This window comes from Streptomyces sp. NPDC053673, from assembly GCF_055585225.1.
Genome location: NZ_JBVJKN010000013.1, coordinates 112,816 through 170,486, shown reverse-complemented (window position 1 = coordinate 170,486; position 57,671 = coordinate 112,816). Strand labels below are relative to the sequence as shown.

42 protein-coding genes and 1 pseudogene (2 of these 43 only partly in view) are annotated in these 57,671 nt (G+C 71.4%); 8 read left to right on the top strand and 35 right to left on the bottom strand.

Features of this window, described 5'->3' with window-relative positions; genetic code table 11:
* A protein-coding gene (locus ACZ6ZQ_RS20310) for an ATP-binding SpoIIE family protein phosphatase (protein ID WP_469769892.1) crosses the window boundary here: on the top strand, positions 1-1,348 show its 3' portion. It extends 1,148 nt beyond the left edge of the window; the window shows 1,348 of its 2,496 coding nt (coding positions 1,149-2,496); the start codon falls outside the window, past its left edge; its stop codon occupies positions 1,346-1,348.
* Between the two features lie 88 nt (positions 1,349-1,436).
* Here ACZ6ZQ_RS20310 and ACZ6ZQ_RS20305 read toward each other — a convergent pair whose 3' ends face one another.
* The 25 genes from ACZ6ZQ_RS20305 to ACZ6ZQ_RS20185 form a co-directional block, all read right to left on the bottom strand.
* The gene (locus ACZ6ZQ_RS20305) at positions 1,437-2,321 is read right to left on the bottom strand and encodes a peptidoglycan-binding protein (protein WP_469769891.1); all 885 of its coding nucleotides are present in this window, start codon (positions 2,319-2,321) and stop codon (positions 1,437-1,439) included.
* Between the two features lie 27 nt (positions 2,322-2,348).
* Entirely contained in the window at positions 2,349-3,962 is a 1,614-nt protein-coding gene (locus ACZ6ZQ_RS20300) for a DUF6519 domain-containing protein (protein ID WP_469769890.1), read from the bottom strand.
* A 99-nt stretch (positions 3,963-4,061) separates the two neighbouring features.
* The gene (locus tag ACZ6ZQ_RS20295; RefSeq protein WP_469769933.1) at positions 4,062-6,233 is read right to left on the bottom strand and encodes a hypothetical protein; all 2,172 of its coding nucleotides are present in this window, start codon (positions 6,231-6,233) and stop codon (positions 4,062-4,064) included.
* Positions 6,234-6,340: 107 nt separating this feature from the next.
* Positions 6,341-10,147, bottom strand: coding sequence for a putative baseplate assembly protein (locus tag ACZ6ZQ_RS20290; RefSeq protein ID WP_469769889.1), 3,807 nt, complete (start codon positions 10,145-10,147; stop codon positions 6,341-6,343).
* A complete protein-coding gene (locus ACZ6ZQ_RS20285; protein ID WP_469769888.1) occupies positions 10,144-13,398 on the bottom strand; it encodes a putative baseplate assembly protein in 3,255 nt (1,084 codons plus the stop codon). Before ACZ6ZQ_RS20285 ends, ACZ6ZQ_RS20290 begins: the two co-directional genes overlap by 4 nt.
* Positions 13,395-13,772, bottom strand: coding sequence for a GPW/gp25 family protein (locus ACZ6ZQ_RS20280; protein WP_453663966.1), 378 nt, complete (start codon positions 13,770-13,772; stop codon positions 13,395-13,397). The genes ACZ6ZQ_RS20285 and ACZ6ZQ_RS20280 overlap by 4 nt, the downstream gene beginning before the upstream one ends.
* Positions 13,769-14,107, bottom strand: coding sequence for a hypothetical protein (locus ACZ6ZQ_RS20275; protein WP_469769887.1), 339 nt, complete (start codon positions 14,105-14,107; stop codon positions 13,769-13,771). Before ACZ6ZQ_RS20275 ends, ACZ6ZQ_RS20280 begins: the two co-directional genes overlap by 4 nt.
* A gap of 19 nt (positions 14,108-14,126) precedes the next feature.
* Positions 14,127-14,654 (bottom strand): phage baseplate assembly protein V, encoded by a 528-nt coding sequence (locus ACZ6ZQ_RS20270; RefSeq protein ID WP_469769886.1) that lies wholly within the window; start codon positions 14,652-14,654, stop codon positions 14,127-14,129.
* An 18-nt stretch (positions 14,655-14,672) separates the two neighbouring features.
* Positions 14,673-15,815, bottom strand: a complete 1,143-nt coding sequence (locus tag ACZ6ZQ_RS20265) for a hypothetical protein (RefSeq protein WP_469769885.1) — start codon at positions 15,813-15,815, stop codon at positions 14,673-14,675.
* Entirely contained in the window at positions 15,808-16,152 is a 345-nt protein-coding gene (locus ACZ6ZQ_RS20260) for a hypothetical protein (RefSeq protein ID WP_469769884.1), read from the bottom strand. Before ACZ6ZQ_RS20260 ends, ACZ6ZQ_RS20265 begins: the two co-directional genes overlap by 8 nt.
* Positions 16,153-16,158: 6 nt before the next feature.
* The gene (locus ACZ6ZQ_RS20255; protein ID WP_469769883.1) at positions 16,159-16,827 is read right to left on the bottom strand and encodes a hypothetical protein; all 669 of its coding nucleotides are present in this window, start codon (positions 16,825-16,827) and stop codon (positions 16,159-16,161) included.
* An 89-nt stretch (positions 16,828-16,916) separates the two neighbouring features.
* The gene (locus ACZ6ZQ_RS20250; protein ID WP_469769882.1) at positions 16,917-17,381 is read right to left on the bottom strand and encodes a hypothetical protein; all 465 of its coding nucleotides are present in this window, start codon (positions 17,379-17,381) and stop codon (positions 16,917-16,919) included.
* 15 nt (positions 17,382-17,396) lie between these two features.
* The gene (locus ACZ6ZQ_RS20245) at positions 17,397-23,951 is read right to left on the bottom strand and encodes an eCIS core domain-containing protein (RefSeq protein ID WP_469769881.1); all 6,555 of its coding nucleotides are present in this window, start codon (positions 23,949-23,951) and stop codon (positions 17,397-17,399) included.
* Positions 23,948-24,259, bottom strand: coding sequence for a hypothetical protein (locus ACZ6ZQ_RS20240; RefSeq protein WP_469769880.1), 312 nt, complete (start codon positions 24,257-24,259; stop codon positions 23,948-23,950). Before ACZ6ZQ_RS20240 ends, ACZ6ZQ_RS20245 begins: the two co-directional genes overlap by 4 nt.
* Positions 24,250-26,532 carry an ATP-binding protein gene (locus ACZ6ZQ_RS20235; RefSeq protein ID WP_469769932.1) on the bottom strand — a complete coding sequence of 761 codons (2,283 nt, stop codon included), beginning with the start codon at positions 26,530-26,532 and terminating at the stop codon, positions 24,250-24,252. The genes ACZ6ZQ_RS20240 and ACZ6ZQ_RS20235 overlap by 10 nt, the downstream gene beginning before the upstream one ends.
* Positions 26,533-26,565: 33 nt before the next feature.
* Positions 26,566-27,411, bottom strand: coding sequence for a Pvc16 family protein (locus ACZ6ZQ_RS20230; protein WP_469769879.1), 846 nt, complete (start codon positions 27,409-27,411; stop codon positions 26,566-26,568).
* 12 nt (positions 27,412-27,423) lie between these two features.
* Entirely contained in the window at positions 27,424-28,152 is a 729-nt protein-coding gene (locus ACZ6ZQ_RS20225; protein WP_469769878.1) for a hypothetical protein, read from the bottom strand.
* On the bottom strand, positions 28,145-28,903 hold the full coding sequence (locus ACZ6ZQ_RS20220; protein ID WP_469769877.1) for a T4 family baseplate hub assembly chaperone: 759 nt from the start codon (positions 28,901-28,903) through the stop codon (positions 28,145-28,147). Before ACZ6ZQ_RS20220 ends, ACZ6ZQ_RS20225 begins: the two co-directional genes overlap by 8 nt.
* 109 nt (positions 28,904-29,012) lie before the next feature.
* Complete coding sequence (locus ACZ6ZQ_RS20215) at positions 29,013-29,537, bottom strand: phage tail protein (RefSeq protein ID WP_159694533.1); 525 nt, start codon at positions 29,535-29,537, stop codon at positions 29,013-29,015.
* 36 nt (positions 29,538-29,573) lie between these two features.
* Positions 29,574-31,424 (bottom strand): phage tail sheath C-terminal domain-containing protein, encoded by a 1,851-nt coding sequence (locus tag ACZ6ZQ_RS20210; RefSeq protein ID WP_469769876.1) that lies wholly within the window; start codon positions 31,422-31,424, stop codon positions 29,574-29,576.
* Between the two features lie 442 nt (positions 31,425-31,866).
* Positions 31,867-32,226, bottom strand: a complete 360-nt coding sequence (locus ACZ6ZQ_RS20205; protein WP_469769875.1) for a S8 family serine peptidase — start codon at positions 32,224-32,226, stop codon at positions 31,867-31,869.
* Positions 32,227-32,241: 15 nt separating this feature from the next.
* Entirely contained in the window at positions 32,242-33,447 is a 1,206-nt protein-coding gene (locus ACZ6ZQ_RS20200; protein WP_469769874.1) for a type III PLP-dependent enzyme, read from the bottom strand.
* Positions 33,444-35,186 (bottom strand): IucA/IucC family protein, encoded by a 1,743-nt coding sequence (locus ACZ6ZQ_RS20195; RefSeq protein ID WP_469769873.1) that lies wholly within the window; start codon positions 35,184-35,186, stop codon positions 33,444-33,446. The genes ACZ6ZQ_RS20200 and ACZ6ZQ_RS20195 overlap by 4 nt, the downstream gene beginning before the upstream one ends.
* Positions 35,183-36,958: an IucA/IucC family protein gene (locus tag ACZ6ZQ_RS20190; RefSeq protein WP_469769872.1), complete on the bottom strand. Its 1,776-nt coding sequence runs from the start codon at positions 36,956-36,958 to the stop codon at positions 35,183-35,185. Before ACZ6ZQ_RS20190 ends, ACZ6ZQ_RS20195 begins: the two co-directional genes overlap by 4 nt.
* Entirely contained in the window at positions 36,955-38,148 is a 1,194-nt protein-coding gene (locus ACZ6ZQ_RS20185) for an ATP-grasp domain-containing protein (RefSeq protein WP_469769871.1), read from the bottom strand. Before ACZ6ZQ_RS20185 ends, ACZ6ZQ_RS20190 begins: the two co-directional genes overlap by 4 nt.
* 264 nt (positions 38,149-38,412) lie before the next feature.
* On the opposite strand from ACZ6ZQ_RS20185, the gene ACZ6ZQ_RS20180 reads away from it, so the two are divergent.
* The 3 genes from ACZ6ZQ_RS20180 to ACZ6ZQ_RS20170 all read left to right on the top strand — a co-directional run bounded on the left by ACZ6ZQ_RS20180 (position 38,413) and on the right by ACZ6ZQ_RS20170 (position 41,448).
* The gene (locus ACZ6ZQ_RS20180; protein ID WP_469769870.1) at positions 38,413-39,276 is read left to right on the top strand and encodes a (2Fe-2S)-binding protein; all 864 of its coding nucleotides are present in this window, start codon (positions 38,413-38,415) and stop codon (positions 39,274-39,276) included.
* 76 nt (positions 39,277-39,352) lie between these two features.
* A complete protein-coding gene (locus ACZ6ZQ_RS20175; protein WP_469769869.1) occupies positions 39,353-40,414 on the top strand; it encodes a right-handed parallel beta-helix repeat-containing protein in 1,062 nt (353 codons plus the stop codon).
* Positions 40,411-41,448 carry a methyltransferase gene (locus tag ACZ6ZQ_RS20170; protein WP_469769868.1) on the top strand — a complete coding sequence of 346 codons (1,038 nt, stop codon included), beginning with the start codon at positions 40,411-40,413 and terminating at the stop codon, positions 41,446-41,448. Before ACZ6ZQ_RS20175 ends, ACZ6ZQ_RS20170 begins: the two co-directional genes overlap by 4 nt.
* A gap of 90 nt (positions 41,449-41,538) precedes the next feature.
* Here the strand turns inward: ACZ6ZQ_RS20170 and ACZ6ZQ_RS20165 are convergent, their stop codons facing one another.
* From ACZ6ZQ_RS20165 to ACZ6ZQ_RS20135, 7 genes are all read right to left on the bottom strand, one after another.
* Positions 41,539-41,871 carry a TcmI family type II polyketide cyclase gene (locus ACZ6ZQ_RS20165; protein WP_469769867.1) on the bottom strand — a complete coding sequence of 111 codons (333 nt, stop codon included), beginning with the start codon at positions 41,869-41,871 and terminating at the stop codon, positions 41,539-41,541.
* Between the two features lie 34 nt (positions 41,872-41,905).
* On the bottom strand, positions 41,906-42,385 hold the full coding sequence (locus tag ACZ6ZQ_RS20160) for an SRPBCC family protein (RefSeq protein WP_469769866.1): 480 nt from the start codon (positions 42,383-42,385) through the stop codon (positions 41,906-41,908).
* A 1-nt stretch (position 42,386) separates the two neighbouring features.
* Positions 42,387-42,653 (bottom strand): acyl carrier protein, encoded by a 267-nt coding sequence (locus ACZ6ZQ_RS20155; protein WP_453665712.1) that lies wholly within the window; start codon positions 42,651-42,653, stop codon positions 42,387-42,389.
* 17 nt (positions 42,654-42,670) lie between these two features.
* Positions 42,671-43,921, bottom strand: coding sequence for a ketosynthase chain-length factor (locus ACZ6ZQ_RS20150; RefSeq protein WP_469769865.1), 1,251 nt, complete (start codon positions 43,919-43,921; stop codon positions 42,671-42,673).
* Entirely contained in the window at positions 43,918-45,186 is a 1,269-nt protein-coding gene (locus ACZ6ZQ_RS20145) for a beta-ketoacyl-[acyl-carrier-protein] synthase family protein (RefSeq protein ID WP_469769864.1), read from the bottom strand. Before ACZ6ZQ_RS20145 ends, ACZ6ZQ_RS20150 begins: the two co-directional genes overlap by 4 nt.
* Complete coding sequence (locus ACZ6ZQ_RS20140) at positions 45,183-45,623, bottom strand: cupin domain-containing protein (protein WP_469769863.1); 441 nt, start codon at positions 45,621-45,623, stop codon at positions 45,183-45,185. Before ACZ6ZQ_RS20140 ends, ACZ6ZQ_RS20145 begins: the two co-directional genes overlap by 4 nt.
* A 134-nt stretch (positions 45,624-45,757) precedes the next feature.
* Positions 45,758-46,879: a SchA/CurD-like domain-containing protein gene (locus tag ACZ6ZQ_RS20135; RefSeq protein WP_469769862.1), complete on the bottom strand. Its 1,122-nt coding sequence runs from the start codon at positions 46,877-46,879 to the stop codon at positions 45,758-45,760.
* A 262-nt stretch (positions 46,880-47,141) separates the two neighbouring features.
* Here ACZ6ZQ_RS20135 and ACZ6ZQ_RS20130 point away from each other — a divergent pair, with 262 nt between their 5' ends.
* Positions 47,142-48,776: an FAD-dependent oxidoreductase gene (locus ACZ6ZQ_RS20130; protein ID WP_469769861.1), complete on the top strand. Its 1,635-nt coding sequence runs from the start codon at positions 47,142-47,144 to the stop codon at positions 48,774-48,776.
* A gap of 63 nt (positions 48,777-48,839) precedes the next feature.
* Here ACZ6ZQ_RS20130 and ACZ6ZQ_RS20125 read toward each other — a convergent pair whose 3' ends face one another.
* The gene (locus ACZ6ZQ_RS20125; RefSeq protein ID WP_469769860.1) at positions 48,840-49,343 is read right to left on the bottom strand and encodes a metallophosphoesterase family protein; all 504 of its coding nucleotides are present in this window, start codon (positions 49,341-49,343) and stop codon (positions 48,840-48,842) included.
* 537 nt (positions 49,344-49,880) lie between these two features.
* On the opposite strand from ACZ6ZQ_RS20125, the gene ACZ6ZQ_RS20120 reads away from it, so the two are divergent.
* Complete coding sequence (locus tag ACZ6ZQ_RS20120) at positions 49,881-50,771, top strand: universal stress protein (protein WP_469769859.1); 891 nt, start codon at positions 49,881-49,883, stop codon at positions 50,769-50,771.
* Positions 50,772-50,924: 153 nt separating this feature from the next.
* A complete protein-coding gene (locus tag ACZ6ZQ_RS20115; RefSeq protein ID WP_469769858.1) occupies positions 50,925-53,579 on the top strand; it encodes a SpoIIE family protein phosphatase in 2,655 nt (884 codons plus the stop codon).
* A 285-nt stretch (positions 53,580-53,864) separates the two neighbouring features.
* On the opposite strand, the gene ACZ6ZQ_RS20110 is transcribed toward ACZ6ZQ_RS20115, so the two are convergent.
* Positions 53,865-55,385, bottom strand: coding sequence for an aminotransferase class I/II-fold pyridoxal phosphate-dependent enzyme (locus ACZ6ZQ_RS20110; RefSeq protein WP_469769857.1), 1,521 nt, complete (start codon positions 55,383-55,385; stop codon positions 53,865-53,867).
* Positions 55,386-55,458: 73 nt separating this feature from the next.
* Between ACZ6ZQ_RS20110 and ACZ6ZQ_RS20105 the strand changes: the two genes are divergently transcribed.
* Positions 55,459-56,427 carry a LysR family transcriptional regulator gene (locus ACZ6ZQ_RS20105; protein ID WP_469769856.1) on the top strand — a complete coding sequence of 323 codons (969 nt, stop codon included), beginning with the start codon at positions 55,459-55,461 and terminating at the stop codon, positions 56,425-56,427.
* A 7-nt stretch (positions 56,428-56,434) separates the two neighbouring features.
* Here the strand turns inward: ACZ6ZQ_RS20105 and ACZ6ZQ_RS20100 are convergent.
* Positions 56,435-57,671, bottom strand: a pseudogene (locus ACZ6ZQ_RS20100) (SpoIIE family protein phosphatase) (its annotated part continues 1,250 nt past the right edge of the window); the annotation flags it as partial.

Below are 57,671 nucleotides of genomic sequence, written 5' to 3'. Positions count from 1 at the left end.
GGAGTGGGCCACCGCGCTCCCCGGGGCCCATTCCGCGATGAGCGCGCCCCTTCGGGCACGGGGAGTCATGCTCGGCCGGATCACGCTGTGGCGCACGGGGGACAGCCCTCCGCTGGACGAGGACGATCTGGCACTCCTGGAGGAGATCGCCGCCCGTGCCGCGCTGGCCGTGGACAACGCCCGCCGGTACACCAAGGAGCGCCGGATGGCCGTGGGCCTGCAGCGCAGCCTCCTCCCTCCGGCGACGTCGGAGACGCCCGCGCTGGAGGCTGCCAGCGTCTATCTGCCCGCCGACGCCGACAGCGGCGTGGGCGGCGACTGGTTCGACGTCGTTCCGCTGTCCTCGGCCCGCGTTGCTCTGGTGGTCGGCGACGTCGCCGGTCACGGCCTGCACGCCACGGCCATGATGGGGCGTCTGCGCAGCGCCGTGCGCGCACTGGCCGATCTCGAACTGGAACCCGACGAGCTGCTGGTGCACGTGGACGACCTGGTCCTGCAGGTCGCCGCGGAGGCCGAGAGCGGCGCGGCGGGCGACGGCGGAGAGACCCTCGCGCAGCCCCCCGGACCCGCCGGCGCCACCTGCCTGTATGCCGTCTACGACCCGTTGACTCGGCAGTGCGTCATGGCGAGTGCGGGACACCCGCCGCCGGCCGTCGTCGCTCCGGACGGCACGGTGCAGTACGTCGAACTCAGCCCCGGCCCTCCCCTGGGCGTGGGCGGCTGGCCCTTCGAACCGGCGGAGGCCCAGCTGCCCCCGGGCAGCGTCCTGGCCATGTACACCGACGGCTTGATCGAGCGCGGAGAGGGCGACATCGACGAGGGCATGCGGGACCTGTCGGACCGCCTCGTGCGCGCGGACGTGATCGGCCGGCCCCTGCGCGACGCCCGGCACGACATCGTCGCCGGTCTGCCGCCGGGGCGGCTGAAGGACGATGTCACGCTGCTCCTCGCCCGCGCACGGGCCGTACCGGACGACTCCAGCGCCACGTGGCAGCTCGACGCCGACCCCTCGGTCGTCGGCGACGCGCGCCATCTCGTCCTGGACCAGCTGAGCCGTTGGGACCTCGACGAACTGGCGTTCACCACGGAACTCATCGCCAGCGAGCTGGTCACCAACGCCATCCGGTACGCCGGCGGCCCCGTCCGGCTCCGGCTCATCCGCGCGGGCGCCCTCACCTGCGAAGTGTCCGACCCCAGCAACACCCAGCCGCGGATGCGCCGCGCCAGGACCTCCGAGGAGGGCGGCCGCGGCCTGTACCTCGTCGCCCAGCTCTCGCGCCGCTGGGGCAGCCGCTACACCCGTGAGGGCAAAACGGTCTGGTCCGAACAGGCCTTGCCCCCGCTGTGACCGAGTAAGCGCCGTGCCGTGAACCGGCCGGGCGGCCCTGGTGAGCGGGCCGCCCGGCCGGAGTCGTCACGACTGCGGGTCAGCAGGGTCAGACGTTCGGCACCTTCAGCTTGTCCCAGCTCGTCTTTCCCGGGATGCCGTCGGCGTCGCTGCCCGAGTAGCCGAGCTTGCGCTGCCAGGCGGCATACGACTTGCGGTCGGCCTCGCCCCACGTCGGGCCGGGACCGACCTCGTACCGCCCGCACCCCTCTGCCACCAGCCGCTTGCCCATCGCCGTGATGACCGCGCTGCTCCGGCCCGCGGCGAAGAACGCGGCACCGGGGAACGGCTCGTAGGTCGCCGGGGGCTTCGGCGCCGGCGGTTTCGCCGGGCCGTCCGGCCTGCCGCCGAGGCGCTCCCGGATACGGCTGCGCATCGAGTCCATCGTGAAACCGCGGGGATCGATCTTCCCCGGCTGCCACTCCTTGTGCCCGATCACCGAGCGGTGCGACCAGCCGTGCGCGCGGCAGATCGCGGCCGCCGCCTTCTCGATCGCCTCCAGCTGGGCAGCCGGCCATGGGTCGCTGCCGTTACCGAGGTTGACGCACTCGAAGCCGTAGAAGTAGCGATTGCCGTCGGTGTTGGCCTCGTTGTCGGCGGGTAGCGCCGTCTCGTTGATCACGGCGCGCAGGACGTCGTCGTCGCCGAGCCCCGCGTGGTTGGCCCGTCCGTAACCGACCAGATGGACCGAGCCGTCCTTGGCGATCACACCGTGGCACAGCGGACCCGGCAGGCTCGAATGGCCGTTGTAGCAGATGTCCACGGAGTTCTGCGTGCCCGAGGTCACGGTGTGATGGATCATCACCCCGTGCATGGGCCCCCACGGGCCCTTGTGATTGCGGTTGTGCGTACGCCAGCTCCGGTGTTCGACGACCTGCAGACCCTCGTCACGGAGGATCTTGAGGAATGTGGCGGCGGACAGAGGCGTTGCCATGGTGATGTTCCCTTCCCAGGTGGTACGTCAGTTCTCGGGTTGTCCCTGGCCGTCCTGGCCGTCCGTCCCCGCCGGTGGACCGGCCGCAGCGGCCGTCTCGGCGGCCGTCGCCTCCGCCTCGGCCGCGGCCTCCGCGGCCAGTTCCGCCTCGTTCGCCGCGGGGATCGGGCCCGCCAGCGGACCGAACGCCAGCCGCAGATCGGAGACCGAACCCTCGCCGAACACCCAGGCCAGCGGCGCGTAATGGACCTGGATCCCGCCGGGTGACCGGAGCAGCGGACGGCGGGCCGCGTCCGTGGGCCACTCGACGTCGCCCGTCGCCGTACGCGCGGCGACGATCCAGAAGTCGCCCGAGCGGTATGTCCTGCCCGGCTCGAAGTACACCTGTACGCCGTCCTCCAGCGGCAGCCAGCCGCCTTCCTGGATCCGGAGCGCACCACCCCGCGGCTTCGACGCCCCCTGCTTCGCACCCTTCGAACCGCCGGTGTGCCGGGAGCCCGCGCGGTGGTCCCAGCGCCGCAGGAACGGGTGCAGTTCGGGACGCCGTCCCAACGACGGGTGCGGCTCGGCGGACAGCCGCACCCGCCGCCCCGGCAGATCGACCTCCTCCACCCGCAGCAGCGGCAGCGGCTCGCCGCGGCTGACGTAGGCCGAGTCCGTCAACTCGACCCAGTCGCCGACGTTCAGATCGAGCTTGTCGTCGCTGCCCAGCGACGCCAGCTCCGCCCAGGTGCCGTCGAGTCCGTCGACGGCGAAGGTCACCGAGCCGTTCTCCCGGGACCACTTGAACGTCGCTTCCTGCGCCGTGCCGCCTTCATGGATCTCCACGCGGTACAGCTGGTTCTCCGGGCCCCGGTAGCGGGCGTCCGGCTTGACCAGGCACGGGTCCTCGTCCGCGTGGTCCGGGCGCTCGCTGCGCGCCGCCATCCGCGCGGTCGGGGCCTGCGCCGCCGCCCACTTGGCGAACGCCGCACGGATGTCGGCCTTGTCGCTGTCCGCCCCGTCCGCCAGCTCCAGCCGTGAGCCCGCCAGCGGCAGCACCTGCCAGACGACCTTCAGCCTCGCCGCCGTGTCGGGCATCGCGGACCCCAGCGCCACCTCCCGCAGCAGCGGGTCCTCGGCCGCGGTGACCGAGCGCTCCCACACCTTCAGATAGGCCAGATACGGGCGCTCGGCGGGCAGCCGGTCACCGGGGCGCTCCGGGTCCCGGTATCCGTCGGGCTGGTCCCAGTACGTCCAGGTCGCCGCCGCGGCCGGCGCCGCCGGGGTGTCCTTGGCGCCCTTGTTGTCCTTGTCGCTCTCGTCGCCCTTGTCGGCCGCATGCCCGTCGTCGGGGACCGGTGTGCCGGGGCGCGGACGCGTGGCGTCCAGCAGGATGCCGTCCACGTAGTAACGACCGCCCGCGATGGTCAGATCGTCGAGCTCCTGGCCGCGGCCGTCGAAGCCCACCGCGAAGCCGGTCGCGCCGGCCGGGCCGCCGTGCTGACCGATCAGATCGGCGGCGACGGTACGGGCCCGGTCCAGCTGGATCGCGGCCTGTTCATTGGCGTCCGCGTCGAGCTGGACGCGGCCCTGCTGTGCGATCACCGCCGAGTAGTGCCGGTCCGGCCGGAAGGTGATGCGGGAGATGTCTGCGTGCATGGGAAGGGGTCCCCCTCGGAAGTTCGGCGTTCGGTGAGAAGTCGTGTCGCACGGTGGCGACGAGATGGCGACGAGGCGGCGGGGATCGGTGACGGGGATTCAGGTGACGGGGACGATCCCGGCGTCCGTACCGGCCGGGGTGTACTCGGCGAGCCGGGCCCGCAAGCTGTCCATGCGCTGTGGCTGGTACAGATCGTGGAAGGCGCCCATCTCGGAGGCGTCCTCCGCGCCCCGCCCGATCTCCTCGGCGCAGCCGTGGGCCAACTGCCCGTACGCGGGCGTGCCGTACCGCTCGCCGGTGAACAGCGGGCGCACCGACCGGCTGTTCTCGTGGCCCGCCGGACCGGGCCGGCAGCGGTGCCGGCGCGGAGTGCGCGAGCCCGGCGGCACGTACGAGAACCGCACACAGCCGACGCCCCGCCGGGCCACGTGCAGCCGCCCGGTGAAGATGCTGTTCTCGGCGATCTGCACCGCATGGGTGTGGACCTCGCCGATGACGGTCGTACGGTGCGCGTGCAGCACGGCGTGCGCGTGGCGGCAGTCCGGGGCGGACAGTGCCGCCCGGTCGTGGCCGGTCGCGTCCAGGATGCTGTCCCGGATGTGGATCTCCAGCGGGTCGTGCCCCACCTCGTCGCCGATCACCTCGATCGTGCCGAGGATGCTGCGCTCGACGCTGACGCACGCGGTGGTCCGGTCGAGCACCAGGCTCGGCTCCTCGGGCGAGTGCGGGTCGCACTCCGGCTCCAACGACCAGCCCGGAACGAGCGTGCAGTGCCGCAGCACGACCGCGCCCACCGGCCCGGTGACATTGAGGCCGCGCCCGGTTATCAGCAGACCGTCCAGCACGATCCGCGGAGCGTCGTGCGCACACTCCTCCTGGGCGCGGATGTTGAGCGCGTCCGGCCGGTTGCTGTACCAGTCGAGCAGCCGGATCACCGGCCGTGTCCCCTCGGCGGCCCGCAGCTCCAGCCGGTCGCCGGGATCCAGATCGAAGTCCAGCTGCTCCTGGTAGGCGCCGCTGTGCGTGATCTCGATGATGCCCTCGGGGCCGCAGTGCCCGGCCCGCCGGTCGGTCCGCCAGTCGCCGTACGCGTCCATGATGCGCTGGTAGGACTGGCCCGGGCCGACCCGGTAGACCTTCGCGGCCGTCGGCGTCTCACGGTCGCGCGGGTACTCTCCGCCGCCCATGTCGTCCGAGAACGCGTAGTGGTAGGTGACCCACACGCCCTGCCGCGGCGCCGAGCGCGACCCGAAGGCGATCCGGCCGAGCGCCGGATCGACGGCGACCTGCCCGCGCTTGGGGCGGTAGCGCCAGTCCGTCAGATCCGCCACCACGAGATCCGACAGCGGCACCGGCTCGTCCTGGCCGTCACGCCAGATCGTGAAGGACCTGCCGGGCCCGTAGTAGTCCGCGAGCCGGTCGGCGAGCTGCCGGCGGCGGATGTACGCGGGGACGTTGTCGACCGTCGCGATGTGTGTGGCCGACGGCTCGGGCACCGGCTTGGTCACCAGCGGGCTGTCGTTGCCGAGAATCGAGAAGGTGTAGAGATTGCGGGCCCGGTCGATACAGTACGCGGGCGCGCGGGTCACGTGGTACGGCTTCAGCCGCCACACGAACAGCCCCACGCCGGCGGGGGAGTAGCCCCCCTGCGCGCGGACCGAGCCGGCCCGGCGCACGTCCACGGACTGCGCGACCGAGCCGAACGGGCCGCCCGCCAGGTCAAGAGCCACGCCCTCCCGCACGTCGACGAGCCGGCCGCGACCCCGCCGCCGCGCGTTGACGGCCTCGGTGCCCGATCCGTACAGCTTGACCGGTTGCTGATGGGACACGAGCCGGGAGAACTCCACGGCCCGCGAAGGCCATCCGGCGACCGAGTCGGCAAGCTCCTCCAGCAGTGCCAGCGTGCCCTTGCGCCGCCGGTTGGCGACGGTCGCGGCGACGTCGCGGCGCGGTGCCAGCGCCTCGGCGAGCCGGGCGCGCGAATCGCCGCCGTCCTCGCCGTCGAGGCCCGTCAGGCCCTGCGCCTGCACCCGCTCATAGCCGGGCAGCGGGGTGTAGCCGACCAGATCACCGAGATACGGAAGCACCCAGGGCGCCGCCGTCTCCACGAACCAGTCCTCGTAGCTCTGCTCGACCCCGTCCCGCACCCGGTCGACCTGCTCGGCGATCACCGCGAGCAGTGCGCGCAGCGGCTCTCCGCCCTCGGCGTCGCGCAGTCGGTGCCACTGCGGGAGCAGCTCCGCGAGGCCGTCGGGTTCCCTGCTCCGCATCTTTTCGTTCCCTTCTCCGCCCGCGCGGCGCAGCGGTGCGCCTGCCGCGGTTGTCTGCGGCCCGGCGGCCGCCCCGCCGCGGAAGCGGCTGATGTCACGGCCGTCGCTCACCGGTCGGTCACCTCCGTCAGAATCAGCGTGTCCGTGACCTGCGGCGACAGCAGGACGAGCTGCGCCGGCCGGATGCCCCGGAAGACGAAGACCGCCCGGCCCTTCTCCAGCCGGCGGGTATCGGTGATGTCCCGGTTGAGCCGCAGCAGTTCGGCCGGCGAGATGCTGTACCGGGCGGCGATCTCCGTGAGTGTCTCCCCGCCGTCGGTGGTGACCCGGTGCACGTCCTCGTCGTACTCGGCCGCCCTGGCCGGGACCGTGGTGCGCGGTTCGGCGAGCGATCCGGCGAGCCCGATGAGCCCGCTCGGGGTGACGGAAGCCGGGACTCCGGTGAACACGTCCACGTCCACGTAGTCCACGCCCGGCACCGAATGCGCGGTCGCCATGACCTCCGAGAGCCGTGCCGGAGCCCCCAACTCCCGTTGGCCGCTGCCGAACTCGCGCAGCAACGCCTGCCGCAGCCGTGGCTCGACGACCGTCCAGGTGTGGTCGCGGGCCACCTTCACCCGCGCCGAGAGCAGCAACATCACCAGCTCACGCACATCCACCCGGACCGGCAGCCGCGAGTCGCCGTACTGCGCGAGCGAGGAGCGCAGCGCCCGCAGCACCTCGGAGTCGGCGCCGATCGCGATGTCGTCCACGCCGGCGACCGTCACATGCAGCACCCGGCGTCGCCCGTCGAAGATCTCGCGTGCCGAGGCCCGGCCGATACCCGCCCGCGAACGGACGAAGTCCTCGTAGTCCTTCACGGACACGAGCCGGTCGAGCGCGGAGACCGCGAGCGGGATGGTGCGCCGGGTCAGCCCGCGGCCGTCGGCGTCCGCACCGCCCGTGGCGGGCTGCGGATTGGTGACCGCCGTGACGCCCAGCGGCCGGGTGACCGCCTGGGTGATGCGGTCCGCCGCGACATTGGCGGCCCGGCCGGTGCCGAAGCGGTACCGGGCCCGGACGTTCTCCTGCCCCGTGGGCAGCCGCGCGCCGTGCACTCCGTCGCCGAAGGTCACCGTGGTACGCCCGTCCGCGGTCGTGCCCGACACGTACACCCGCTCCCGCGGGCCGCGCCCGGCCAGGCTGTCGACCTCGTGCCACAGCAGCCCGTCGACCCGTATCTCCAGCGTGGGCGTCGCACCCAGAGGATTGTCGGCGGGCAGCCAGGTCAGCGGTGACTGCCAGAGCGTGAACGTCTGGTTGGTCCGGCCCGCGTCTCCGCTGCCGATCGGCTCGTCGCGGCTCTCGCCGTGCGTCGCCGGGACCACATTGCCCTGGATGCGCACGGTGTCACGGCGGTAGCGGTAGGCCAGATCCGCGGTCAGCGTCAGCCGGGTGTGGACATGGTCACCGGGCAGCAGCGGATCGAGTTGCTGCTCCACCGCGGCGATCACCGCCAGTTCGGTGCCGCGCACGCCCGCCGTGTTCGGGATGTCGGTGCGCTCGCCCGACACGATCAGACGGCGGCCCGGCCGCAGCCCGTCGTACAGCTGGGCCAGCTCGATCTCATTGCCGTGCACGTCCTCGCCCAGCGGCTCGTCGGCCAGGCGCAGCGCCTCGCCGCCCGCGTGCACGGTGGCGTCCCGGATCGTGGACAGCAGCACATCGTGCTCGTCCAGCCAGGCGTCGGCGAGGGTGAGCTCGGTGCCGCGCCCCGTGATGCCGAAGTTGGTGTACGCGGCGGTGCGAACGGCGGTCACGCGCGTGGTCACGAACGCGAGTTTCGCGTCGCCGGGGATTCCGCCCTCGGCGCCCTTGCGCGGACGCTCGATCGCGACCCAGCTGCCGACGGTGATGCCGTCCTGCACGGAGTCGAGCGGCAGGACATGGCGGTTGGCCTGCTCCGGTACGGTCGCGATGCCGATCTCGACGTTCGGCGGCTCGCCGGCCGCCGTGTACCGCACCGTCACTTCGAGTCCGCCGTGGGTCTGCTGACGGTGCTCGCCCGGAGCCAGCAGCCAGTTGAGCGGCTCGCCGTTGTGCACGACGACATGGACCCGTCCGTCCTCGGCGGGCCGGGACACGAACAGGGTCCGCTCGGGCAGTCCGTCCGTGAACTGCGCGGTCACGCCGGGCTCCTGCGAGTCCGCGGGCCGCCGGGTCAGCCAGCTCAGGTCGTGGTCCTGGCCCACACGTGTTTGCAGCGACACCTGACCGGGGCCCAGCCGGAAGGTCTTGTCGGCAGGCAGGTTCTCCGACGTCTGCACCGAGGAGCCGGTCTCGATGTGCTGGAACTCGGCACGCACCGGCACCCGGCCCGCCGTGTCGTACACGACCCGCATCGTGGTCAGCGCGGAGCCGCCGAGCGGCCAGTCCGTCTGCCGGATCACCCGTCCGCGCTCGTCCTGCACGGGCTTGAGCGGAGCCGTCGCCCCGAACGGCGCGGCCGTCACCCGCATCGCCTGGAGCTCCCGCAGCAGCGCGGGCACGGCGGGGGCGGCACCGCGCCACGCCGCGTACATCCCGTCCGCGACCCGCGGATCGAGGGCGGACAGCAGTTGCGCGCCCAGGTCGGAGCCGGGTGCGAAGAGACTGCTCGCGGTGTGCGGGACGGTCCCCGACGGGGGCTTCACAACCGGAGTGCGCAGCGCGGGCAGGACGGCGCCGAGAGCCCGCATGGCCGCGGAGTCCGCCATTGAGTCCGCTGAACCCGTCGCAGCGGCGGAAGCCGGCGGTGCAGGCTGGGAGGGCTCCAGATCCGCCGCCCGATCCCGTAGTTCGCCGACCACCGCCTCCAACCGCTCGAACCAGTCGGCGACCTCCTGGTACGGAGCGGCGAGCATCTGTGCTTCGGCGAGCCGCTCGTGCGGGTCCGCGAGCCGCCGGGCGAACTGCGCCGGGCTGGTGATCCCGTCCAGTTCGGCCCGCAGCGGCGCCAGCACCTGGGCGTCGAACGTCTCGATGAGCATGCTGACGGGACGAGGGTTGGGGTTGTCCGGAGTGGGGTCTGCGTCCTCGACGTCCGGAGCGTCCTCCGTGATCCACTGGCGCAGCTCGGCCACCAGCTCGGTCAGCGACTTCGGGGCGGACTGCGGCAGCCCGATCGCCGTCACGTCGTCGTCCCGGTCGATCCGGATGCGGGCCACCGGCAGCAACAGCCGCTGCGCGCCGGCCCCCTGTCCGCTCGCCGCCCGGTCGCCCGTCCCCCGGCCGCCGCCGAAGACGAACAGCAGCTTGTCCCCGGTCTGCAGGGACGTGCCGGTACCGGAGACGTAGATCTCGGAACGCTGCCGCAGATCGTCCGCGGTCAGCAGGCCCGGGCGGCGCCGGCGCACGGCCAGTTCGTTCCAGGCCCAGCGCGCCGTCAGGTCCTCGCCGGTCTCGAAGGTCTGCGAAGCCTCGTCGGCGGAGGCGGGCACGCTGTTGCTGCGGGCGCCGCGCGGAATCAGCACCGGAGTGTCCTCGGCCCGCGGATCGCGGTCCAGGGTGTACGCGAGGTGGGTGTCGGCCGCGATGCCGGGCCGCGGCCGGTGCCCGACCAGTCGCCCCAGGAGTGCCAGCGAACGGTACTCGTCGGCGGTGCGCAGATACCCCTCGTCCGCGATCCGCTCGGAATGGAAGGTCAGCAGGTCACCGACGACCGCCCAGGCGTCGAGCAGCCCGATCGCCGGGTCGTCGGGAGTGCGGACGGTGAGACCGCGCAGCGCCGGATAGGCCGGCGACGCGAGCCGGTCCAGCATGGCCGCCAGGAACGAGCCGTACTCGCCCACCCGGTACTCCAGGGCCGTGCGGCCCGGCGGGTTGTACAGGGCCTTGGGTGCGTGGCGCTCGTCGTGCCCGCGACAGCCGCAACCGCAGTCGTGCGGGCCGCTCATCGGGCACCTCCACCGAGCTCGATCGACAGCCGGCCCAGCTCGGGCCGGTCGGGGTCGTTGTCGCAACGCGCGATCTCCAGCGGGCCGAGCCGCAGCACGCCTGCCTCCAGTGCGGTGTCATCGGTGTCGAACGGGTCGGCTGTTTCAGCTGTTTCAGTTGCCTCGCCGGTGCTGTTGATGGACGTGTGGTGGAACAGCCGGCTCAGCCGGGTCACCCGTACGCTCTGCACGCCTTGCACGGACGCCGCGACCGCCACCAGCCGGCTCAGCCGCACCGGTTCGCCGAAGGCCAGCGCATCAGGGTGGAAGAACCCGAGCCGCCCGCCGGGCAGCCGGCGGCTGCCGAGGAGCCGGTACAGCTCGGCGAGGATCTGCCCGTGCTGATGGCCGGGCGCGGCGCACACCGCGAGGGCGATGTCCAGCGGGACCTGCCGCGCCGGGCCGACCACCAGATCGTGGCCGATGCGGCGGTAGCTCTCCAGGGCGTACGACACCGAGTCGAGCAGCTCGGGGGAAGGATCACCGGTCCCCAGCGCGTCGACCGCGACATGCGCCTCCTGGACGCTGCCGGTCCAGCGGATCTCCGCGGCCGCCCGCTGCACCCCGGGGAGCTGTGCCGCGAGCGCCGCGTAGTCCTCGGCGGTGACGGCACGCAGCCGGGAGCGCTTCAGGTCGAGCGGCGCCAACTGGCGTACCTGCTCAAGGGGTTCGGGTTCGGTGCCGCCGACGGCGGGCAGCGGGTTGCGTACGCCGGCCACCGGCATCGGGTCCCCGGCGTCGGAAGCCTCGGGATCGCGACAGAGCACCAGGTGGTTGATGGCCTCCGCGCCGACGTTGCCCGCGACACCGCCGCCGAGCCGGTAGTGCAGCTCCAGGCGTGCGCTCGGCCGCGGGCGCGCCCCGTGCCGCCCGTCGCCGAAGCGCAGGGCGATCCGCCCGTCGTCCTCCAGCTCGCCGACGAAGTGACGGTCCCGCGGACCGCTGTCCAGCAGGTCGCGCTTCGGCGTCCATGTCCCGTCGCCGTCGCCGTCGCCGTCGCCGTCGCCGTCGCCGTCCACGACCGTGACCGCCGGCAGCGCGGACCGCGGATCCTGGGCGAGGGCCGCGGCGGGACCCCGCAGTACCGGCTCGCCCGGATGCAGCCCGGCCGCGTACTCGGGACCCCAACTGTGCGCGATCTCCCAGGCGATGGACCCGTCGAGCACCGCGCCGGCACGCGCCCGAGCCGCCAGCACGTCGAGCCGGCGCAGCTTCGCGGCCAGCAGCCGCTCACTGCGGTGCAGCAGCTCGCGCAGCGCACGCACCGGATGACGGCGCAGCTCCAGGCGCTCCAGCACCCGTAACCCGAACAGCACGGTCAGCTCGGTGATCTCCGGCTCGGTGAGCCCGTCGCAGTCGCGGGCGCTGCGCCACAGCTCCACCAGACGCCCCCTGACCCGGCCCGGAATCGACGCCAGCCGCTCGGACTGGCCTGCCGAGACATGGCGCGGCTCGGGGAAGGGCACGGACTGGACGACGGGGGAGCGCTCCAGCACCGGCCGGAGGCGCGGGACGATGCCGGGGTAGACGACCTGCGCCAGCAGCGTCTCGAGCGCCTCGGCCTGGTCGTACGCGGTGCCCGGGACGACCTTCTCGCGCCGCCGGCCCGCGAGTTCCAGACCGAGACCCGCGCGGGCCGTCTCGTCCTCGCCGACGACGGTGAAGAGCTCCCGTATGTGATCGGCGGTCAGCAGCCGGCCGTGCCGCGTCTGATCCAGCCGGGCATTGATCAGATCGGCCACGGCATTGCCCTGGTCGCCGTCCCAGCAGCCGAGACGCGACGGATCGCAGGACCCGAGGACAGCCGGCGCGGGTGGCACGGTCACCGTGTCCGCGGGGGCGCCGCAGAAGGTCAGCGACCGGCCGTGGTCGACGAGTACGACATTGCCGCGAGCCACGCTGACGTCCTCGACGGGCTCGCAGCCCCGTCCGGCACGCGTGGAGAGACACACAGGGAAGGCGAGCGCGTCCTCCTGCGCCCAGGTGACCTCGAGCACCGGCTGATCGGCCAGCCGGTCCACGACCGGTGTGACGGACGTGAGACGCACGGCCTGCCGATGCGCCGGATCCGCGTCGCCGGGCGTCCCGGAGCGCGCCCCGCGCACTTCCTCGATCAGCAGCAGATCGCCGGGCGACAGCTGCAGTGCCCGCACCGAGCACTGCTCGTCCGCCCACTCGTCCCGCAGCGTCGCCGCGGTGGCGCCCTTGGGCAGCGAGCACACCTCGTCGCCCCAGGTCCAGAAACGGATGCTGTTGTGTGCGGGGCGCAGTACCAGCGGCTCCTCGGCCACGACCGGCTCGAAGACCTCCACCGAACCGCGCTCGTCGAGCACGGCCAGATCGCGTTCGTCCACGACGGTGCCGATCTCGGGCCGGTCGCGCGGGCCCAGCCTGCGCACATCCACCGCCGCGAAGCGGAACGTGCCGGGGAGGAGGGTCAGTTCCCGCACGGTCTCGACCGTGACGAACGCGCGGGCGTTGACCCCGTCGTGCATCGGATAGTCGATGAGCCGCACATGCCGGCGTACGGACACCCGGCGGCGGGCCGTGTCGAGGTAGGCCTCCGTGGCGACCGCGTCCTGCTGATAGCTGATCCGGTCGGCGGTGTGGGCGAGCAGTTCGACGAGCGTCGTGCCGAGATCGGCGGCACTGCGCTCGATCCAGCCCGGCGCGGTCAGCGCCAGCCGGTCCAGGATCAGGGTGCGGATCGTGTCGTAGTCGCGAGCCGTGTAGTCGATGACGGGTGCGGGGGCGGCGTGCGCCGGCGGGCAGTCCGGCTGTTCGTCCTTGCAGTCGAAGGGCGTCGGGCAGTCCGGACGGAAGGCGAACTCGGCCGAGAAGTACCGCTGGTCGAAGCCGGGGAAGGGTTCCGTCCCCGGCCTTCCGTACGGATCGGTGTCGACGACGGAGAGCCGGTAGCGGGACGTGTCCCCGGTGCGGTCGAGCGTGACGAAGAGCCGGTCGTCGAGCTCCGGGTCCTCCTCGCGTTCGACGGACACCTCGACGGCCTCGATACCGGTGCCCCGTCGGCCACCGTCGATACGTACGTTCTCCGGGCAGAGCCCGTCGGGCGCCTTGCCGAGAAAGGTGACCGTGAGCGTCAGCCCGTCGTCACCGACCTCGACGGCGTCCACCCCTCCGAGCCGCGCGGCGCGTACCTTCGCCCGCCTGCCGTCCGTACGGCAGACCAACTCCGTGGTGGATTCGCTCACGCCGGTCCACTCCCCTCGAACACCTCGTCGCGCCGGCTCCCGGTGGAGCGCACCACATAGCGCAGATACACCCGGACCACGTTCTCCTCGCTCACCACGTCCAGGTCCTCCACCTCGATCAGTTCGCCCAGCCAGCGCTGCAGCGAGGCCTGCACCGACAACTCGAGTGCGGACGCCAGCTCCGGGCTGTTGGGCGTGAAGACCAGATCGAGCAGACCGCAGCCGAAGTCGGGGCGCATCACGCGCTCGCCCGGGCTGGTGAACAGCAACTGCTCGACCAGATCGCGCACATGCTCGTCGTACGCGGCGTGCGCGGTGCGCCCGCGCCGGTCCGTCCGGTACGGGAAGGCGATATCGGTGCGTACGGTCCTCATCGGGAGGCCACCCCCCGTGCCGCGGTCGTGACGACGGGCGGGCCCTGCGGCACCAGCGCGGCGCTGAAGCAGAGCGCGGACGAGGTGTCGAGCAGCACCGGCGAGCCGTCGACCAGCACACCGCCGCGGTCAGGCGTCCAGCGCACGGTCGCGCATGGATGCGGCACTCCGTCGACCGTGTGCCCGCAGCCGCTGACAGTGAAGACATCGGCGGCGGTCGGCACGAGATGGCCGTCGATCCGCACTCCGGACGACGAGGCGGAGGCGGGCACGACACGGCCGCCGTGCGGACAGCGGATCGAGGTACCGCCGTTCACGAGATTCCCGGACAACACGATTCTCCCCGTTTCCTGGCTATGGCTTCTTGGGCACGATCAACCGGCCCTCGTTGATGTTGACCTCATTGCCGATCAGCGCGATCGATGCGCCCTGGCCATTGGCGATGGTCACGCCCTTCTCGTCGATCTGTACGTACGCTCCCGTTGCGGCCTGGAGCCGGATGCCATTGCCGCCGGGCACGTCTCCCATCACCAGCTTGTGCTTGTCGGAGGTCTGGATCACGACGTTCTGGTGCGTCGGCGGACCCGCCAGCGCGTCCTGCGGCACCTCGGACTCGTGTCCGTACCAACACCCCGTCCAGATGGGGTAGCTCGGATCGCCCTGCTCGAACTCCACCCATACGCCAGCCCCTTCCGCCGGGACCGCGTAGTGCCCGGAGTCGCGCCCGGTGAACGGCAGGCAGGGCAGGGCCCACGTGGACGGCTCGTCGCCCAGCACATCCGGCACCTTGACCGTGACGCGGCCGATCCTCAGCGGATCCTGGTTGTTCACCACCTGGCCCCGGAACTTGCCGAGAAACCGGTTGTTCGGTCCTGCAGCCATGCGAAGTTCTCCTGGTCCCTACGGTCGTACGGTGCCGCTGCGGGCGATCAGGCCCTCGCGGGAAAGCGTGAAGTTCTGCTGGTACGAGCCGGGCCTGATGTTGTGGGTGACGGACTTGACGTAGTAGTCGCCGTCGTACGTCCGTCCGCTGCCGCGCACCCCGACCAGCTCGCGCGGCTGGAGCACGTATCCGTGCCGGTTGACGTCCAGCGAGCCTGAGCCGGAGATCGCGTCGGCGGAGGTCGCGGCCCTGGCCAGCAGCTCTGCCTGGGCCTGTTCCGGGGCCCTTTTCGCGGTTCCGGACAGGGTCCTCCGCTTGAGTGCGGGCGTGGCCCGTTTGCCGAGCGGCGGGCGCAGCGGATTGATGTCGGGCTGGGGCAGCAGCTGCGAGTCCCGTGTCCGGGGGTCCTGCCAGCGCGCCTGCGGCTCCTCGCGTGCCGTCCCGTCGTAGGCGAACGTCAGCTGGTCGACGGTGGAGTTGACGTCCATGTTGACGTTGAGCGCGTGCTGCCGCGTGCCCAGCCGCCGCTCGGGCCCCCAATAGGCGAAGGACTGCTGGTGCCCCGGCCCGGGCTCGAGATAGAAGGTGTAGCCGTTCGCTCTGGCGAGCTCGTTCACATACTGCAGATCGGTCCCGGTCTGGTACTCGACGCGCAGCTGCTCCCGGGGCGGCTGATGCACCTGCTCCGGGACGACCCGCGGAGTGATGCCGTACTCGGCGTACTTCGCCAGAATCCTTCTCACCCGCTCCGAAGGCGGCAGATTCGGGTACCGATCGGTCCGCTCCTCGAGATCCATGAGGAGGGTCAGGTCTTCGCCCGTGACGGTGAGGGTGCTCTGGCCCGGGATATTGCTCGCACCCACCTCCTGCCGCACGACGAGACCGTCGAGGATCACGGTCGACGTCCCCTTGATCGAGGTCGTGACGATGACCCTGGTCTTGGGGTCGAAGAACCCGTCGGGCAGCAGCCGATCCGTGATCAACCCTCGTTTGGTGAGGTCGAACGCCAGCTGGAACCCGCTCCGCTCCCCGGCGGTCATGGTGATCTGCGCGGACAGCAGCGCCTCGGCCACCTCGGCGGGGACGGGACGGGTGAGCCTGGGTCCCATGTGCAGGGTGAGATGAACGGGTCCGTTCCCGACCGGCGTCTCATCAGCCATGGAATCCACCCGGCAGGGGTATCCGGATCTCCCGCCCGGGCTCCGCGGTCAGCTCGTGCGGATCGAGTACGGGACTGGCGTCCGCGATCTGCCACCACTGCCCCGGGTCGCCGAAGTACCGCTGCCCGAGGTGGTCCGGGCGCTCGCCGCTGTTGACGGTGTGCGGCGCCGTGTCCTCGGCGGCGGGCAGCGGCGGCAGCAACCGCCGCTTGGTGTACCGCACTTCGGTCCCGTCGGGCTGCGTGTGCACCCCGATCTCGGCGTCGTGGTACCGGCTCGTGCGGGGGTAGGGGTGCGATCCCGGTATCGCGTCCAACGCACTTTCGTAGGGCTCCATCACGCCTTACAACCCCCGTCCCAGTCCCAGTTCGGCCAGCCGCCCGCCCCTTGCGGACGCGGCGAGCCGCTCCTTCTGCGCCAGATGCGCGAGATACAGATCGGCACCGCGGTGCCCCGCCGGCAGGTCGCTGACCGACAGCACCTTCATCCCGATGCTCAGGCCGGCCCTGATCGGGTTGAGGTTGACGTCGAACGCCGACTCATTGATCGACAGCTCCGTCAGCCGCACGGGCATGACGCGCTTGCTCCCCCAGGTGAAGAGGGTCAGCGGCATCTCGATCGGACTGATCTCGATCGTGCCCTTCTTGGTCCGCTGGGACGCCTCGCGCAGCTGCGCGGTGGTCGGATGCACGAGCATCTCGAGCGTCGCGAGCTGCGGGTGGATCCCGTCGGGAGCGGCCACCTCGAACTGATCGGTGGCGTCGATCTCGGCGGTGAACTTCCAGGTCTCCTGGGCGGGCCCCTTCAGGCGTAGCGCCTCATTCCGGTCCCCGCCTCCGCTTCCTCCGCCGCCGGCGTCGCCGCTGCCTCCGGCGGCCTGGGGGGCGAGGGAGCGTTCGAGGGTGTCGGGGTTGAACTGGAGGACGATGATGCGCTGGGGGGTGCCGCGTTCGGGGTCGACGACGACGATGCCGGAGCGGATGGGCTTGGGTATGTCGGCGTAGCGGGTCACAGATCAGTTCCCTGTTCTGGTCGAATCGTCTCCGGACGGAGGGTCATATCGGAAGAGGCGAGGGGCTTCTTGTTCTGGTCGAATTGGGGTCATCGGCTGAAGTTCAGTTCGATGTCGGCGATCAGTCGCAGAAGACTGCGCCCGGGAGGTTGCTCGAGGAACGAGACCACCTGGGCCGTCATATCGAAGGTCGCCGCGGAGCCGTCGGGCTTTTCGACGGCGACCACATAATTGGCATAGGTGGGGGAATCCGGTTCGGTGTCAACGGTCCAGCGGCCGTTGTGCTTTTTGATCAGGTATTCGGCGAGATAGGCGATCAGATGTGTGGTGAGCCACAGGTCGTCGCCGGCCGTGGGATCGGTGACCTCCTCGTTCCCGACCAGGGAGTCGAGTGCGAGGATTCCCAGCCGGGGATCCTTCACGAGCTCGCCTGGCGGATCGATCTGAAGCAGCTCACCGAGATAGGCGACGGCGTTTTCGCTGCCCTCGCGCCACTCGACCAGTTCCCGCACCCGCTGCGCGCACAGTTCCTGGGGGTTCTCCGGTCCGTTCATGCTCCGCCTCTTTTGCTACATGGGTACGTGGACGACTGTGAAACCGGCACCCATTAACTTGCCTCGGAGTGCTGCTGACGGGGGTGCGCCGACGAAGATCCATATAATATCAACCTTCCTGCCCAGTCCTTCTTTGTTCCTCTTTATATGGACGTCCCTGTTGATTTGGTCATGAGTGACGGGGCGGCCTTCCGCCGCTCGGGCGTTCTCGCCTTCGAGCCGCACCTCGAGATTGGTGTCCTTCCCTCGATGCCGCAGATAGCTCTTCACCTCGACGTACTGCTCGCGTTCGCCGCGCTGGGAGAGCACGTCGACGTCCCGCTCCCGGCGTTGCCTGCCCCCCGGGGTCGTGGCGACCGGGTAGTCCCCGTCATAGGCCTCGGCGTGGGTCGCCTGCACGTACTCGGTGTGCTGCGTCCGTCCGCCGCCGAGCTGCTGCTGGACGTAACGCTCGGCCGCCGCCCACCTGTTCTGCTCCCGGGGGCCGCCCTCCGGCTGGACCCGGGCCCTGCCGCGCCTGTCCCAGTCACGAAGGTCCCTGAGACTGATCGGCCCCCCGTTGCCGGCGCCTATGGCGCGAGGGGCACGCCCCGGGGGAAGTGCCCTGGGCCCGGTCTCCCCGGACGGGCGAGTCGAATCCGGGACACGCGACGTGTCGTCCGCGTGCCGGGTGCGCGTGGACGGCGTGCCCGTCCCCGGGCGCTCCGGCTCGCGTCCCTGGGGCTGGGGTCGCGGCCGGTGGTTCGCCGTGATGAATGCCCCCTGGTCGCCCCGGCCGACGCTGCGCTGAACCGCCATGATCCTGTTGATGCGTTCGGAGAGGTCGCCCGGCGACTGCTCGTCGAAATAGACGGTCCAGTTGTCGGTGGCCGTGATCCGTGCGTCGCTGTCGCCGAGGATCTGCTCAGGGGTGGCTCCGGACTCCTCGAGAAGCTGCTCGCGGGTCCGTGACCGCCCCCGTGCGACCGGGCCCTGCGGATTGAGCCGGGCCTGGATGGTGAAGTTCGGGAGACCCTCTTCCAGCAGGCTCGTCAGCCGGTACCAAGCGCGGATGGCCCGCAGGGCCGCGCGCATGGCGGGCTGCAATACCATGCGTTGGAGGAGCAGCCGGATCTTCGGACGGATCCGGGCGATGATCCGTCGGAGACGGTCGTCCTTGGACTGCGGCGAGTTCTCCTTCCCGCGCCGCTCGTCGCGCCGCCGCCGCTTCTGCTCCTCCCGCCGCTTCTGCTGATCCCGCAGCAGATCCCTCCGTCGCCGGTACGCGTCCCGCATCCTGCGGTCGTTGTTGTCCAGGTCGCGACGGCGCCTGTTGTCGCGGTCGTTGTTGCGGTCCAGGTCGCGCCGGGCGCGGCGGTTGCGGTTCTGGGCCGCCTTTACCGTCTGCTTCGCGCGGTCGTCCGCCCGGCGCTCCGGTGAAGGATCGCGCCGACGCGGGGACGGCTTCGTGCCCTCCGTCTCGCGGCGGGGGCGGTCCTGGTCCCGGTCGTTGGTGCGGCGGTTGTCCGGGGTCCTGTCCGGCTTGCGGGTGTCCGGACGCGGAGCTGAAGTGTCGCGCCGCGCGGCGGGCCGGGCCGGGGAACGGGTGGGGCGGGGGCGGGCCGGCCTCGGAGGGCGGGACGGGCGCTTCGGGTTCTTCAGCTCGTCGTTGGCCTGCTTGGTCTTCTGCTGGGCCTGTTCGGCCTGCTTCTTCTTGTCCGGCCGGTTCGACGCACCCGCGTTCGGCTTCGGCTGCTCCGTCGCCTGAGGCCGGTCCGGCGGGTTCGGACGGGTCGGGTCCTTGGGAGCCCCAGGGGCGTTGGGCGTGGCCGGCTTGTCGGACTGGTCCGGCCTGGCGGGGTCCTTCGCCCCGGGCTTCCTGAGCTTCGCGGCTACCCCGCGCAGTCGGTCGCCGACCTTCTTCACGTACTTGCCGATGCCGCTGAGCAGCGCCTCGTACGCCAGCTCCAGCAGCGCCACCACGCCCGAGGCCACAGCCTTGGCGAAGAGCACGCCCGCGTTTCCGCCCTTGACGGCCTTCAGGTAGTCCATGAAGGCGCCGAAGGCCTTGAGGATTTCACTCAGCGCACCCCACGCGGACTTCAGCGCGTCGATGACGGCCATGACCCACCCCGCGCCTGGGATCAGCTTGGCGATGATCTTTGTGACCACGACCTCGCCGATGATGACGGGCAGTTGGGGAAGCGCCGCGTCCCACGCCTCCTTCGCCATCTGCTCCTTGCTCACCCCGCCGTTGAGCAGGGCGTCGAAGATCTGCTTGGGGAGGCCGAGGACTTCCTGGATCTTCTCGTTGAACCAGTTCTTGACCGCCGAGGTGACTTCGCGGAACAGATGGTTCCGTGCGCCGTCCTCCGCCGAGGCGGCGGCGCCGCTGAGCCATGCGCCGGGATCCATGATGATGTCGGCGGCGATCATCGCCCACTCGCCCAGCGCGTTGAGCAGGCCCAGGGCGAAGTCCATGATGGCCTTGACGGCGGTCATCACGGCCTGTACCGCCAGACGCAGGCCTTCCTTGAGGGCGTCGAGAATGTCGCTGAGGATCTTCGCGATCCTGTTGAGCAGGCCGTTGATCATCCGCTTGAGCTCGTTGGCGATCCGGTTGACCAGGGCGATCGCCGCGTCGCGGATACGGATGATGAGGTTGCGGATGCGGTTCGCGATCTTGAGGATCGTGTCGAGGAGGTCCTTGGCCAGCTGAATCAGGGCCTCGGTGAACTGCTTGAACTTCTCGACGATGAACTTGCGTGCCTCGTTGATCCAGCCGAGCACCGTGCCCTTGAAGTCGGTGATCAGCTTGACGACGGCCTCGCGCGCCAGCCGGAAGGCTTCGATGATGGCGTTCTTGAGCTCGATGAGCTTCCTGCGGATCCAGTCGAACGCCTCGGAGAGCCAGCTTCCGGCGCTGTTCTTGGCAGTGTCGCGCTCCCTGACCGCCTTGTCCTGCGCGTTCTTGGTCTCTGTCCCGATGCCCTGTTCTTTGGTCTTCCGGTCCCCCTCGACCTTCTGGTCGGTCTGCTTCTCCCTGTCCGTCACCTCCTGACGGAGCTTCTGGATCTTGTCGGACTTCTTTGTGCCGAGGCCGTTGAGCTCCGTGTCCTGCTCGGTCCGCCACTCCTGGCGCTGCCGGGCCACTTCGAGCTTCGTCTTCTCGCGCTCCGTGGCCTGCGCCCTGGTGTTGGTGTCGATCTCGGTCCGGACCTGCTCCTTGTGGCGCTGCCGCGACGCGTGGGTGTCCCGGTCTTTGACCTGCCGCTTGGCGGCCATGGTCTTCTGGCCGTCGCTGTACGCGCCTTGGAGCTGAGGGCCGCGCTCGTGCTCGGCCACCTCGGACACGGCCTCCGGAGGTATGCGGCCCGCTGCCGCAGCAGCACCTCCGGCGCCGCCGCCCTGTCCCCGCGCGCCCGGCACTTTCGAAGTGAGCGTCTCCTGTGGCACATCGGGGTAGACCTGGTCTTCACCCAGCGGGCGCGCGGCCTCAGACTGCCCCTGCGAGTGCAGCTGCCGGCCCTTGTTCTCGACCTCCGTGCCCTGCTCGTCGGCGCGTCCGCCGGTCTCGCCCTCCAGGCCCACGCCGGGCGCCATGCCCACGGAGGCCTTGGCGAGCATCTCGTCCTCGGTCGGCAGGTCGAGAATCCACCGGACCACGGCGTCGGAGTCGATGACGTCCTCGTCGGCCCCGAAAGCGCTCGCGATGCCGTTGATCGCACCCACGACGAGCTGGGCTCCGCCCGCCAGCAGTCCTTCGAGCGTGCTCGGCTCCTCGATGTCCATCCCCGGAATCTCGCCCTCCGGGGCCTTGTCACCCTCGACCTTCGCCTCTTCCTGCTCCGGAGAGTCGACCTTGGCGGCCGGATCACCGGAGTACTCGCCCGGGGCGGACGTCGTCGGCGCGCCGTGCAGGGTCTGCGGTGCGCCTGCGGGCCGTTCCATGGTGGGCGGCGCGCTTCGCAGCGCCTGGTGCTCCTGGCCCACGCTGCGGTCGACCGCGCCGTTCACCCCGCCCAGTGCCTCAAGGGCCCGGTGCGGCTTCAGCTGCGCGGCCGTACTCAGCCCTGCCTCCGGCGACACCTGCGACAGATTCGGCGCACCGGGTGCCGAATTGGCCTTCGACGACGCCGCGGCGCGTGCACCTCCGCCTCCGCCTCCGCTGCCCGAGGCGCGGCGGGTACCTCCACCGCCGCCCCTGGTACGGGGCGCCGGTCCGGTCGAGCGGCGGCGGGCCGGGGCCGGGGTACGAGCCGGGGCCGCGGGCGCCGCGGCCGGAGCGGGGCCCGATGAACCACCTGAGCCGGCTGCTTCGTTGCTCCCGCCCGTTCCGGGCGCGTTGCCGCCGGAGGCAGGGGGAGAGGCGGCTGCCTGTTCCATGGCCCCGCCACGTCCGGCCGGAGCGGTGTCACCGGCGGGCGAGGGCTGTGTCCCGGTCGCCTGGCCGGTCGCAGGGGCGGACGAGGCGGTCGTGCCGGACGGCGCAGTGGCAGTGCCGGGCGAGGCCGCGGTCTGCGAATCCGGCGAACCGGACGTCGGCGAACTGCCGCTGGACGCCGCGGCCCGCTCCGCCTGCCGCTCTTCCGCAGCACGCTCCGGCTCCTGCGGCACCTGCTCCGGCTCGGCTTGCTTGTCCTCCGTCCCGGACGGCTCGCGCTCGTCCGCGGCTGTCTCCGGCTCCGGACCGCTCTTCGCAGGGGTGGTGGCTTCGGGTGTCGAGATGCGCCCCGCACCGGGTGCCGGGGCGAGCTCCTGCTCCACCGGCTTCGCGTCCCGGAGGAGCGATGCCCCACGGTTCCCGGCCCCGCTCCGCGCGGCCGGCGAAACCGCCGCGCCGTCACCGGTGGGGACGGGCGACGTGAACTCGTCGGTGTCCGGCCCGGCATCCCGCGCGTCCTCCTCCTCACGCTGCGCCTGGACCTGTTCGGCCTTGGTGGGGGGCGGTGAGGGGAAGGAAGGCAGCTGCTGCTGTGCGTCCGAGCCCGGAGCGATCCCGTCCGCGGTCGGTACGCCGGAGACGTCGAGGTCGGACTCGGGTACGAAGTCCTCGGGCTGCAACTCGACGTCCCAGGCGCTGTCCTCGCGTTCGGGGTTCTCCTCGCCGAGGTCCCGGAAGTCGCCCTCCAGGCCCGCCTCCAGGCTGAACGGGTCCTCGTCCGCAGCCTCCTCGTCCTGGAGGCGCTTGCCGTCCAGGGTGCTCCTGGCGCCGAGGTCGGCGGTCTTCAGCAGCGCTCCGGGTTCGACACCGGCACTCTTCCTGTCGCTGTCCCCGCGCTTGTCCTCCTTGGCCGACTGCTGCCGGACGGCCGCGGACTCGGCGGCGGGGCGGTTCTGGTCGGTCGCTGACTCCTTGCCGGAAGCCGGTGTCTCCGCGGCCGACTTCCCGCCGGTCCGCTCGCTGCCGCCCTGCTCCTGCCCGCTCTGGGATCGCCCGCTCCGGGATTGCCCGCTCCGGGAAGCGGAGCTGCTCCCGGATGCCGTAGCGGCAGCGGACTTGGCCTGGGTGGCGCCGCTGCTCTGCGTGGAGTTCTGCTGGGTGGACCCGGGCGGTCGCGAAGAGTCCGGCGTTCCACCGCCGTCGGGCGGAGAATCCTGGTGCTCGTCGGGAGCGGGAGCGCCTTCAGTGTCCCGGGGCGTCTCCTCCTCGCGCCGGTCGGTGTCCGTGCGCGGCCGCTGCCTTTCGGCAAGAGCTGCGGCTTCACTGTTCGCCTGGGTGAGGCGCACCCGGTCCCGATCCTCTTCCAGCAGCTCAAGGGCGTCGGGAAGCGCTGCGGGTGTCGCCGACGGGTCCTGCCCGTGCAGGCCCGCCGCCTCGGTCTCCTCCACCAGTTCGATCAGGTGCTCGTGCTCCGCGCTGAGCAGCCGGAGCTCCAGCCGGTCCAGTACGGCGTCCTGCATCTCCTCGGAGAGGCGGGCGAGTCGTGTACGTACCCGCTTGGACAGGTCCTGCGGGTCGCCGCGCAGGGAGCGCAGGACGCTGTTCGCCATTCGATCGAGCAGCGTCGCGGGGTCCATCTCCTCCAGACGCCTGCGGTCGGCGTCCACAGTGGCGTACCGCAGCCAGCCCGGCGTCGCCTGACCCGGTGCCACGTCGGCCGCGGTCTCCCCGTCCCTTGCGAGGCCGTCCCGTGCGAGATCCTGCGCCGCCGACTCCGCCTCGCGCTCCATCGCCTGCTGCGGCAGCGACACCGCCCCCACGTCCCGCCCCGCGCGCAGCGCGCCCAGACCGTCCGGGTTCTGCACCGTGTGCAGCAGTTCGTGTGCGAGCAGCCGCTGTCCGTCCGCCGTGCCCGGCCGGTACGCGCCCTCGCGGAAGAAGATGTCCTGGCCGACCGCGACCGCGTCCGCGCCCAGCATCTCCGTGAGCGCGCCCGCGTCCCGGTCGGTGTGCAGGCGGACCCGGCTGAAGTCGTGCCCGAGCTGCTCCTCCAGCTCCCGTCGTACGCTCAGATCGAGCGGCTGACCGGCGCCGCTGACGATGTTCTTCGGCTCCGGTGTACGGGACTTGGCCCGCTCCTTGCGCTTGCGGCGCCGCTCGGCCTGCGCCGCCTGGGCGTCCTGGGCCGAGGCATGGGACGTACTCATCGCGACTCACCCCGTCCCGAAAGTCCCGCGTGGACCGCGCGCGCCAGCGCCTCGCCGAGCCGCCGTGGCGAGGCCGTCGCCGGCAGCGGCGGCAGCCCGGACAGCGCGTCCAGTGCCCGGCCGCCGTCCGCGGCCAGCGGTACGCCCCGCTCCCGTACGAGCCGGGCCAGCTCGGCCTGGAAGGCCGCCGACACCCGCTCCGGGTCCAGCTGCTCGAAGCCGTCCAGCACCAGTTCGCCGATGTCGACGCGTACGGTGCGTGCGGCAGATGCGCCAGGCGCGGTGCGAGGCACCTCGTTCAGACCCATCCGTGGACCTCCGAGGGTGTCAAGGAGCGGTCCAGCTTGAGGTATTCGGTGCGCGCCGCCTCCAGCATGTGCCGCATCCGGAGCCGGTCGCCCTCCTCCGCGGCGAGGAAGGCGCCGGACAGCGCGATGTTGCGGATCGAGCCGCCCGCCACGGTCAGCCGTGCCAGCAGCTCCGGATCGACGCCCTTCATCGGGGCCTGCGCGGGCAGCACACGCCGCCAGATCTCGGCGCGCTCGCTCTCCCCGGGGAAGGGGAAGTCGACGACGAAGCGGATACGGCGCATGAACGCCGTGTCCAGGGCCTGCTTCATGTTGGTCGTGAGGATGGCCAGGCCCCGGTACGCCTCCATCCGCATCAGCAGATAGCTCACCTCGAGGTTCGCGTACCGGTCATGGCTGTCCTTGACCTCGCTGCGCTTGCCGAACAGCGCGTCGGCCTCGTCGAACAGCAGCAGCGCGCCGCCGCGCTCGGCGGCGTCGAAGACCTTTCGCAGGTTCTTCTCCGTCTCACCGATGTACTTGCTGACCACCTGGGACAGATCGATGATGAACAGATCCAGCCCCAGTTCCCTTGCCATCACCTCGGCGGCGAGGGTCTTTCCGGTGCCGGAGCCGCCGGCGAAGAGCGCGGTGACGCCGAGGCCGCGGCGCAGCGTCGCCGCGAAGCCCCACTCCTGGTAGACGGTGGACCGCTGCCGTACATGCGCGACGATCTCCCGCAGGATCTTCAACTGCCGCTCCGCGAGCACCAGATCGCCCCACGACGCCTGCGGTTCGATCCGTCGGCCCAGTTCGTCCATGCCCATCCGGGCCTCGGTGAGCCCCGCCTTCCACGCCAGTTGGGTGGCGTCCAGCTCGTTCTCGTCCGGCAGGTCCCGTACGACGGTCGCGCCGGCGGAGCGGATCAGATGCGGCGGCAGCGAGAACTGCGCGACGAGATCACGAAGGTCCTCCTCGGACACCTCCGGTACGTCCTCGAAGGCGTCCGCCCACACGCCCAGCTGCTCGTCGGTGTCGAGGGCCGGTACGGTGACCCGCTCGCCGCGCTGCCGCGCGGTCTGCCGCGGATCAGGACTGGATACGACGAGGGGTACGGCGGCGCTCTCGAGGAACGCGTCCGTGGCGGCGGCCTGTTCGCGCTCCAGGTCCCCGACCTCCACCAGGAGCGCCGCGGGCAGCAGGATCGCCTCGCGCTGCCAGAGCCGGGCGAGGCGGTCGCGCTCGGCGGGGTCGGTGGGGATGTCCTCGGCGGCCATCGAGTACAGACCGAGACCGGAACGGCGGGCGGCCGCGGCGGCGATGTCCGCGCGGGAACGCAGATCGCCGCCGACCAGCTCGACCCCGAGCGGGGCGGTCCGGCCGGCCCCCGTCCAGCCGGCGGTGACCCGGCTCGCGGCCAGGTCGTACGAGGAGGGGAGGGTGTCCGACACGCTCGTACGGCGGAGGAGCCCGTGCAGCCGGGCGTCCAGATACGGCGAGCCGACCAGGAAGTGCAGGATCCGCTCGTCGAGGCGGAGCCGGGAGGTGGTCAGCCGGGTCTCGTCGTCCAGTTCGACGAGCCGCCAGCGGCGCAGTGGCGCGACGGGGGTCAGCGCGCTCCAGTGCGCGTCCGCGAGCGCGGCGAGGGCGAGCGAGAAGGTCGGATGCGCCCGTTCCGGGTCGCCGCACGCGGCGGCGCAGCGGCTGCCCGTGGTGGGATCCAGCTCCGCGGCGGCGGCGAGGAGAACGACGTCACGCTCGAACGGTGTGAGCCCGAAGCACGTGACGAGCGCCTGGAGAGCGGCCGGCCCGCCGCCGGCGAGCACGGCGCCCGTGCTGCCCGGCTCGACCGCGCCGGGCGCGGCGGTGTCCCGGCGTGGCTGCTGCGCGCCGGAGGCAGCGGACGTGCCGTGCGTGGCGTCGCCGGTCACGGCGAGGTCCCCGCCGGGAGCTGAGTCGTCGGGGCGGCGGACGCCCGCGGACACGGCTGGGTCCGGCCGCTCGTCGGCGGGTGCGGCTGCCGCGGAGTCGCCATGTCCGGTGCCGGATGCGGATCCCGGCTCCGCTGCGTCCACCGTCGCACGGCGCGGACCCCTTCCGGCAGGGGTGTCGGTCCCGGGGCCGGGCGTGCCGGCGGCGGCACTCCCGCGGGCTCCCGTCCGCGCCCGCGCCGCATGCGCGTCGATGCGGGCGAGGACCGAGCGGATCGCCGTCGCCAGCGCGCGGCCGTCCGTGCTTGCGCCCGTTCCCGCGCCCGTCCCCGTGCCCTGGCCGGTCCCCTCGTACGTGCCCATGTCCTCACCCGCCCCCGTGTCGCGCACCGTGACTCAGCTCTCCTTGCCGTCCGCGTCCGCAGCGCCCGGGCTCTGTCCCGTCGCCTTGCGGGCGCGGGCGGGCGTGGAGCGCTTGCTGGCGGCCCGCTTCCGCGCGGGAGGGGGAGGGGGAGCGGACGCAGCAGCAGGCGCAGGAGCGGCAGGGGCCCTGGACCCCGGCTCGGCGGACTCCGCCTCGGCGGGCACGGGCTCCGCCACCGCGTCCGAGCCCGGCGGCACCGGCGCACCCGGCGCCCCGAAAGGCAGCGCCCGCACCGTCCGGTGCTCCACCGGCTTCGCCGGGACCGGCCGCTCGCGGCCCTCGATCAGTACCAGCGACGCCTGGTAGGCCACCGAGAGGGTGTAAGGGGTCTGGTGCAGCATTCCCCACAGCTTGGACGTCTCGTCGATGTCCATCACCGTCGGTGTGAACCGCACCTTCTGCGGTGACTGAGCCAGATCGCTGCCCGCCAGATACGGACGCTCCGCCGCGAGCTCGATCAACTCCTTGGGCAGCACGGGGATTTCGTGCAGCGTCCGTACCACGCAGCCGATCAGCCGCTGGCCGACCAGCTCCGCCTCCTCCCCGTACGCGCTGATCAGATAGTGCAGATCGAGCGCCGCCACGGCCCGCTTGACGAGTGTGCCGTCCGAGGCACGTGTGGGCAGGTCCTGGTTGCGCATCGAGGCGTTGGGCGTGACCTGGTAGAGGAAGACGTTGATGGTCGGTTCGGCCGGCGGTTCGGCGGGCGGTTTGCGCGTCTCCACCTTCACCGCGATGTCCATCTCGGGCCCCAGATTGCTCTCGATCAGCAGGGCCAGAGCCTGGGTGACCGTCGCGACGGCAAGTGCGTTGCTCATGACCTCGGTACCTCAGTCCCTCTTCTCGCCGCGCGCGAGGTAGTCGTCCAGGGACAGCGCGGGTGCGCGCCGTCCGGTGTGGTCGGGGTGGCCGGCGGCGGGGCGGTTCGCGCCGGGCGGCGGGGTGGCGCTCACCTCGAGCCGGCCGATCTGTACGTGCACGACGCGCTCGGCCGGCCGGGGCGCACGCCTGCCGATGCCGTTCAGTGCCGGGCCACGGGCGGCCGCGGTGTCGGCGTTGCGCGGCCGTGCCGGTGCGGCGGCCGCGGCCACGGGCGCGGGCGCGGGGTCCGCGGCACGCGCCGCGGGAGCCGGCGTCCGCCGCGGCGTGTCCGCCACCGCGGGCGACGCCGGACGCCGGGACGCGGGGCCGCTGTCGGGGGGCACCGGACGCGGCCCGGGAGCGGCGTGCGCAGCGGGCCGCAGCAGAGGGCCCGCAGGGGTCGGCGCGGTGGGCCGCTCGGGCTCGCCGGGCCGCGGCGTCCCGGTCCGGACGACGGTGAGCCTGTCCGTCCGCACTTCGCGCCCGTGATGTACGTGCTCCGCGGGTCCGAAAGCGGGCCCGGGTGCCGACGGGATCAGTGCGGCCGGCCCGTCGGGCTCGGGCGGCGCGGTACGCAGCGCCTCGACCCGCTCGAACGGGCCCGGCAGCCGCGGCCGCACCCGCGCCGGGGCGTCGGCACCGCCGCCCGCGGCGACCGGCGTGTACCGGGCGAGCAGCCGGTCGAAGTAGTCAGCCATCTGCGCACAGCTCCAGGTAGTAACGACGCCGCAGCGGGCTGAGCGCCAGGATCTCCGGCTCGCTCCACCCGTAGGCGGTGGCGAGCAGATGGACGTCGAGCATCAAGTCGCGCGCCCAGTTGTCCAGTTCGGTCCACAGATAGGAAGTGATGTGCAGCTCGGCCCGGGTGGCCTCACCGCACTCGGGACAGGCCACGTTCAGCGTCACATCGGCCGCCGGGTCGGCCTCCTCGGTCACCTCGGCGAGCCGCTGTGCCACACGCTCGGGCAGCACACCGGCGAGTTGCTCCGGCGCGACGGCCGCCCCGCCCCGTGCCGCCGAGACCGTGCAGCGCGCCAGCAGCAGACGGCGTGCCTCGACCGGATCCGGTGCCGTGCCGGCCGCCGCGAGGTCGGCGACGGTGGGCAGCCGGAACTCGACGACCCACTCGCCCTCCTCCACTCGCAGCGGCCCGGCCGGTGTCCGCGTCCGTTCACCCAGCAGCGTCGCGTCGAGGTCGAACTCCATCGCCTCGCCGCACGACGCACATTCGACGCGCACCTGCATGCGCTCCCCGAACAGCGCCCGGCGCAGGGCGAACAGGTCCGCCTCGCGCTCGCCGACCGGCATCGACAGCAACTCGTCGGCGCCGGCTCCCGGACGGGCCGCCCGGTGCAGCAGCAGTGACCGTCCCCGGTCGTGCTGTGCCAGCCCGGCCTCCCAGGTGGCGAGCAGGTCGGCAGGCCCCGTCGGCGGCGCGGCGTGCGTCATCCCTCAACCCTTCGGTGCGCAGGCGGTGTTCGAGCGATGCCCGGGTCCGGACGCGCTCAGGCGTGTTCAGGTGTCTTCAGGTGGTGATCTGGTGGTGTTCTCGTGGTGGTCAGGCCGGATGGGTGAATGAGGGCTCGACCGGCTCCGGCACCTCGTAGTCGCGCTCCCAGCCCTCGCATTCGAGCTTGACGCTCTGGATGGCGACGGCGTTCGCGTTCGCGTCCAGCTCGCCCAGTACCTGGTACTCGCTCACCCAGGCCCGGTACAGCTTGTGCGAGACGGCCACCTGCCCGGCCTCGTTGAGGACCTGGATGATGATGTCCTTGCGGAAGTCCCGCAGCGAGACCTCCGAACCGAGTCCGGCGCCCACCTGCCAGACCTTGTTGGCCCAGCGGTCGAACTCCGGGTCATGGGTGACGCCGCGTTCGAGCGTGACGCCCTCGAATTCGGAGCGGCCCGGCGACTTGCGCGGCGAGCTGGGGTCGCCGCCATGGCGGTGCTTGACCACTTCCGTGGTGCGCTTGAGGGGACTGATCTTGCTGATGCCCGCGACCGTTCGACCGTCCCAGAGGACCAGGAACTTGAAATTCTTGTAGGGGTCGAAGCGATGGGCGTTTACCTGGAACTCAGCCATCGGTTTCCTTCGTGTTCCTTTTTCTCGGGTCCGTGTTTACGAGAGGTCGAACTGCCCGGCGACCTGCTGAATCTTCACGATGACGAACTCCGCCGGCTTGACCGGCGCGATGCCGATCACGACATTGACCACTCCGCGCTCGATGTCGGCGTCGGTGGTGGTGTCCTTGTCGCATTTGACGAAGTACGCCTCGCGCGGCGTCGCGCCCTTGAACGCGCCCTGCCGGAAGAGGTCGTTGAGATACGCCGACGCCTTCAGCCGGATCTGCTGCCACAGCTGCTCGTCGTTGGGCTCGAAGACCACCCACTGCAGACCGCGGTAGAGGCTCTCCTCGACATGGAGCGCGAGCCGGCGCACCGGCACGTACTTCCACTCGCTCATCAGCGCGTCCGCGCCCTCGAGCGTGCGTGCGCCCCAGACCAGCGGGCCGACCACCGGGAAGGTGCGCAGGCAGTTCACGCCCAGCGGGCCCAGCAGCCCGTTCTCCCGGTCGGTGAGCTTGACCGTCAGCGAGCGCACACCGGCCAGCCGCGCCTCGGTCCCGGCCGGGGCCTTCCACACGCCGCGCTCACCGTCCGTACGGGCGATGACGCCGGCGATGACACCCGACGGCGGGAAGGCACGCTGCCGGCCCGTCAGCGGGTCGGTGAGCTGCACATGCGGGAAGTACAGCGCCGCGTGATCGCTGCGCACACTGTCGAACGCGCCGATCCCGGCCCGCGCGGCGTCCACGCTGCCCCATGTCGAGGGCGAGTCCACGAGCAGGAAGATCCGCCGTTCCCGGCAGAGCTGCTCGGCCGCGGAGAGCACGGTGACCATGTCGTCGGTCGACTCGTACGCCGAGAGCTCCGGCAGGGAGAGCAGGTTGACGTCGTCGACGTCGCGCAGCGCCTGTACGCCGGTCTTGCGGGCCTCGCTGCCGATGAGGTCGCGCGGTCCTGGCGGGTCCCCGTCCTTGCCGCCCTCGAGCGGGAAGACGGGCGGGTTGACCGAGGCCTCCAGGCCCAGGTCGTTGGCGCATTCGCCGATGAAGCGCACCACGTCGTCGGGGTCGACGGACCCCGCGACGACCTGGAGCCGGCGGCCGAACGCGGTGACCTCGGCGCCGGCGAAGGCATGCTTGCCGGGGGCGTCGGGCAGTGCGCGGAGCTTCCGTTCGAGCAGCAGGGCGAGCTCGGTGACCGTGGTCGGCGCCTCGCCGTCGTGGTCGGGCTCGTAGAGGGTGAACTCCCGCTCCACATCGCCGACCTTGACCTTCAGCTCGACGTTCAGGCCGGGCAGTTCGGCCGCGAAGGGCTTGGAGACCGTGCCGGACGGGTCGGGCCGGTCCTCGTCCAGTGCCTTGACGCGGACGAGCGAGGAGCCGGCGTTCACGACCGTCTCCACGAAGCGGCCGTGCCCGGCGTTCATCGACAGGCCGGTGAAGGACTCGCGGGCCCCGCCGCGCGCGTCGAGGACATGGAGGTTGAACGTCTTGTCCGGGGTGGGCGTGTCGTGGTCGACGGCCATCCGCAGCCCCGAGCCCCAGACACCGGGCTCCTTGGCGTGCACCTCGAGCACCGGGCAATCGCTGTGGCCCTCGGTCGAGTTGAGCGTGACGCAGGCTTCCTCGCCGGTGCCGGCCTTGGCCACACGGACGATCACCGCGACGGTGCCGCCGTTGCCGAAGAACTGGTGCACGGCATAGCTGACGGCGCTGCGGGAGGTGAGCCCGCCGAAGCGGCGCTCGAAGTCCGCGAAGCTGGTGACCCGCACCGGCTGATTGAGCGGACCCCGGCGGGTGTGCCCCACGAACGCGGTCACCGAGGTGGTGACCGAGGCGATGGTACGGACGCTGCTGGGAAGTTCTTCGATGTATACGCCGGGATAGCCCATGTGCGTCGGCATTCCCCCTCCATTCCCTTTCGCGCACCAAGAGATGAGGAGGGGAGGTGAAGAGGACATATGCGTGCGTCAAATATGCAGGCGTACTCTTCCGTGCTTTCCCCCGTCACACACCCCGTGCGATATCGGTCTCGCAGGGCCATCAGCATGCGCGTGTGCTTGTGGCTCCTGATGCATGAGTGCCTCAAGAGAGTCTCGTTCGCGCCTCGTTGGGCGGTCAAGGGACCCTTTCGGTCAACCGTTGATCATTACCTGTCAGAGTTCGTGGAGATCGTTCGGTGTGGTCAGTGGGATATCGCGGGTCGAATATGAAGACGAGTTCACAAACGCTTCACGGGAATTTGTGCCGGGTGAGCGGGAAACAGGCCGAATCACGCCTGCTCCGGCGCGCCGCCTTGTGTCGACTTGGCGGCGGATTGGGGGGTTTCGTGACCGCCGCTCTCTGCTACGGGAACTGGCTGCGGACGCAGTCCAGTGCGGCGCCGACATTGACGAGCCCCGCCCCGGTGGCCTCGTCGGGGCCGGTACGGGCCCGACGGTTGAATCGCACGTGGTTGCTGCCCGCCGTGACGTCGATGGCGGTGCGTGCCAGGGCCTCGGTCACCTGGGCGGGTGCGAGCCCCGGCCGGACCGCCAGGAGCACCGCCGCCGCGCCCGCGATCTGGGGTGCCGCCGCGGACGTACCGGAGAACAGCGCCCAGCCGTCGTCCGGCTGCGTACCGTCGCCGGGGTTGGGAAGCCGGTAGTCGAACGCCGCCCGGCTCTGGGCGACGTCAGTGTCGCAGCCGGGCGGCACGATCAGCATCAGGACCGGCGGCCGTTACAGGAAGTGGAAACCGGGCCGCGGATGCATGAGGAACTCGTGGTGGGAGATGTTCCACGCGTACGCCCCGGCCAGCGCGAACACCACGAGGTCGCCCGCCCGCAGGCCCTGCGCCGGGACACGGCGGGCGAGGACGTCCTTGGGGGTGCACAGCTGGCCGGTCACGGTGACCAGGTCCTGGCCGGCCTCGGGCCGCGGCCAGGGGTGGGTCCAGGTGTCCCTGCGGAGCACGGCGCACGGCTGGTCGTGGCCCTTCGTCGCCGGGGTGCGCAGATGGTGGGTGCCACCGCGGACCACCGCGAAGGTCTCGCCGTGGCTCTGCTTCACGTCCAGGACCTCGGTGGCGTACCAGCCGCAGTACGCCGTGAGCGCGCGGCCCGGCTCGATGCGCAGCCGCAGGCCCGGGTGGGCGGCGGTGAGACGGGCGAGCCCGGCCCCGTAGGCGGCCCAGTCGAACCGGGCCCCGGGGTCCGCGTAGTCGACCGTCATGCCGCCGCCGACATTGACCTCGTGGAGGCGGAAGCCGTGGCGCTCGGCGAGGCGCACCGACCAGGTCACGACGGACTCGGCCACGGCGAGCTCGGCCCGGGCGCCGAGGCCGCTCGCCAGATGGGCGTGGACACCGCGCAGCTCCAGCTGAGGCCGGCTGCCGTCGGTGAGGAGGCGGACCATGGCGTCGGCCTCGGACGGGTCCATGCCGAACGGGGTCGGGCGGCCGCCCATGGAGAGCGCACTGGCTTTCAGCGAGCCGTCGGCGAGCGGCAGGTTGAAGCGGAGCAGGATCGCGACGCGTGCCGCGGGCGCGTGGCGGGCGGCGAGGTCCGCCAGCATCCGGAGCTCGTACGGGCTTTCCACATGGAAGCGCTCCACTCCCGCTTCGAGCGCCGCCACCGTCTCGGCGGGAGTCTTCCCGGGGCCGCCGAAGGCGAGCGGCCGCTGCGGGACGGCCTTGGCGACATGGGCGAGTTCGCCTCCGGAAGAGACCTCGAAGCCGTCCACGTACGGGGCGAGAGCCGTCAGGATCTCCTGTTCGGGATTGGCCTTGGCGGCGTAGTACAGCTCGACGCGGTCAGGCAGCGACGACCGGACGGACGCGGCGTGCTCGCGCAGTGCGGCCAGATCGTACAGATACGCCGGCAGGCCGTCGGCCGGGAGGGCCAGTGCATGCTCGCGCACCGCCGGGCTCAGCAGGGTCGTGGTCAACGGGCGTTCCAGTCGTCGTCGGCGGGGATCGCCCCGGACAGCATGTCCTCGGCGAGCGGGGAGGGCAGGCGGACATAACCCGCCGTACGGTCGGCCGCGCGTGCCCAGCGGGTGAGCAGATTGGCCTTGGCCGGCAGCGGTTCACCCGCGAGCAGGGCGGTCAGGCGCGGTGGGCGGCCGTGTTCGTCGGCGTAGTTCCGGAGTGTGCGGCGCACCTGCGACCACAGTGCGGTCTCGGTCTGCGGGTGCAGATCGGCGAGGGCCGCGAGCATCTCGGCCACATGGTTCACGAGCAGGCAGTAGACGACCCGGTCCCAGCCGCGTCCGGCGTCGTACGTCAAGGGGCCCGCGACCTCGGCGGGCAGTGCGGCGAGCGCGGCGGCGTGGTGCTCGGGGAGCAGCTTGGTGCCTTCCATGTCGCGGAAGAGGACCTGTACGGGTCTGCCGTCGGCGTCCACGCAGACGACGACGTTCTGCAGATGGGGTTCGAGGACCAGCCCGTGGTCGAAGTACGCGGCCAGGACGGGCGGGACGAGCAGGTCCAGATAGTCGCGCCACCACGCCAGGGCCGTGGCCGGATCCGCATCGGCCAGCAGCCGGGAGATGTGGGCGGGCCCCAGGGGGTACTCGTCGGCCACGGACGCGGCGAGCAGCGGAGTGACACCGGGGCGAAGCCGCCCGGCGAGGCCTTCACGGACGATCACACCGAAACCCTCGAGGAGAGCGAGGACCGGACTGCCGTCCGCGCCGGGCAGGGCGAGGCTGCGGTAAGCGGGCTCGCGGAGCATGCCGCTGCCGGGGAAACGGGCCGCCAGGTCGGCCAGTGCGGAGCCGAGCAGTCCGGTCAGCCGGACCGCTCCGGTGAGTTCGTAGCCGGCGTTCTTGCGCAGGCAGTTCGTGATGCGGACGTTCAGGCTGAACTTGAGGAACGTGTCGCCGTCGTAAAGGGTGCGGACGGACGCGGTGGCGGCGAACGGGGTACGGCCGGGGCCGAGGTCGAGGATGTCGCCCCGGCCGAGGGCACCCCGCAGCGCCGGGTGCTCGTGCAGCAGTACGTACTGCCAGGGGTGGGCCGGCAGCAGCCGGTACCCCTCGGGCACCGGCCCCAGCCGGTCCAGCGGGTCGGCGGCGCCCGGCTCCGCCGACTCCTGGACGATCAGGTCGTCGCGGACGGCGAGCAGGCGGAGCGGGAAGGAGGCGGCGGCTTCGGGGGCGTACGCCGACCAGGCGGCGGGGTCGCCGCCGCGGGCCTTGGGGGTGGGGTGGAAGCGGTGGCCGAGGACGAGGGACTGCTCGGAGGCGAGGTAGTCGGCGAGTGGACCGCTGCCGGCGGCGGCCCGGCGAGGGAGGGCGAGGGCCGCCGCGACCCCCTGATGGCTGGAGGCGACCTGGTCCAGGAACTCGTCGTTGCGTACGCCCGTACGGAGCGAGAGCTCCGCGTGGATGTACCGGGCGAGGCCCGCCCAGTCGAGTGCGGACCAGCCGCCGTCGGTCTGCTCCTCGACCGGACCGGTGAAGCGGTGCGCCCCGAGGAGGGACGTACGGCGAAGGGCCACCCGGAGCAGCACGCCCAGCCGTGGCAGGCGCAGCAGCAGACGGCCGCCGATGACAGCGGTCCGGTGCTCCGGTCCCGACACCTCACGGAGCAGACAGTTGAGGAGGGTGTGCGCCACGGCGTCGTCCGCGGTGGGCTTGCCCGCCAGGGCGGAGTGATGGGCGGAAGAGTGGATGGAGGTCATCGCCGCGTGAACTCTCCCCGCAGCAGGTAGTTGGGGCCGGTCGTGTAGTGCTTGTTGATGTCGGACGCTCCCGAACGGTCCTTGGCGAGCAGGGTCCCCGCGGTCACCATCGCCTTGACGGGCAGCCGCGCCGCGTCCAGGACGTGTGCGCGCAGCACGGCTCCCGGCTCCCCGGGCCGCGTCCCGAGCCGTTCCACGGCCTCGGCGAGCCGGTCACGTACGAGCCCCAGCAGGCGGTCCAGCGGGGCGCGGCCGTGCCGGGCGAGTCCGAAGGCGTAGGCGCCCGCGCACAGATGGACGGTGATGGTGGTGAACAGGTCCACGACCGGGCCGTCGCTGTCGCCGAGGATCCGGCGGTCGTCGAACGCCGCCGGGTCCGGCGCGTCCGCGCCGAGTGCCGCACGCAGCCGGACGCTGTTGATGCGCGGGCCGTCGTTGTCCTTGAGCAGCAGCCGCAGGCGCGGGTGGCCCGACCGCTCGTCCATGACGAGTGACACGTTCTGCTGATGGGACTCCAGGGCGATCCCGTATCCGAAGAGCGTGGTCTGCCAGTCGAACAGCAGGGTGAGCGCGGCGTCGAGGAGGGTGAGCGGATCGCCGCCGTAGAAGCGGTCGGCGAGGTGGTCGATGACCAGCCGGCCGCCGGGAGCCCGGCTCAGCAGCGCGGCCATGGGTACCACGACGGCGTCGTCCAGGCCGGCGGGCCAGCGCCGCAGGAGCACGGCGAGCTGCTCGTGGCCGGCATGGGCGAAGTGCGTCTCGTCGGCGTGCAGGACAGTGTCCCGGAAACGGGGCTCCCGTGCGGTCACGGTCCGCAGCAGTCGCTGCGCGGCGGCACCGTCGACGAGTGTGCCGGGCTTGATGGTGCGCCGGTTGAGCCGGCCCAGGGTGGAGATGGCCAGGGGCAGTTTGAGATGGACGCCGGGGCGGTCGGCGAGGGCCACGGTCCGCATGGACAGGGTCGGTACGACCTCCAGGTGCGGCCGGTCGGCCAGGACCGCCCGGTCCTCGAGTCCGGCGGCGCGCAGGGCGTCCCGCAGGGGGCCGCCCACGGACAGGGGATGCACGGGGAGAGCGAGATGGCTGCTGTCGAGTCCCGGCAGCCCGAGTTCCGAGGGGGGCGGTGCGAGGCTCGGCCCCTGGAGGGTGACCGCGTCCCTGGGGAGAGCCAGCCAGCGCAGGGCGAAACGGGGGTGGAACTCGGGTGCGTACGCGCGCAGTTGGCCGGGCCTGAGCCCCGAGCGCCCGCGTGCGGTCGGATAGACGGGGTGGTCGAGACGGGCGGCGAGGGCGTCATGGGCGGGAGCGGCGGCGAGCCCGGTCCAGTGCGCGGGGTCGGCTCCGTTGCGCGCGGCCAGCGCCCCGAGGACTTCGTCCTCGGTCCGGGCGTGCAGCCGCATGGTGGTGAGCGTCTGCCGGCACTCCTCGGCGAAGGCGCCGAAGCCGCCACGGTCCGCAGGTTCGGCGAGGGCGGCCAGTGCGTCCAGGACGTCCTCGCAGGTGGTCAGTTCGCTCCCGTCGGACTCGCGGCGCAGCAGCGGCAGCCGGGCGGTCCACGCGCACTGGAACCCGTCCTCGCGGACCGGCAGGAGCAGCGCGTCCGAACCGGCGGTCGCCAGCCGCAGCCAGATGCCGTCCGGGCGCTCCACCACGGCACTGCCGGAGCGCAGCCGCACGACGTCCTCGCGCAGCAGCGCGCCGAGCACCCGCAGGAGCAGCTCCGCCTCGGCCGTCGTCCCGGTCGCGCCGGCGGGTTCCGTCGGCACCGTCACGGCGTGATCTCCCAGCGCTGTGCGGCGAGAAAGCCGGTCACGGCCCGGTCCACGCTCTTCTGGTCGGTGCCGGTGGCCCGGACGACGCCCAGGAAGTCGCGGTTGGTGCGGTACAGCTCGTGCCGCTCGCCGATCCGGCGCAGCGGCCGGTATGTCAGGCGCACGCCGTCGTCCTCGAATTCGGCCGCGGCGGGGGCGGCGGTCAGCGTTCCGGCGCGCTCCGCGCACGGATAGTCGAGCCGGGCCGCGCCGTCGGTCCGTGCGTGCAGGTCCGCCGGCAGCGGCTCGCCCAGATGGGTGCGGAGGATGTGCTCGAACAGCGGCACGTCGAGCAGCCGGGCGAGGAGCAGGTCGCACTGGTCGCCGATGGCACGGTAGTTGACCTCGATGATGCGCGCGCGTCCCTCGTGCACCACGAACTCCGTGTGACAGGCACCGAACCCCACACCGAGCGCGCCCAGTTGGGACAGGACCTGTTCCACGACGGGTTCGGGATGCGCCGGGACGTAGGTGAGCCGCTCCTCGACGAAGTACGGGGGAGGGGACAGCTCGGTGTGGAAGCCGCCCAGCACATGGCGTATGCGGCCGTCGCCGAGCGTTTCCAGGGTGTACAGCTCGCCGGGCAGGTACTCCTCGACAACCAGCGCCGACCGCGGCCGGCGCGCCCGGATCTCCGCGCAGCGCCGTACCAGGTCCCGCACGTCCTCGACCAGGAAGACGTCCTCGCTCGCCACGCCCTCACGCGGTTTGACCACGTACGGGTACGGCCTGCCGAGAGCGGCGACCGCGGCGGCCGGGTCCTGCCCGGGGGCGAGCTCCACGGACCCGACGGTGTCGGCGCCGGCGGCGGCGAGGCGGCGGCGCATTTCCGCCTTGTCCTTGGCACGCAGCGTGGCCTGCCAGCTCTTGGCGGGAAGGCCGAAGTAGTCGGCCGCCAGGGCGGCCTGGGTCTGCAGATGGTCGCTGTTGGTGAAGACCGCGTCGGGGTTGCGATGGGCCGAGATCCGGCTGATCACGGCGCGGAAGTCGCGCACGTCGCACTCGATCAGCTCGGTGTCCGGGGCGACGGCGCGGTGCGCCGCGGGCTGATCGGTGAGCAAGGTGACATGGAGCCCGAGCCGGCGGGCGGCGGGGAGGAATCCCTCGGTGACCGAGTCGGTCGGGTTCAGGGCGAGCAGGTACAGCTGCATGAGGGATCGCTTTCGTGCACGGAGCCGTGTGACCCGTGATTGTTCTGGATCACGAGCCGAGAGCCTAAGTTAGGCACACCTAAGTTTGTCAATTCGCCGCGACACGGCCCCGGTTGGCGTTCGCGATCACCGATGTGGTTAAGGTGAGCCTTGCCTTAGTGCACTGTTGTTCAACGCGTCCGCGGTGCAACGCGCCCGCTGTCCGTCTCACTGCTGCTCGTCTGTTCGCCGTCCCGCTGTTCGTCTTCGTGCTGAGGAGCGCCCGTGACCCTGGCCCCGGCATCGCCACTGGCCGGACCTGCCGTGAGTTGTTCCGCCCTGCTCGCCCGCACCTGTCGGCGGATCGCCGGGCTCCTCCCCTCGTGGGAGATGGAGATCGCGGCACCCGGCACGCCGGCCGGTCAAGGCTGGGCCGACGGTGCGGAACTGGCGGTCCGTCCGGAACTCCTCGACGCCCTCCTCGATTCCGAGGCCCTGCGTATCCGGGACCGTCACGCGCACACCGCCCGGCCGGATGTCGTCGCGTCGCGCGCGCTGCACGACTACCTCTGGACCGTCTGCCTGCTGATGAGCGGCCCCTGGTACCTCGATCGTCGCGTACCGCGGATCCGCCCGCAGGACGTCCGGGTCGGTCTGACCACGGGGGCCTTCGCCGTCGTCCCCGGCGGCTTCGCGTGCCTGCCCGGCGATCCCGCGGCCGGGCTGCCGGGCGTGCGCGTGGTGGCGCACGGAGAGGCGCTGCGGGCCGAACTGCGTGCCGCGGTCGCCGACCATGTACGCCCCCTGCTGGCCGCGATCGGTCCGCGGCTGCGGCGCGGGCCGCGCGCGATGTGGGGGATGGTGGGCGACGATCTGGTCTCCGGCATCTGGAACCTCGGCCGGGTGCTGGGGGAGGAGGAGCGGGGCGTACACGCGGCGGGGGAGCTGCTGCCCGGGCCGCTGCCGCCGTTCCCCGGCGGCGCCGGCTTCCGCCGGCTGACGGGCCGCGACGGACGGTCGTACCCGACCCGCACGCGTCTCGGCTGCTGCCTGTACTACACGATCCGCCCGGCGGAGGCCTGCGGCACCTGCCCGCGGACCTGCGACGCGGAGCGACTGCGCCGGTTCGAGGGAGACGTGCCCGCCTGAGACCCTTCTGTCACGACACGCGCCTGTTGGGTCAGAGATGTGGCAATTTGCCTTATTCGCCACATAATTTCTCCTCATGACGAAACGACAGATCACGTACCTCGGATGCGTCGCTCTCATGATGACCACAGGGCTGGGCGCGGCAGCGCCGGCCCAGGCCGGAGTCACACACGACGTACATCCGGGGGAGTCGATCCAGGCCGCCGTGAACGCGGCGAAGCCGGGTGACACCATCTCCGTCGCACCCGGCACCTACCACGAGAGCGTTCTCATCAAGAAGTCGGACCTGACCCTGATCGGGGTGGGGGCACGGACCGTCATCAAGCCGTCCACCGGGGCGGCCAAGAACGCCTGCGCGCAGGCGGGGAACGGGATCTGCGTCCTCGGCACGGCCGCGAAGCCCGCCCAGAACGTACAGATCCGCTCGCTGAGGGTTTCGGGGTTCAAGAAGAACGGCATCTGGGCCTCGCGCACCAACAAACTGATCATCCGTCGCGTGACCTCGGAGAAGAACGGCAACTGGGGCATCGCCGAGGAGCGGTCCCTGCGATCCGTGATCCGGGAGAACACGGCCCGCAACAACGCCGAGTCCGGAATCTTCGTGTCGAACACCACCGACACCGAGGCCGGCGCCGTCAACACCCGGCGCACCCTGGTCACCGGCAACCTTCTGACGGGCAACCGGATCGGGCTCACCGTCAGACGGCTCAGGAACCTCACCGTCCAGCACAACGAGCTCCACTCCAACTGCGCGGGCATGTTCGTCGTCGGCGACGAGGGCGTCCCGCGGACCGGGGACCTGGCCGTCCGCGGCAACCATGTCCACCACAACAACAAGTCCTGCCCGAAGACCGCCCGGCTGCCCAGGATCCAGGGCGCGGGCATCGTCCTGACCGGCGTCGAGGACGCCGTCGTCGAGTCCAACCTGGTCTGGGGCAACACCGGCACGTCCCCGTTCTCCGGCGGAATCGTGCTCTTCAAGAGCATCGTGGGCGCCCCGAGCACCCGCAACGCCATCAGGGACAACGTGCTGATGAGCAACCGGCCGGCGGACCTCGCCAACCGTGACACCGGTAAGGCCAACACCTTCTCCGGCAACTACTGCAAGACCGCCGAGAAGGCAGGGCGGTGCTCATGAGCACCGCAGGTGCAACGACGGCCACCCCGCCGTCCATGCAACTGCGGGAGCTCGTCTTCGGGGCGGCGTGCGCCGGCGCCGTGCGGGCCGCGGCCCGGCTCGGCGTCGCCGACGCGCTGGGGGAGAGCCCCGCGACCGCGGAGGAACTGGCGGCCTCGGTGAAGGCCGAGCCGCGGGCGCTGCGGCGGATGCTGCGCGCGCTGACCTGCTACGGGATCTTCACCGAGACCGAGGACGGCACCTTCGCGCACACGGAGATGTCCCGGCTGCTCCGCGAGGACGACCCGCACAGCCTGAAGTACATCTCGCTCTGGTGCACCGAGCCCTGGACCTGGGACGCCTGGCCGATCCTCGACGAGGCGGTGCGGTCCGGCAAGAGCGTCTTCGACGGGCTCTACGGCAAGGGCTTCTTCGACTACCTCCACGAGGACGCGCACGAGTCGGCGCACGTCTTCAACCGGGCCATGACCACGTCCAGCATGCAGTCGGCCCGTGACGTGGCGCAGCTCCTCGACCTCGCGGGAGCGTCGACGGTCGCGGACATCGGCGGCGGTCAGGGGCACGTCCTGGCGAGCCTGCTGGAGAAGTACCCCGGCATCCGGGGAACGCTGCTGGACCTACCCCGTGTGGTGGCAGGCGCGGACCCGCGGCTGCGCGAGGGCGGCTCGCTCGCCGACCGCGTCACCATCGTCGCCGGGGACTGCCGGGAGGCCATGCCCGTCGAGGCCGATGTCTACATCATCAAGAACATCCTGGAATGGGACGACGACAGCACCCGCAGAACCCTGGGCAATGTCGTCCGGGCCGCCCGCCCGGGAGCCAGGGTGGTGGTCATCGAGAACCTCGTCGACGACACCCCGTCGATGAAGTTCACCACCTCGATGGACCTGATGCTGCTGCTCAACGTGGGTGGTGCGAAGCACACCCAGCAGAGCATGATCAGCAGGATGGCGGACGCCGGTCTGATCGTCGGCGACGTCCGTCCGGTCAACGCGTATCTGCACGCGTTCGAGAGCATCACCCCCGGCGCCTGATCGCCGGGATCCGTTCCGGCCACGACGCGTCGCCGGCTCCGCGTCCGCACGCGGAGCCGGCGACGTTGCGTAGGCGTCACACCCCTGGCGTCACACCCTGGCGTCACGCTCCCAGCGGTAGAACTCGTGGGCCATGGCGTCCTTCGGGCTCCGCCAGGTCTGCGGGTCGTACGCGCTGACATAGGCGGAGAGCTGCTGGCTGATGTCCCGGAAGGCCGGGTGGTCCGCCACCTTGGCGACCGCCGGTCCCGGCGGCCGGTCGGCTTCGATCAGATGGAGATAGACATCGCCGAACTGGAAGAGGCTGCGCCGGGTGACCCCGACGAGGTCCGGCAGTTCGCCCCGGTCCGAGGCCTCGAACACCTTGGCGATGTTGGCGGCCGAGTCCGGTGCCATACGGGCGACGATCAGAGCCTGGTGCATCAGGGAGAATCCCTTCGGTCGGTGTCGGTCGGTGTCACTCGGAGGTGACCGGGACGGCCTCGCGCTCGCGGGCGCGCTGCTCGATCTTGTCCCTGATGAGCTCCATCTGGATACGGGAGTTCCGGTTGATGTTGTCGGTCATCCAGTCGTCGTCGACCGGGGCGTCCGGCTTCATCGCGAAGTCCTGCGTCCAGTGCATCAGGACACCGTGCGGTGTTTGCGTGTACTCCCAGCGGATGTCCATGTGCTGGAAGGGGCCGGTCTCGACGCGGCGGGCACGGACCGTCAGCGCCTTCCGGTCGGTCTCGCGCTCCGACACCCAGCTCCAGACCTTGCCGTTCTCGTCGGGATGCATGGTGAGCCGGAACGTCGTCTTGTTGTTCCTGCGGTCCATGATCTCGACGGACGCGTACTCGCTGAACAGCTGGGGCCAGTTCTCGATGTCGTTGGTCACGTCCCAGACGAGGTCGAGGGGCGCGTCGATGGTGATCTTGTTCTCGGTGTGCCCGGACACTTCAGGCTCCTGCCATGAGGGAATTGTTGACGAGGTCGAGGAATTCACGCGGGGTCTTGCAGCGGTCCGCGTCGGGGGGCAGCGCCTGGCCGTAGCGGTTCTCCAGCTCGCCCACGATGCCCAGCAGGCCGAGCGAGTCGAGGCCGTACTCGTCGAACCGTGCTTCGGGCCGGCCGCCCATCTCGACGGGGTCGACGGTGATTCCGGCGCCCTTCTTCATCAGAGCGGCCAGCTCCTCGATGGTCAGTTTGGTGATTTGCGTCGTCATGAGAGAGTCCTCACTTCTCACTCGGGGGTGTCGGCGCCGTGCCGCAGCACGAGCGCCGCGTTCGAACCCATGAGTCCTCGGCTCAGCACCAGGGCCGTGCGCAACTCGGCGGGGCGGGCCCTGCCGGTCACCACTTCCAGGTCGTGGCACACGTCGGAGACATTGGGCGTGGGCGGTACGAGACCGTCCTGCATGGAGAGGACGGCGGCGGCCGCGTCCAGCACGGGCGCTCCGCAGTAGGCCCGGCCCGTGCCGCTCTTGGGGGCCGTCACCGGCACACGCAGACCGTGCGGGCCCAGTGCGTCGGCGATCGCCAGCGCCTCGGCCCGGTCGGCCTCCGGGATGCCGAGCGCGTCCGCGAAGACCACGTCGATCTCGTCAGGGGCGCAGGCGGCGTCCGTCAGAGCACCACGGATCGCGTGCGCCAGCCCCTCTCGGGACTCCTCCCACCGGGAGGCCCCGGTGAACGTCGCCGCGTGCCCGGCCACGACGGCCCGGACGGCGACGCCACGGCGGCGGGCCGCCGACTCCTCCTCGACGACCAGCATGGCGCCGCCCTCCGCGGGCACGAAACCGCACGCGCCCGAGGTGAACGGCCGGTAGGCGTGCGCCGGTTCCTCGCAGGTGCTCAGTTCCCGGTAGCCGAGCTGGCACACGAGCGAGTACGGCGCCAGCGGCGCCTCGGCCGCGCCGATGACGACGGCGTCGGTGCCCCGCTCGATCGCCCGGGCGGCGTGCGCGAGGGCGTCGAGTCCGCCCGCCTCGTCGCTGGCCACAACACCGCAGGGGCCCTTGAACCCGCCGCGGATCGAGATCTGTCCGGTGCTCGCCGCGTAGAACCAGGCGATGGACTGGTACGGACCGACATAGCGGGAACCCTGGCCCCACAGCCGCTGCAGCTCACGCTGGCCGAACTCGCCGCCACCGGAACCGGCTGCGGTGACCACTCCCACCGCGAACGGGGAGTCGCTGTAGTCACCGGTGGCTATCCGCGCGTCGGACAGTGCCATGTCGGCAGCCGCCATGGCGAAATGCGTGAACCGGTCGGTCTGGACGAGGTAGCGCTCCTCGACCAGCGATTCGGGATCGAAGCCGCGCACTTCGCCGGCGACACGGACCGGCAGATGCTCGCAGCCTTCACGCGTCACGTGGTCGAGGACGCTGACGCCTTCGCGTGTGGACTTCCAGAAGGCGTCGGTGCCGACCCCGTTGGGGGCGATGACGCCGATTCCGGTGACGGCCGGACGCCGGTCCTGCCGAGGACTCATCGTGTCCTCCCTCCTGGCCGGGTGAGGACCACGGCGGACTGGAATCCGCCGAAGCCACTGCCGACCGAGAGCACGTTGCGCAGCTTGAGAGCGCGCGCGGTGCGTGGCACATAGTCGAGATCGCACTCGGGGTCGGGGGTCTCGTAGTTCGCCGTCGGCGGCACCACCTGGTTGGCCAGCGCCAGCACACAGGCGACGATCTCTATCGCCCCGATGGCCCCGAGCGAGTGACCCACCATGGATTTGATGGAACTCATCGGAACCTTGTAGGCGTGCGTTCCGAGCGACTGCTTCACTGCGGCGGTCTCGTGCCGGTCGTTCTGCTGCGTACCCGAGCCGTGCGCGTTGACATAGTCGATGTCCGACGCGTCGATACGGGCATGGCCGATCGCGCTGCCGATCGCGCGGGCCATTTCCAGGCCCTCCCGGGTGAGACCGGTCATGTGGTACGCGTTGCCGAACGTGGCGTAGCCACCGACCTCGCAGTACACCGTCGCGCCGCGGGCACGCGCGTGTTCGAGCTCTTCCAGGACGAGCACGGCCCCGCCTTCACCCATGACGAATCCGTCCCGGTGGGCGTCGAAGGGGCGGGAGGCATGGGCCGGGTCGTCGTTGTTCGCGGAGGTCGCCTTGATCGCGTCGAAGCAGGCCACCGTGATGGGGGATATCGGCGAGTCCGACGCGCCCGCGATGCAGACGTCGACCCTGCCCTCCTCTATGGCGTGGAAGGCGTAGCCGATCGCGTCGAGACCCGAGGTGCATCCCGTGGAGACGGTCTGCACCGGGCCGTGGGCGCCGGCCTGTTCGGCGACCTCGGAGGCGAGGGCACTGGGCGAGAAAGCGCGGTGCAGATGCGGCTCCGCCTCGCTGTGGTCCACGTCCCAGCGCCGGCCCGAACTGCTGACCTTGACGTAGTCGTGCTCCAGACGGGTGGTTCCGCCGACCGCGGTGCCCAGGGACACCCCGATCCGCCAGGGGTCCTCCCGCTCCGGGTCGAGCCCGGCGTCCCGCAGCGCCTCCCGGGCGGCGACCATGGCGAACTGCACGTACCGGTCGGCGCGCTGGGTCTCCTCCGGGCCGAGGCCGTGGGCCGTCGGATCGAAGTCGCACTCGGCGGCGATCCGCGAGCGGAACCCGGTCGGGTCGAAGAGAGTGATGCCGCGCGTCGCCGTGCGGCCGTTGGCCAGGAGGTCCCAGAACGCCGGTATGCCGACACCTCCTGGCGCCACTATGCCGACGCCGGTGACCGCTACCCGCCGGGTCATGAAGCCGTCCCGGTGCGTTCGGGCGGACGGTGCTGTCCGACGCTCTCCATGGCAGGTGTCTCCTCGGTGTCGACATGGCCGAGTTCCGGACGCGGGGCCAGCGGACCCAGGTGGAAGACCATCCGGGCTTCCGTGCTGCCCACGTTGCGGAACCGGTGCCGCACGTAAGGCGGGATCAGCAGCCCCTGGTCCGGCCGGATCGGAAACGTCTCGTCGTCCAGGTCGACTTCGAGTTCGCCACTGACGACGTACACGAACTCCTCGGAGTACGGGTGGTAGTGCTCGCCGATGCGGTCGCCGGACTCCACGATCGCCAGGCCCATGAAGCCGCTCGTGGCACCCACGGCGGTGGGCGTGAGCATGGCGCGCAAATCGCCTCCGCGCCTGCGATTGGGCTGGGTCTCGCTCAGGTCGACGATGCGATGCGGTGTGGTCATGACTGGTTCCTCCATGGCCGGATGGCGTGGTGCCGGCGGTTCGTTGTGTGCGCGGTGCGGTGTGCGTGTGGTGCGATGTACGCGCACCGCACCGCCTGGCGCCGGACGGACGGTTCGGGCCCGGCAGCCGTGGTTCAGGGGGCCCGGCGGTCGGTGATCAGACGCATGTCGGCCTTCTTCAGGAAGAGCGCCATGTCCTCGTCCGTGGCCGACGTGCTGCCGCCGACCGCGTCGTCGTCCAGCAGCCGCGCCAGCATGGCCGCCTTGCGCGGGCCGTGGGCGCCGAGCGCCAGCAGCGGGTGCGTGTCGATGGCGCCGCGCACATCGACCAGCCGTACGACGATGTCGTCGCGCTGGAAGATGGTGCTGCTGTCGACAGGCGCCGACGGGTCGTCCGCCGCCGCCTCGTCCTGCTGCGCGAGCAGCCGGGCGAGCGCCATGCCGCAGCCCGGCTTGGCCGGGTAGAACAGCGCGTGCCGCTTGACGTCCGGGTGCCCCTTGCCGGCGGTCGCGAGATGGTGCACCGCCGGAAGCGCCGCCCGGGTGAAGAAGACCCGTGCCGAGTCCTGGTCGTTGAGATCCCGGTCCTGCTCCAGGTACGGGTTGATGGCCTCCTCGACCGCCCTGACCTCGGGCTGCCGGGCGACGTGGCGCAGTGCGGCGAACAGGTCGCCCTGCACCTCGACGGCCCGTACGACCCGGTTCCCGTGCATGAACAGCGAGGTACGCCGCAGCCGGGTGTGCTCGTCGACCTGTGCCGCCGGCGAGTCGTATCCCGCGAGGATCTCCGCCACGACCGGCTCGCTGCCGGGCTTGACGGTGAAGGTGAGGGCGTGCCGCACGACACCGTCACCCACCCGCGGGAAGGGCTGCAGGCCACCACCGATCTGCGAGGCCTCGACGGAAGTGTGGAGCTTGCCCGTCTCGCGCAGGACGCTGAAGCGCAGCGACCGGGTGTCCCGTACGCAGTTGTGCAGGGGCCGGACCGTCTCCACATGCTCCTCGCTGTTCACCCAGTCGAGGAACGGCGGCGCACTCTCCCATTCGCTGGTGATCAGCCACTGCGAGGGGTTCTCGATGGACTGGCACAGCTGGTCGCTGATGTGGCCGGGTACCGAAGCCACCTGGTTGCGCATGTGCTCGTACGCCTTGAGGAAGTTCTGCTGTGCGCCGTCGTGGAGGTCCAGCAGCAGTACGACGCGCAGCCTGGAGCCATCGAAGGCCGACTGAGATATACGTTCGCTCAGCGTTGTCATGATTTCCACGCCTCTCCTTCGAGACAGTGAGGCCGCCGCGTGCTGTGGCACGGCCGGCTCTCGGGGATTCCGAGCGCGAGTTCCGACAGGTACGGACGGCCGTGCACCGCTGAGACGATGCGGCGGTCCGGCTTCGATCCTGTGCCGGTACCACGGGTGGCGCGAGATGTGTGAACCAGGTGGGTGAACGGGCGATCGAGGCCCTCCCGCAAGGGCATGGAAACTCCATTCCCCGTACCGGCGGCTGGAGCTGGAGCAACTGATGGAAGACAACGTCGACGAGCGCGTACCGGTCCTGATCGTGGGCGGCTCCCTGGTGGGCCTTTCGGCATCGCTGTTTCTGGGCCGTATCGGTGTCGAGCACATGCTGGTCGAGAGACACGCGGGCACTTCGAGGCATCCGCGCGGCCGTGGCAACAATGTGCGGACGATGGAGCTGTTCCGGGTGGCCGGTGCCGAGCAGCACATCCACGACGCCGCATCCGTCCTCGCGAAGAACCACGGCATCCTCCAGGCGCCGTCGCTCATCGGTGACGACGAATGGCTGTTCAAGGAGATCGACCCCGGAGGCGGTCTCGCCCGGTTCAGCCCTTCCTCGTGGTGCGTGTGCAGTCAGAACGACCTGGAACCGGTGCTGCTGGACTGCGCCCGCAAGCTCGGGGGCGATCTGCGGTACTCCACCGAGCTGCTCTCCTTCGAGCAGGACCCGCACGGAGTCACCGCGGTCGTGCAGAGCCGCGAGACGGGCAGGCGCAGCACGGTGCGCGCGGACTACCTGGTCGCCGCCGACGGGCCCCGCAGCCCCGTCCGGGAGCAGCTCGGCATCGGCAGGACGGGCCAGGGCGACCTGTTCCACAACGTGAGCATCACCTTCCGCTCACGTGCGCTCGCCGACGTCGTCGGCGACCGGCGCTTCATCGTCTGCTACCTCACCGACCCCGAGGCGGACGGCGCTCTGCTGCCGGTGGACAACGTGGAGAACTGGGTCTTCCACGCCCCCTGGCAGCCCGACCGCGGGGAGACGCTGGACGACTTCACCGACGAACGCTGCATCGCATACATCCGCAGGGCGACCGGTGCCCCCGACATCGACGTCGAGATCACCGGCAAGGCCCCGTGGCACGCGGCGGAACGCGTCGCCGAGCGGTACGGGGCGGGACGGGTCTTCCTCGCCGGGGACTCCGCCCACGAGATGTCCCCGACCGGCGCGTTCGGCTCGAACACCGGAATCCAGGACGCGCACAACCTCGCCTGGAAACTCGCTCTGGTCCTGGACGGCTCGGCCGGCCCCGGACTGCTGGAGACGTACGACGTGGAGCGCCGTCCGGTGGCCCGGGCCACCAGCGCGCGCGCCTCGGCCCGGTCGGCGGAGCACAGCCACCCGGGGTACGCCCCCGCTCCGGGCATGGCCGGCGGCAGGCAGAGCGGGATGCTCACCGTCGCCATGGGCTACCGCTATCCGCGCGGCGCCGTCCTCGGCGCCGACCCCGAACTGGCCGTCGTACCCGAACGGATGCAGCTCTCGGGCGAACCCGGCAGCCGCGCCCCGCACATGTGGCTGAACCGGCCCGGCGACATGCGGCTGTCCACGCTGGACCTGTACGAGCGGTCCTTCGTGCTCCTGACCGGATCGGGTGGCGCGGCCTGGCACAAGTCGGCGGCACGCGTCGCCGAGCGGCTTTCGATCACACTGGACGCCTACCGCATCGGCGCGGGACCCGACGCCGATCTGGTACCCGAAGCGGGTGCGGACTGGGCCGAGCTGCACGGCACGACGGCCGCGGGCGCGGTACTCGTACGCCCGGACGGATTCGTGGCCTGGCGCTCGGCGGAAGCCGTGTCCGACCCGGAGGCGACCCTGTTCGATGCCATGAAGGCGCTGCTGCACCGCTCCTGACGGTTCACTCCGCCGGTGTCTCCACAGGTGGGGCGCCGGCGGGGCCGCGGAGCCGGTATGCCGTCAGGTCCGGGGCGGCAGCCGGTGCAGACGTACCTGCGTCAGCTCCCCGTGCGCGGCCACCGCGGTCATGTAGGTGCAGTACGGCTGCCGCCGCCGGTCCGTCGGCGACCCCGGGTTGAGCAGCCGCAGACCGCCCTGAGCGGTGGTGTCCCACGGGATGTGACTGTGCCCGAAGACGAGTACGTCCAGATCGGGGAAGCGCTCCGCGCACCGCCGCTCACGGCCCTGCGCGGCACCCGTCTCATGGACGACGCCGAAGTGCAGCCCGCCGAGTTCCGCGCGCGCCACCTCGGACAGCCGGGCCCGCAGCTCGGGGCCGTCGTTGTTGCCGAACACGGCGACGAGACGCCGTGCCCGCGCTTCGAGCAGATCGAGGGTGGCCGAATCCACCCAGTCGCCCGCATGGATCACCACATCGGCCCGCTCGGTCTCAGCGAGGACCTCATCGGGCAGCTGCCGGGCACGCCTGGGCACATGGGTGTCGGACATCAGCAACAGCCGCACCGGCCACCTCCCGCTTCGCGCTATCGGCCGGGCCTTCGCCACCGGCTCGTACGGGTCCCCGGGCCCGGCACGCAGGTGGCGCAGGAGGACGACCCCGTTGCCGAAGGTCCGGTCGCGGTCCTCGCCGAGGTCTTCGGGGTCCGGGGGACGGGACCCGCCGGGTGCCGGTCACGGCCGAGACGATACGCCCGCGCACACACCCGCGCACCAGGCGGGACCAGCGTGTCCGCATCCGGGACGTCGTGTCACGCCCGTTCTACCTCTGATCATCCTCAACGGGGCGGCGCGGAGCGCCGCCGCATCACTGCGAAGCAATCGCCCGGGCCCGGCCGCCCCGGAGTCCTCCGGGGGAGAGGGGCGGCTGCGGCGGGGTCCCTCCCTCCTGGTGGCGGAAGGGGACCCTCCACTTCAGCACGCGAAGAAACACCATGACCTCCCTCGGCCGGGATGGCCGGATTGTCCCGGCCGGAGCGGCACAATCCGGATACCGCAGCAGCTGACGCGCCCGCAGACGTCAGCCTCGAACAGGGAGCGCTCATGCCGGACGCCGCCGAGACATCAGAACGACCGGTACTGGTGGGTGTCGACAAGGGGAGTGGCCAGGAGGACGTCGTACGTTACGCTGCCCAGCAGGCCTCCCTGCACGGCAGGCCGCTGCACGTCCTGCACGTCGTCGAGCACCGGGCCCCGGCCGCCGCAGGCGAGAAGCCGGGGGAGCCGCCCGCTCCGGACGGTCCGGGAGCAGAGGTCCTGACTCCGCTCGTGACGCTGGTCGAGTCGGAGTTCCCCGGCCTGCCGGTCACCTCGGAGTCGGTCGGTGGCAGGCCGGCCGCGGTGCTCCTTGAGCGGTCCTCCGAAGTCCCCTGGGTGGTGGTGGGTCACCGGGGAAGCGGGGGCTTCGCCCGGCTGGCGCTGGGCTCGGTGAGCTGGCAGGTGGCCACGCACTCGGCATGCCCGGTCTTCGTCGTCCGTCCCGGTGAGGTCTCCGCGGCGGCGGAGAACCGGGTCGTGGCCGGCGTGGACGTCTCCGACCCCGCCGAGGAGGCCCTGGAGGTGGCCTACGCCGAGGCGGCCCTGCGCGGGGCGCGCCTGGAGCTGGTGCACGGGAGCTTCCATCTGGGGGAGGTGCCGTCCGGCCCCGGCATGGTCGAGCCGGACTTCGAGATCCGCGACGAGGCGCTGCGGACGTCCCTGCGGGAAGTGGCGGACAGCCATCGTGACCGGTATCCGGAAGTACAGGTCGACGTGCGCGTGGAGCGCCTCCGCCCGGCGACCCTGCTGGCGGACGCATCGCAGGGCGCGGCTCTCCTGGTCGTCGGCTCCCACGGGCGTTCCGGGCTGCGCAGGCTGCTGCTGGGGTCGGTGAGTTCCGAAGTGCTGCACACGGCCGCGTGCCCGGTGGCGGTGGTCCACAGGGCCACTCACTGACTGGCAAGGCCTGGCGCCGCCCGGGCCGTCGGCCGGCTCACCCCGGGACCGGCACACGTACGGCGCGTGACCCGCGGAGGCGCGGACGGGTGCGGCACTGCTACTGCCCGCAAGCGTTCGCCCACCGTGTGCGGGCGGTGTTTAGATGGGAACATGGCGGGAGTCATCGGCCGCTTGCGCTCGGTGGTAAGTGCGCGGGCCGTCGCCAGCCAGGTGTTCGTCCTGCAGGTGGCGGTCGCGGTGCTGCTCGTCATCGCGGCGGTCGTGACCCTGCTGTTCCAGTCCCGGAACGACAGCGAGCGGGAAGCCCGCAACCGGTCGGTCGCGGTGGCCGAGACCTTCGCGCACGCGCCGGGTGTCGAGCAGGCCCTGGAGAGCCCCGACCCGACCGCGGCGCTGCAGCCCCGGGCGGAACGGGCCAGGGAGCTGTCCGGTGTGGACTTCATCGTCGTCATGACGCCGCAGGGCATCCGCTACACCCACCCCAACCCCGCCCAGATCGGGAAGAAGTACATCGGCACCACCGAGCCGGCGGCGAAGGGCGGGATCGTCACGGAGACCGTCACAGGCACCCTCGGTCCTTCCATACGTGCCGTGGTCCCCGTCACCGACGCCAAAGGGCGGGTGATCGGCCTCGTCGCCGCCGGGATCACGATCGAGCAGGTGAGCGGCTTCGTCGAGCAGAATCTGCCGCTGCTGTTCGGCACCGCCGCGGTAGCCCTGGCGGTCGCCACCGCCGGGTCCGCGCTGATCAGCAAGCGGCTGCGGTATCAGACCCATGGGCTGGGGCCCGTCGGGATGACCCGGATGTACGAACACCACGACGCCGTCCTGCACGCCGTGCGGGAGGGGGTGCTGATCGTCGACGGGGACCAGAAGCTGGTGCTGGCCAATGACGAGGCACGACGGCTGCTCGAACTCCCCCCGGACCCGGAGGGGCGGTCCGTCCTCGAACTCGGCATCGATCCGGAGATGGCCCGTCTGCTGAATTCCGGACGCCCGGTCACCGACGAGGTGCATGTGATCGAGGGCCAACTGGTGGCCGTGAGTCAGCGGTCGACGACCGAGGGCGGCGGGCCGCCCGGCACGGTCGCCACCCTGCGGGACACCACCGAACTGCGGGCGCTCAGCGGCAGGGCCGACACCGCACAGGGGCGCCTGAGGCTCGTGTACGACGCCGGGATGAAGATCGGCACCACCCTCGACGTGGTGCGCACCTCCCAGGAGCTCGCGGACTTCGCGGTCCCGCGGTTCGCCGACTACGTCTCCGTCGACCTGCCGGACCTTGTGCTCCAGGGCGAGGAGCCCGTGGAGAGCAGCACCGACCTGCGCCGTGTCGCCTACGCGGGCATCCGGGACGACGCCCCGCACTATCCGCGCTGGAGGCTGATCCACTTCGTCCCGGCCACGCCGCAGGCAGCCTCCTACCACACGGGGACGACCACCGTGGAGGCCGATCTGGCCGCGTTCACCGGCTGGCAGGGACAGGAGCCGGAACGGGCCCGCAGACTGGTCGCGTACGGAATCCATTCGATGATCGCCGTTCCGTTGCGGGCCCGCGGGGTCATCCTGGGCGTCGCCACCTTCTGGCGTTCGCAGAAGCCCGGGCCCTTCGACGACGACGACGTGTCGCTCGCCGAGGAACTGGTCAACCGAGCCGCCGTGAGCATCGACAACGCCCGCCGCTACACCCGCGAGCACGGCATGGCGGTCGCCCTGCAGCGCAGTCTGCTGCCGCGTGCCCTCCCCGAGCAGAACGCTCTCGAAGTCGCCTACCACTATCTGCCCGCACAGCCGGGCCTCGGCGGCGTCGGCGGTGACTGGTTCGACGTCATCCCCCTGCCCGGCGCCCGTGTGGCACTCGTCGTGGGAGACGTCGTCGGCCACGGGCTCCACGCGGCCGCCACCATGGGCCGACTGCGCACCGCGGTGAACAACTTCTCCACCCTGGACCTGCCACCCGACGAACTGCTGTGGCACATGGACGAGCTGGTCAGCCGTATCGACCAGGACGAGGAAAGCGGCGGCGGGGCCACGACGGTCACCGGGGCGACCTGCCTGTACGCCATCTACGACCCGAACTCCGGCACGTGCACCATGGCCCGCGCGGGCCACCTCGAGCCGGCGATCGTGCACCCCGACGGCGGTGTCGAATTCCCCGGCACGCCCGGCGGTCCGCCACTCGGCCTCGGCGGCCTCCCCTTCGAGACCACAGAGCTGCACCTCGCCGAAGGCACCAGCCTGGTGCTCTACACGGACGGACTCATCGAGGACCGCGAGCGTGACATCGACGAGGGGCTGGAGCTGCTGCGCCGCGCCCTGGCCCACACCGGCCGGGCGCCGGAGGAGACCTGTCGCGCCGTGCTCGACGCCGTGCTGCCCGAGCGGCCCCTGGACGATGTCGCGCTCGTCGTCGCCCGCACGCGCGCGCTGGACGGGGACCGAACGGTTTCCTGGGACGTGCCGAGCGACCCGTCGGCGGTCAGGCGGGTACGGGCCGATGTCGCCCGGACGCTGGACGCCTGGGGGCTCGGGGACGGGGCGTTCAGCACCGAGCTGATCCTCAGCGAGCTGGTCACGAATGCCATCCGCCATGCCACCGGACCCATCCGGGTACGCCTGATCCGCGACCGTTCCCTGATCTGCGAGGTCTCCGACGGCAGCAGCACCGCCCCCCATCTGCGGCGGGCGGCGGCCACGGACGAGGGCGGGCGCGGCCTGTTCCTGGTGTCCCAGTTCGCCGAGCGCTGGGGCACCCGGTACTCCGGCTCCGGCAAGGTCATCTGGACGGAACAGCCACTTCCGTGAGACGCGGACGGGTGGGGGCGGTACGGGATCCCGCACCGCCCCCACCCCGAGTGTTGCCGTCGGAGGACTCTCAACGTACGTGAGGGTGTTGACTCTCAACGGCTCAACGACGTTGCTTCGCCGGTCACGTACCGCCGTTGATCCTGGCCTGGGTCACCGCGCCGTCCGCGACGCCCCATTTGGCGATGATCGGTCACGGCGACGGCTGCCACGGCACGGCGTGCGGCGAGGTGTCTGGTCATGGTGGTTTCTCCAAGGGTTCGGACGCGGGCGGCGGGCGGTCCGCTACGAGGGGAGTGCGCCGGGGTGGACGACGCGGAGGCGGGAGACGGCAGGGTCGAGTGCGCCACGGACATGACCGCTGGGAGCCGCGGCGGTGCGCTGCAGGAAATCGATCACTTCGGCCGTAATCACCTCGCCCGGCAGCACGTTGGGGATGCCCGGCGGATAGGCCGCCAGGGTGTCCGCCGAGATCATGCCGACGGCGTCCGCGGCGGGCACGGTGCACGACGGGCTGAGAAACGCCTCGCGGGCCGTCAGCCTGGCCGGGCCCGGAGACGGCAGCCGCAACCGGGACCGTTCGTTCGCGCCGGTGCCCGCCAGGGGGCCGGGAAGGCAGTGCAGGGCTTCGATGAACCGGTCCGTATCGGGAGAGGCCCCCGCCCCCACCACGGCGACGATCGCGGAGTCGGTCGCGACCTCCACCATGATCTGGTGATCGCGGGACAGGAGCCTGCGTGCCTCGTGACCGGATATGCCGCCGATTCGGGTGTCGATGGCGATACGCAGGGGATCGGCGGCGGCGATGTCCGGGAACAGCTCGAAGGTGTCGCTGACGATCGCGTACCGTCCGAGCTTGCGGATCACCCGGCGCACCTTGTCCGAGGCCTCCACGGACGCGCCGACGGCGTCGCGGCCCTGCACGAGGCTCGCCCGTGCCACGTCGAGCGATGCCATGAGCAGCGCGCTCGCGCTCGTCGACTGAACGAGCCGGAACGCACGGTCCACGAGCGGCTCCAGCCGGTCGGCGAAGGGACCGTGGCCGAGGTGGAGCATGGCCGACTGGGTGAGGCTGCCCGCCAGCTTGTGTGTGCTGGACGTGACGAGATCGGCGCCCTGGGAGAGCGCGTTGCCGGGGAGGGCGGGGTGGAAGCCGAAGTGCGCGCCCCACGCCTCGTCCACGATCAGCGGAACCCCCGCGGCATGGGCGGTCTCCGCCAGGGCGCGGACATCGGCGACCGCACCGAAGTAGCTGGGGGAGACGACATAGACGGCCGCCGCTCCCGGGTGCTCGGCGAGGGCCCGGGCCAGGTCCTCGGCAGCGACTCCATGGGCGATGCCCTGGTCCGCGTCGACCGACGGCTGTACGAAAGCGGCGTCCAGCCCCGACAGCACGAGTCCGTCGATGACGCTGGAGTGGACGCTGCGCTGCACCACCAGGGTGCGGCCCAGCGCCGGTGCCACGAGCGACGCGATCTGGTTGCCCTGTGAGGCGCCGTTGGTGAGGAACCAGGTGCGCCGGGCACCCCAGGCCTCCGCGGCCAGGGCGAGCGCCTCGTGCAGCGGCGCCGTGCTGCCGAGATCGATTCCGTCGAGGAGCGGCGGAAAGTCCAGGCGGAGCGCATCGGGGCCGACAAGGGCGGCGAGCGGTTCGAAACCGGTCGTGTCCGCCGAGTGCCCGGGGACATTCAGCCGGACCCAGCTGCGGCGCGCGTGGGCCCGTAGCGCTTCGGCGTACGGAGCGCGGTGCTGCCCGGATCCGGTCAACCGTCGTACTTGGGCCGGTGCGGTGGTCGTGCTGTTCACGCCCGTGAGCGTGGCAGCCCGGGAGCTATCGAGGAATACAGGAGTTACCAGCAGCCCTCCATATACTGTCTATATGCTCGAGCTTCGTCAGCTGCACGTCCTGAAGGCGATCGCACAGGAGGGCTCGCTCGCCGCCGCCGCCCGCGCACTCCACTACACGCAGCCCACGATCACCCACCACCTCGGGGTGCTCGAGGCGCACTTCGACGCGCGCCTGGTGCAGCGCGGGCCGCGTGGGGCCGTACTGACCGAGCTCGGCGCGGCACTGCTGCCGCATGCGGAGGCAGTGCTCGAACGGCTGAGGCTCGCCGAGCGGGAGGTCCGGGATCTGGCCGAGCGGGGTACGCACACCCTGCACATCGGTACGTTTCCCACGGCCGGGGCGCTGCTGCTGCCACCCGCGGTGAAGGCCCTCCGGCAGGGCGGGGTGCACATCTCACTCACCGAAGGCGAACTGCCCACCCTGTTGCAGGGGTTGCGCGCGCGTGAGCTCCACGCCGCCCTCGTCTTCTCCCAGCCGGGGGACCGCCTCGATCTCGACGACGATTTCGAGCTGCATCCGCTGCTGCACGATCCGCTGCAACTGGTGATGCCCGAGGACCACCGGTGCGCCGGCCTGACGCACGTACCCCTCGAAGAACTCAGGTACGACGACTGGATCGGCGCGGCCGACCCCCGCGACCCGTGCGACCGCCTCCTGGCCTGGGCCTGTGCCCAGTACTCCTTCGAGCCGGTGCATGCCCTGCGCACGGACGACTACGCGGTCGTCCAGGGCTTCGTCGCGGCAGGCGCGGGAGTGGCGCTCATCCCCCGGCTCGCCGTCGGTACACCGCGCGAGGACGTCGCCGTGCGACAGCTCAAGGGTGCCCCGCTGGCCCGGGAGATCAGCGTCGCCGTTCTCCGCAGTGCGGCCGCGCGCAGCATCCAGGAGCTGGTGGCGGCCCTCACGGAACAGGCGAGGCAGATCGAGCAGCGGTGGAGCGCCGCCGATGCCGGCACCGACGCGGACGCGGACGCCGACACGGACGCCGGCCCGGAGTAGGTGAGGCTCACTCGTCCTTGGTCAGCCGTTCGCGCGGCGCCAGGGGCAGCTCCGACCACACCTGCTTGCCGCTGCTGAGCGGTACCGAGCCCCAGGATGTCGTCAGCGCCTCGACGATGAGAAGTCCCCGGCCGCCCGTCGCCTCCCAGTCCAGCTGCGCCGGCTTGACCGGACTGCGGGGCGAGGTGTCGTTCACGGAGATCCGCAGCCGGTCGGCGGACAGTGTCAGATCCAGGCGTACTTCTCCCCGCGTGTGGGCGATGGCGTTGGTGACCAGCTCGGACACGACCAGCAGGGCTGCGTCGAGTTCGTCCACCACACCCCAGGAGCGCAGCGTGCGTGCGGTGAAGCGGCGGGCGTGCATCACCGCGTTGGGGAGCCGCCACACCGTCCAGTGGGTCCGCATCGGCCTGACGCGCGTGCCGTCGTAGCGCAGGAGCAGCAACGCCACGTCGTCGTCGCGGCGGGTGACGCCCACGAGCAGTTCGTCGGCCACACGTCCGGGGTCGGCCGGGTCGGCCGCGGCGAGCACATCGCACACGCGGTTCAGGCCGTCGTCGAGGTGGAGGTTCGCCGACTCGACCAGACCGTCCGTCAGCAGGGTGAGCAGGGTGCCGGGCACCAAGCCGGCTTCGGTCATGGGGAATTCCGCGTCCGCGAGGATTCCCAGGGGAGGCCCGCCCTCGACCGCCATCTGCTCGGTGCTGCCGTCCGGGTGGCGGAGCACCGGGGGCAGATGGCCGGCGCGCACGCACCTGGCGATGCCCTCCTCCATGTCCAGGTCGACGTAGACGCAGGTGGCGAACAGATCGGTCTCCATGCCGACGAGCAGGAGGTTGGCGCGGGACACCACCACATCGGGCGGATGGCCCTCGACCGCGTACGCCCTGACGGCCGTGCGCATCTGGCCCATGATGGTGGCGGCGCCGGCGCTGTGCCCCTGCACGTCCCCGATGACGAGTGCGACATGACCCTCGCCGAGCGGGATGACGTCGTACCAGTCGCCGCCCACTTCGAGGCCCACCGTCGCGGGCAGATAGCGGGCGACGGCCTCCCCGCCGGGCAGCTCCGGGAGCTTGCGGGGCAGCAGGCTGCGCTGGAGCATCGTGGCGAGCTCGTGCCCGGCGTCCAGCGCGTGCGCGCGCATCAGGGCGTGGCCCACCAGACCCGCGGTCGCTGTCAGCAGCGCCCGCTCCTCCGGTCCGAACCGGTGCTCCTCGTCCCATCCCACCAGGCACACACCG

Coding starts and splice junctions, on each gene's coding strand:
- ACZ6ZQ_RS20210 (WP_469769876.1), bottom strand. CDS start 31,424: ATGCCGACGCACATGGGCTATCCCGGCGTATACATCGAAGAACTTCCC.
- ACZ6ZQ_RS20140 (WP_469769863.1), bottom strand. CDS start 45,623: ATGACCACACCGCATCGCATCGTCGACCTGAGCGAGACCCAGCCCAAT.
- ACZ6ZQ_RS20225 (WP_469769878.1), bottom strand. CDS start 28,152: ATGGCTGACTACTTCGACCGGCTGCTCGCCCGGTACACGCCGGTCGCC.
- ACZ6ZQ_RS20155 (WP_453665712.1), bottom strand. CDS start 42,653: ATGACGACGCAAATCACCAAACTGACCATCGAGGAGCTGGCCGCTCTG.
- ACZ6ZQ_RS20115 (WP_469769858.1), top strand. CDS start 50,925: ATGGCGGGAGTCATCGGCCGCTTGCGCTCGGTGGTAAGTGCGCGGGCC.
- ACZ6ZQ_RS20185 (WP_469769871.1), bottom strand. CDS start 38,148: ATGCAGCTGTACCTGCTCGCCCTGAACCCGACCGACTCGGTCACCGAG.
- ACZ6ZQ_RS20240 (WP_469769880.1), bottom strand. CDS start 24,259: ATGGGTCTGAACGAGGTGCCTCGCACCGCGCCTGGCGCATCTGCCGCA.
- ACZ6ZQ_RS20195 (WP_469769873.1), bottom strand. CDS start 35,186: ATGACCTCCATCCACTCTTCCGCCCATCACTCCGCCCTGGCGGGCAAG.
- ACZ6ZQ_RS20265 (WP_469769885.1), bottom strand. CDS start 15,815: ATGGCTGATGAGACGCCGGTCGGGAACGGACCCGTTCATCTCACCCTG.
- ACZ6ZQ_RS20270 (WP_469769886.1), bottom strand. CDS start 14,654: ATGGCTGCAGGACCGAACAACCGGTTTCTCGGCAAGTTCCGGGGCCAG.
- ACZ6ZQ_RS20300 (WP_469769890.1), bottom strand. CDS start 3,962: ATGCACGCAGACATCTCCCGCATCACCTTCCGGCCGGACCGGCACTAC.
- ACZ6ZQ_RS20135 (WP_469769862.1), bottom strand. CDS start 46,879: ATGACAACGCTGAGCGAACGTATATCTCAGTCGGCCTTCGATGGCTCC.
- ACZ6ZQ_RS20150 (WP_469769865.1), bottom strand. CDS start 43,921: ATGAGTCCTCGGCAGGACCGGCGTCCGGCCGTCACCGGAATCGGCGTC.
- ACZ6ZQ_RS20220 (WP_469769877.1), bottom strand. CDS start 28,903: ATGACGCACGCCGCGCCGCCGACGGGGCCTGCCGACCTGCTCGCCACC.
- ACZ6ZQ_RS20120 (WP_469769859.1), top strand. CDS start 49,881: ATGCCGGACGCCGCCGAGACATCAGAACGACCGGTACTGGTGGGTGTC.
- ACZ6ZQ_RS20250 (WP_469769882.1), bottom strand. CDS start 17,381: ATGAACGGACCGGAGAACCCCCAGGAACTGTGCGCGCAGCGGGTGCGG.
- ACZ6ZQ_RS20215 (WP_159694533.1), bottom strand. CDS start 29,537: ATGGCTGAGTTCCAGGTAAACGCCCATCGCTTCGACCCCTACAAGAAT.
- ACZ6ZQ_RS20175 (WP_469769869.1), top strand. CDS start 39,353: ATGACGAAACGACAGATCACGTACCTCGGATGCGTCGCTCTCATGATG.
- ACZ6ZQ_RS20305 (WP_469769891.1), bottom strand. CDS start 2,321: ATGGCAACGCCTCTGTCCGCCGCCACATTCCTCAAGATCCTCCGTGAC.
- ACZ6ZQ_RS20170 (WP_469769868.1), top strand. CDS start 40,411: ATGAGCACCGCAGGTGCAACGACGGCCACCCCGCCGTCCATGCAACTG.
- ACZ6ZQ_RS20235 (WP_469769932.1), bottom strand. CDS start 26,532: ATGGGCACGTACGAGGGGACCGGCCAGGGCACGGGGACGGGCGCGGGA.
- ACZ6ZQ_RS20165 (WP_469769867.1), bottom strand. CDS start 41,871: ATGCACCAGGCTCTGATCGTCGCCCGTATGGCACCGGACTCGGCCGCC.
- ACZ6ZQ_RS20295 (WP_469769933.1), bottom strand. CDS start 6,233: ATGCGGAGCAGGGAACCCGACGGCCTCGCGGAGCTGCTCCCGCAGTGG.
- ACZ6ZQ_RS20290 (WP_469769889.1), bottom strand. CDS start 10,147: ATGAGCGGCCCGCACGACTGCGGTTGCGGCTGTCGCGGGCACGACGAG.
- ACZ6ZQ_RS20230 (WP_469769879.1), bottom strand. CDS start 27,411: ATGAGCAACGCACTTGCCGTCGCGACGGTCACCCAGGCTCTGGCCCTG.
- ACZ6ZQ_RS20130 (WP_469769861.1), top strand. CDS start 47,142: ATGGAAGACAACGTCGACGAGCGCGTACCGGTCCTGATCGTGGGCGGC.
- ACZ6ZQ_RS20205 (WP_469769875.1), bottom strand. CDS start 32,226: ATGCTGATCGTGCCGCCCGGCTGCGACACTGACGTCGCCCAGAGCCGG.
- ACZ6ZQ_RS20280 (WP_453663966.1), bottom strand. CDS start 13,772: ATGAGGACCGTACGCACCGATATCGCCTTCCCGTACCGGACGGACCGG.
- ACZ6ZQ_RS20145 (WP_469769864.1), bottom strand. CDS start 45,186: ATGACCCGGCGGGTAGCGGTCACCGGCGTCGGCATAGTGGCGCCAGGA.
- ACZ6ZQ_RS20245 (WP_469769881.1), bottom strand. CDS start 23,951: ATGAGTACGTCCCATGCCTCGGCCCAGGACGCCCAGGCGGCGCAGGCC.
- ACZ6ZQ_RS20260 (WP_469769884.1), bottom strand. CDS start 16,152: ATGGAGCCCTACGAAAGTGCGTTGGACGCGATACCGGGATCGCACCCC.
- ACZ6ZQ_RS20105 (WP_469769856.1), top strand. CDS start 55,459: ATGCTCGAGCTTCGTCAGCTGCACGTCCTGAAGGCGATCGCACAGGAG.